Genomic DNA, 56,828 nt, shown 5'->3' on the forward strand with positions numbered 1-56,828 from the left:
TGCTCACCCAACTCGGCTCGGCCACCTACACCGTGTCCAAGCACGCGGCCGTCGGATTCGCCGAATGGCTGGCGGTGACCTACGGGGATCTGGGTGTGCGGGTCAGCTGCCTGTGCCCGATGGGTGTCGATACCGCCCTGCTCACCGGACTCGGCACGGACGGCGGATCCGTCGGCGATCTGGCCACCCGGGCCGTCACCGGAGCCGGGGCCGTGCTGGCGCCACTCGATGTGGCCGATCGGGTGATCGAGGCGATCGAGGCCGAACGGTTCCTCGTGCTGCCACATGAGGAAGTCCGAGAATTCCTGCAACGCAAGGTGTCCGATCACGACCGGTGGATCGCGGGCATGCAGCGCTACCGCAGGTCGCTGTCATGAGCGCGCGCACCGCCGTGCTGTTCGACTTCGGCGGAGTCCTCACCACCGCCGTGCTCGCCGCCTTCGCCGAGTTCGGCGCGGAGATCGGCGACCCGCGGCTGCCGCTGCGTTTGCTCGCGCGCGATCCGGAAAGCAGTGCGCTGCTGGTGGATCACGAGGAGGGGCGCATCGGCCAGCGTGAATTCGAGATCGGGTTCGCGCGGCGACTGCGCGCGCATGGGGTCGATATCGCCGATGAGGGCCTTATCGATCGCATCCAGTCCCGGCTGCTTCCCGACCCGGCAATGATCGAGTTGGTCGCCGGTGTCCGCGCGGCGGGTTATCGCGTTGGTCTGCTGTCGAATTCGCTCGGCGACGACTGCTATGCGGGCTTCGACCTACCAGCCATGTTCGACGCGGTGACCATCTCCGCGGAGATCGGCACCCGCAAACCGTCCCGCCGGGCCTATCTCATCGGCTGCGAACGGCTCGGCGTCACGCCCGAGCAGACCGTCATGGTCGACGATCTCGAGCAGAACATCACCGCGGCCGAACTGCTCGGACTCGGCGGCATCGTGCACCGCGACGCCGAATCGACGGCCGCCCAGTTATGGCCGGCACTACAAATCCCCAGCTGACCCACTTTGCGGCGCGGTCGCTTTCGACCGCACGCACCGACGATCGGAGCCTCATGGACCTGTTCAGCACGTCCGAGCGCACCCAGCAGTACCAACGAGATCTGCGCGCCTTCATGGACGAATGCGTGTACCCGGCCGAGTCGGAATACGAAAAGCAGATGGCGGCATCCGGCGATCCACACCACCATCCGCAGATCGTCGAGGACCTCAAGACGGAGGCCCGCGCCCGCGGCCTGTGGAATCTGTTCCACCCGCATCCAGAATGGGGTCCGGGCCTGACCAATCTGGAATACGCCCCACTGGCCGAAATCATGGGCCGCAGTGCGCATCTCGCGCCTGAGGCGTGCAACTGTTCGGCACCCGACACCGGCAACATGGAGGTGCTCACCCTCTTCGGCACCCAGGAGCACAAGGAGCGCTACCTGGAGCCGCTGCTGAACGGCACCATCCGCTCCGCCTTCGCCATGACCGAGCCCGCCGTCGCCAGCTCCGACGCAACCAATATCCAGCTGCGCATGACGCGCGACGGCGACCACTATGTACTCAATGGCCGGAAGTGGTTCGCCTCCAACGCATTACACAAGAACTGCAAGGTGCTCATCGTCATGGGCAAGACCGATCCGGACGCACCCAAGCACCGCCAGCAGTCGATGATGGTCGTGCCCATCGACGCGCCCGGTGTCACGGTTATGCGTAATCTCCCGGTCTTCGGCTACGCCGACCGCGAGGGCCATGCCGAGATCGATTTCACCGATGTACGGGTCCCGGTCACCGATGTGTTGAAGGGCGAGGGTGAGGGTTTCGCGATCAGTCAGGCCCGGCTCGGTCCGGGTCGCATCCACCACTGCATGCGCGCCATCGGGATGGCCGAACGCGCGCTGGAGCTGATGTGCGCCCGCGCCGAATCGCGAATCACATTCGGGCAGAAGCTGAGTGAGCGCGCCAATATCCAGGACTGGATCGCCGAGGCCCGCATCGATATCGAGCAGGCCCGGCTGCTGACGCTCAAGGCCGCCTGGATGATGGATACCGTCGGCAATAAGGCGGCCCAGGTCGAAATCGCCGCGATCAAGATCGCCGCACCGGAGATGGCGCTGCGGATCGTGGACCGGGCCATCCAGGTGCACGGCGGCGCCGGTGTCACCGACGACTTCCCGCTCGCCAGCATGTACGCGCACCTGCGCACATTGCGTCTTGCCGACGGACCGGACGAAGTGCACAAACGCGCAATCGCGCGCGCCGAACTCGGTAAGTTCAGGACCGGGGCGTAGAACGGACAGGAATTAAATGCAGACAAGTAGCGAGCTCATTCAGCCCACCGCGGACGCGACCGGCTTCGATATCGATGCGGCCGCATTCGCGGACTGGGTGTCCTCGCTCGGTTCGACGTGTACCGCGCCGGTGCGCACCGAACGGGTGGGGATCGGCCAGTCCAATCTGACCTTCCTGATCACCGACGCGGACGAGCGGCGGTGGGTATTGCGGCGTCCGCCGCTCGGCCACCTGCTGGCGTCCGCGCACGACGTGGCGCGGGAGGCCCGCGTCATGTCGGCCCTCGCGCCCACCGATGTCCCGGTGCCGCGCGTCCACGATGTCCGGCGAGAGGGCGATATCGCGCTCGTGCTCATGGAATTCGTTGACGGGCTGGTCATCGACGGAGTCGAGACCGCCGAAGGACTCAGCGTCGATCTGCGTCGCAGCGCGGGGTTGTCACTGGTGCGGACGCTGGCCCGCATCCACGCCGTCGACCTGGAAGCCACCGCGCTGAGCGACCTGGCCAGTCACAAACCATATGCGCAGCGGCAGCTCAAACGCTGGTCGGCACAGTGGGAGAAGTCGAAGACGCGGGAGTTGCCGCTGGTGGACCGTCTCACCGAACGGCTCCGGGCCGCCGTTCCCGAACAGCGCGAACTCGCGCTGGTGCATGGCGATTACAACCTGCGCAATGTGATCACCACGCCAGAGACGGGCGCGATCGCCGCCGTACTCGACTGGGAGCTGTGTACCCTCGGCGATCCATTGGCCGATATCGGCAGTCTGCTCGCCTACTGGCCGATGCCCGGCGAAGCGGCCATTCCGGGTACCGAAATGGTCACGCTCCCGGGTTTTCCGTCCCGCGCCGAACTGGTCGAGGAGTATCTCGCGATCACCGGACGCGATCGGCGGGCGCTCGGGTTCTGGCATGCGCTCGGTCTGTGGAAGCTCGCCGTCATCGCCGAGGGTGTGTACCGTCGCACCCTCGACGATCCCCGCAACCGTGCGGCCGCGGGCATTCCGACGACCGATATGGTCGACGGACTCGCCGAAACGGCCGATCGAATCGCCACCGAAGCCGGGTTCTGAGACGAAGCCGGGTTCTGAGACGACAACGGCCTGTCTCCCGATATCGCCAGGGAGACAGGCCATTTCGCATATTGGCTGGAGAGAGGTGACCGCCGGGAACAGGATGTCCGGCGGTCACACCGCTATCAGGGCACGAGTACCGACAGCGCTTCGGCAATACAGGCGGGCTTGTCGCCGCCCTCGCGTTCGATGGTCACCCGAGCCGTCACCTGGACCCCCGCTTTGGTCGGCTCGAGCTTCACCAGTTCTACTCCCGCCCGCACGCGACTACCCGATGGCACCGGCGACGGGAAGCGAACCTTATTGCTGCCGTAGTTGATTCCCATCTTCACCCCGTCGACGCGGTACACCTGCCAGACCAACTGCGGCAATAGGGATAGGGTCAGATAGCCGTGGGCGATCGTCGTGCCGAACGGTCCCTGCGCGGCACGCTCCGGATCGACGTGAATCCACTGACGGTCACCGGTCGCCTCGGCGAACAGATCGATCTGCTCCTGGGTCACGGTGTGCCATTCGCTGTAGCCGAGATGGGTTCCCACGGCCTGCTCGAGCTCGCCGATTCCATTGAATACCTTCATATTCACTCCTCAGACTGTCGGCGCACCGGCGACGTAGAGTACCTGTCCGGTGACGTACGACGCGCCCTCGCTGACAAAGAACGACACCGTGTGCGCGATATCCTCGGGCTTGCCGACGCGCCCCACCGGAATCCGCGCCACCAGGGTCTTGCTGAACTCCTCGAACGAAACACCCATGCGCTCGGCGGTGGCGGCGGTCATCTCGGTTTCGATGAAGCCCGGCGCGACGGCGTTCACGGTGACGCCGAATTTACCGAGTTCGATCGCGAGCGTTTTGGTGAATCCCTGCAGTCCGGCCTTGGCCGCGGCGTAGTTGGCCTGGCCACGGTTGCCGAGCGCCGAAGTGCTGGAGAGATTGATGATGCGGCCCCAACCCGCGTCGGTCATGTACTTCTGCGCCGCGCGGCTCATCAGGAAGGATCCGCGCAGGTGCACGCCCATGACCGCGTCCCAGTCGTCGACGCTCATCTTGTACAGCATGTTGTCACGAATGATGCCCGCATTGTTCACCAGGACGGTCGGAGCGCCCAGTTCGGCGGCGACCCGCTCGACCGCCGCAGCGACGGCCTGTTCATCGGCGACGTTCGCGCCGACCGCGAGCGCCCGGCCACCGGCCGATTCGATCTCGGCGACAACGGTTTTGCAGGCCTGCTCGTCGAGGTCGAGCACGGCGATCGCGAATCCGTCTGCCGCCAGCCGCTTGGCGACGGTCGCGCCGATGCCGCGTGCGGCACCGGTCACGATGGCGGTTCGGGTTGTCTCACTGCTCATTACGGTTCTCTCTTTCGAATTCGGTTGGCACCGTTTACGGTTCGAAGATCACACGGCCGACGGTCTCACCGTCGGCGAGGCGCTGCAGTCCCGCAGCCACGTTATCCAGTGGTAGCCGCTCGCCGATCAGGGGTTTCACCGAACCCCGCTCGGCCAGCCCGGTCAACTCCAGATGGCAGTCGCGTACCGCCTGCGGATCCTTGTCGCGATACAGGCCCCAGTGCAGGCCGAGGATCGAATAGTTCTTCACCAGTGCGTGATTCAGCGCGGTGGACTGGATCTGGCCGCCCGCGAAACCGACGACCAGGATGCGTCCCTCGAAGGCGATGCATTTGGTGGACCGCTGATACACCTCACCGCCGACCGGGTCGTACACCACATCCGCACCGCGACCGCCGGTCGCGTCCCGCACAACCGAGACGAAATCCTGTGCGCTGCGATCCACCACGATGTCTGCGCCGAGCGCCCGCGCGACCTCGGCCTTGGCCGCGCTGCCGACCACCCCGATCACCGTGGCACCGGCCGCCTTACCCAATTGCACTGCCGCACTGCCGACGCCACCGGCCGCCGCATGTACCAGCAGCGTCTCCCCCGCCCGCAGACCAGCGCGTCGATGCAGGCCGAACCAGCCCGTCTGGTAGCCGATGAAGAGGGCGGCGGCCTCGGCATCATCGAGCGCCGCCGGGGCGGGAAAGACAGCCGCGGCGTCCATGACCGCCAGTTCCGCGAAACCTCCCCAGGGCAGTGCCGTAGTGCCGAGCACCCGGTCACCGACCGCGATGCCGCCGACGTCGGCACCTACCGCAACCACCTCACCGCACAGTTCCACCCCGGGGGTGAACGGGAGTTCGGGCTTGATCTGGTACTCGCCCCGGCACATCAGCACATCCGGGAAGTTCGCGGCCGCGGCGCGGGTCCGCACCACCACCTGACCCGGTGCAGGCTTGGGCTCCTCCAATTCGACCAGTCGCAATACCTGCGCCGGTTCGCCCAATTCCGTTACCCGCCACGCCTTCACGCGACACCTCCGGTGAGGGTGACGCCGCCGTCGACGACGATCAGCTGGCCGGTCAACCACGCCGCGTCATCGGAGAGCAGGAAGGCGGCGACGCTGCCGATGTCCTCGGGGACGCCGAGGCGCTTGAGCGGATAGGCCGAAGCGACCTGCTCCTCGCGGCCGTCATAGAGCGCGGTGGCGAATTGGGTCTTCACCACGGCGGGCGCGATCGCGTTCACCCGGATCGACGGACCGAGTTCGACCGCTAACTCCTGGGTGATGTGTACCAGCATCGCCTTGGTCGCCCCGTAGAACCCGATGCCGGGTGCGGGCTTGATTCCGGCCACCGACGCGACATTGACCACCGAGCCACCGTGCTCGCCCAGCCATGCCTTGTGCGCCTGTTGCACCCAGGAGATCGCCGCCAGGCAGTTCACCTCGAAGACTTTACGGGCCGCGGCCAGGTCGAGTTCGACCATCGGCCCGTACACCGGGTTGATGCCGGCATTGTTGACCAGGAAGTCGACCGAACCGAAGGTCTCCAGCGTGCGCTCGATGGCCTCGGTCTGATGTTCGACGTCGTCGGCTCGTCCCGCGACCGCGATGGCGCGCTCGGGTCCGCCGAGTTCGGCGACCACCGCGTCCAGCGCGTCTTTTTTGCGGGCGGTCACACAGACCCGCGCACCGTCGGCCACCAGCCGCTGCGCGATGGCCAGCCCGATACCGCGGCTGGCTCCGGTGACAACCGCCGTCTTCCCGTCGAAACGACCCATTACGTAAGCCTCTCCTGATGCCTGACCTGCGTGACCAAGACTCACCGAACTTGATTCCGACGTCAAGTTCAGAAGTTGCTGCGCGTCACGTGATACAGGTCACATGACTATTGCTCAGTGAGCTTCTTTCAACTGAAGAGCGTTGAACCACAACTGATTCAGCGTTTTCACCAACTTCTCGAAGGAGACCTTCCGCCCCTCGACGAATACGAAATACGCCATGCGGCTCACCATGCTCGACAGCGCCAGCGAGGTGACCTCGGCATCCAACTCGGCATCCACCAGGCCACGATCCTGCAGATTTCGAATCATCACGGCATTGCGATCAACGAATGCCAGGGCGCGTTCGAAGCGCAGCACCCGGAACTTCTCATCAATCTTCGACACCTGCTCGAGCACGGCCATCAGCCGCGCATTTCGCCGGTATGAGAGCAGATACTCGCGATTGGCGGCGGCGATCAGCTCGCGCGGATCGTCGATGCCGACCCGCTCCCGAACGTGCGGGTGCAGCATTTCCTCACGCACCTGCTCGACGACCGCGGCGAAGATCTCTTCCTTGCTGTCGAAGTAGGTATAGAACGATCCAGAGGCGACCCCGGCCGCCTTGGAGATATCGCTGATTCTGGCATCGAGGAAGCCGTCGCGTTCGAACACCTCGCGCGCCGCGGTCACCAGCGCGGACCTGGTGCGCATGCCACGCTTACTCCGTGGGGGCACCCGACCGGGCCGGTCCTCGGTGGCTTCCTGGGCGTTCACTGCCTCACTCGCTGTCGTACGGCTCTGACGTGGTGGATCGTAACAGCGCACACCGCTCCCGCGACCCCGCGATGCCGTGGGGCAACCAGGTTCGGCCCAACATCTATTGAACATGACGCCAAATTCAAGTAGCGTCCGACCCACTGGCGTGGCCTGGGTCACATCAGTTCTCGCCCACTCATCAATCTGGAGCAAGCCATGCCTGCGAATCCGGCTTCCCCGACCGCATCGGATCAGCCGACCAATGTCGCCGACCGGTGCTGGCAGCACGCCATCGAACGCCCCGACGCCATCGCGCTGCTCACCGCGGACGCACAGCTGTCCTACGGCGAATTGGCCAGGCGCAGCGCGGCTTACGGCGGCCTGCTGCGCGAATCCGGTATCGCCGCTGGCGACCGGGTGCTGCTTGTCGCGCCCACCGTCGGTGAATTCGTCATCGCATATCTGGGCGCGCAGCTCATCGGCGCCATCGTCATCACCATGAACACCATGGCAACCGCGCCCGAAATCGGTTATGTGCTGGATGATTCCGGTGCACGGATCGTCATCGTCTGGCACAGCGCGCAGCAGGCCGCGCAGGAGGCGGCCGCCGATCGGAATCTGCCGTTGCTCGTACTCACGCCGGGCGCGCATGCCGAGCCGTCGCAGCCCGTGGCCGAACCGGTGCGCCGCCGCACAGACGACACCGCGGTGCTGCTCTACACCTCCGGAACCACCGGCAAACCGAAGGGCGTCGAGCTCACCGTCGCCAACCTGACCGAGACCGCGCGGATCTTCACAGACCAGCTGCAGCTGGGCCCGGACGATCGCTTCGGGACCGGACTGCCACTGTTCCATGTCTACGGGCAGGCAGTGTGTCTGCTCACCGCGCTTCATGCGGGCGCATCCTTCGCCATGGTGACGCCCTTCGAACCGCGGGCCATGATCGCGATGATCCGCGATCAGCAGCTCACCCACGTCGCCGGTGTACCGACGATGTGGAATGCGATGCTGCACGCGGCCGGTGACTACGGTGCGGCGGATTTCGCGAGCCTGCGGCTTGCGGCATCCGGCGGGGCGTCACTACCCGGTGAGGTGATTCGGGCCTTCTCGGAACGCTTCGGCTGCACCATTCTCGAGGGCTACGGACTTACCGAATCCACAGGTGCGGCGACCTACAACCCGCTCAACCGCGAACAGCGGGTGGGATCGGTCGGCGCCGTGCTGCCCGGAACGTCGATCGAGGTCCGCGATCCAGACGGCAAGGTGGTGCCCGCCGATGCCGTCGGCGAGATCTTCCTACGCGGTCCGAGCATCATGAAGGGGTACTGGAACCGGCCCGACGCCACCGCCGCCGATTTGTCCGAAGGCTGGTTGAAGAGCGGCGATCTGGGCCGGGTCGACGCCGAGGGCTATGTCTATATCGTCGACCGCGCCAAGGACCTCATTATTCGCGGCGGATACAACGTCTACCCCCGCGAGGTCGAGGAAGTGCTCTACCAGCATCCCGACATCGTCGAGGTAGCGGTCGTCGGAATTCCGGACGACCACTACGGCGAGGACGTCGGCGCGGTCGTCGCCGCCACACCCGGGGTCGAACTCGACCCGGCGGATCTGCGGTCGTGGGCCAAAGAGCGGCTGTCCGCATACAAAGTGCCGCATCGCTTCGCCTTCACCGACCAGCTCCCAAAGGGCGCCACCGGCAAGATCCTCAAGCGCGCTCTCGACCCGAACCTCTTCACAGATAAGACGAGCCGATGACCGCGATCCCCACCGCGACCGGAGCCGTCGACTCCGCCGAACTCGGCCGCGTCCTGGTGCACGAGCACGTCTTCGTACTGGGCGAGGAATTCCGGCAGAACTACGCCGACTGGGACGAGGACGCCCGCGTCGACGATGCCGTCCAGCAGCTCGACGAGTTGAAATCCCTCGGCATCGACACCATTCTCGACCCGACCGTGCTCGGGCTGGGCCGCTATCTGCCGCGCATCCAGAAGATCGCGGCCAGAACGAATTTGCGGATCATCGTCGCCACCGGCATCTACACCTACAACGATGTCCCGTTCCAATTCCATTACACCGGCCCTGGTTTGCTGTTCGACCGGCCGGAACCGATGGTGGAAATGTTCGTCAAGGACCTCACCGAGGGCGTCGCCGATACCGGTGTGCGCGCCGGATTCCTCAAGTGCGCCATCGAGGAGCCCGGACTGACGCCCGGCGTCGAGCGGGTCATGCGCGCGGTCGGGCAGGCGTCGACGCAAACGGGCGCGCCGATCACCGTGCACACCAACCCGCACACTCGATCCGGCCTGGTGGCGCAACGGGTGCTGGCCGAGGAAGGCGCGGACCTGAGCCGCGTGGTGATCGGTCACTCCGGCGACACCACCGACATCGATTACCTCACCGAACTCGCCGACGCCGGATCGCTGCTCGGCATGGATCGATTCGGGCTCGATGTCCTGCTGCCGTTCGAGGATCGGATCGACACCATTGTCGAACTGGTGCGGCGCGGCTACCTGGACAAGATCGTTATCGCGCACGACGCGGCATGCCACATCGACTGGTTCGATCCGGAGGCCAAAGCGCAGGTGGCGCCGCGGTGGAACTATCGCCACATCAGTGCAGATGTGCTTCCGGCGCTGATCGCGCGGGGACTCACCGAGGACGATATCGACGCGATTCTGGTGCGCAATCCGCGCCGGTACTTCGAGAAGTAATGCACATAACGGAGAAATCCTTTGACTACCGTGTCCCCACACAGTGCCCATCTGACGTTCCGCGCGCTCGAGCCGATACACGGCATGATCTACTTCACCCCACACGGCCCAGAGGCGTACCGCGAGCTGGGTATTACGGACCCGCGCATGATGTACTTCGCCTCGCGGTCCGCGGCATTCGGGCCGGTGCCCGCCTCGGTCACCATCGCCACATTCTTCAATTTCAATCCGGTCGCGGTGCGGGCCGTCATCCCGGCCGCATGGGAAATCGCTGCTCCCACAGAGATTTTCCGAGCTCGTATGCATGCGGTCGATCGGTCGCTTCGGCAGGCATGGGGCGATGACATCACCAGTCCTGAGGTGAGTGCAGCCGCCGAGCTTGCCCGGCGCGCCGCTGAACGTGCTTGCGAACGGCCGCAGGGGCGTGCGCTGTTCGCGGCGCATGCGGCGCTGCCGTGGCCTGAGGAACCGCATCTGGTGCTGTGGCATGCGCAGACACTGTTGCGGGAGTATCGCGGTGACGGACACGTCGCCCTGTTGCTCACGGCGGGGCTGGACGGGATCGAGGCATTGATCACACACAGCGCGACCGGTGAGATATCGCCGGAAGTGTTGCGCGCCAGCCGATCCTGGAGCGAGCAGGACTGGGCCGACGGTGTGCGACGGCTTCGGGCGCGGGGGTGGTTGGCCGATGATGGTGTCGTGCTCAGCGAACACGGCTCGCAGCGGCGTGGTGCGATCGAGAGCCAGACGGATGAACTCTCGGTCTACCCGTACGAGGCGATCGGCGAAGCCGGATGTGCGCGCCTGCGTGCGCTGGCTTCGCCGTTGGCGATCCGGGTTCTCGAAGGCGGCCTCGGATTCCCGCCGATGCTGTCCGCACGCTACCGGCAGGTGGTCGGGTAGTCCTGTCAGCTGACGCTGCGGGCGAAATCGATCAGTGCGGCGCTGACTTCGGCTGCGCGTTCCTGTTGAATCCAATGTCCCGCCCCGTCGAGGACAATGGAGGCCCGCAGGTCGGACAGTATGGCGGCCATCTTGGCTGTCGGGGTGAACCGGATGACGGCATCCTCCGATCCGGCGATGAACAGCGCGGGCTGGTGGATCTTCGCATCAGCCAGGTGCGCGCTCTGTTCCCAGTTGCGGTCGAGGTTGCGGTAGTAATTGAGCCCGCCGGTGAACCCGGTGGCCGTGAAAGTCGCTATGTAGTAACCGAGTTCGTCTGCACTCAGCCATGCCGGAGCTGCCATCTCGGAACCGTTGCCGCTCAACAGATCCCGCGCACTGACGACATCGTCCTGCAGCAGAGTACGACGCACATCCGACGCGAGCTCCGCGTCCGCACGGCCCGGCTCCTGGAACCAGCACATATAGAAGTCGTCACCCAGCCGCGATCGCAGAATCGGCAACGGCGGCGCGACCGACCGCGGCGTAGCCGGAACACTCAACCCCGCAACGGCCCGCACCCGATCCGGATGCCGAAGGGCCAGCTGCCACACCACCGACGCACCCCAGTCATGACCGACGAAGATCGCATCCTCGACACCGACCTCATCGAGCAACCCGACAAGATCACCACATAGCGCGACCATGTCGTAATCCTCGATCCGCCCCGGCCGAGAACTACCACCGTATCCACGCATATCCGGCGTCAACGTCCGAAAACCCGCTTTGGCAAGCGCGAAAACCTGGTGCCGCCAAGAGAATCCGAGCTCGGGAAAGCCATGACAGAACACCACCGGGGGACCGTCACCATGCTCGACAACCCGCAACTCGATCCCATTGGTCGCGACCTGCCGACTACCCAGCCCCAGCCACTCATCGAGCAGATTACGTGAATCCATGGGTCACCTCGTCTACCACGGCAATATAGATCGCCACCGTATTCGATTCTGACGTCGAGTTCAACTTCCGACGGCCGATGCCTGGTATCCGAGAACCGGCTCGAACTCGAGGTCGCGCCGCTGGCCTGCGTAGAGCTGGGACTGGATCCACCGCAGCGCTGTCGCGGCTGATCTCAGCCTTCCGCCAACTCCTGGGCGGCTTCTTGGCCCGCCACGCCGGTTCGCCGCAGGAAGTCGGCGATCACCTCGAGTTCGGCTTCGGAGTAGCGAACACACAGTTCATCCCATGCGGTTGTTCATGCCGGAGAACAGCTCGAATAGTTCCGAATTTCGTTCGCGCACAGCGTGTAAGGTGACCGCGCGACGGTCCGTGGAGTCCGGGTCACGTTCGCGGACGATCCATCCGCCCTTCTGCAACCGATCGAGGATTCCGGTCATGGTCGCGGGGTGCAGTCCGGCGTGGCGCGCCAAGGCCGTCGGGGACATGGGGCCGTGTCGGTTGATCAGGTCGAGGCAAGTCCAATCGACGTCCTCGAGTTCGACCCCACCGAAACGGCGATTGAGCAGCGAAAGCTGAATATTCAAGTCACGCAATGCTTCCCGCACGTCGGCCGTCAGTCTCCGACGGCTGCGGGTCGAAGCAGGACCCGTTACTGAATTCATTGTCCGCCACCTCGCCTACGTTCATACGGTTTTCATATCATACGTAGGCGAGGGGCAGATACGGCTCGCGGACGTGCGTGATCGGCTCCGATCAGACCGGAACGACGCGGAAGACCGCGATTCGATGCGCCGATGCGGCCACGCCATCGGGAGTGGCGGCTTCGGCCAGTCCGGTGGTGACGAAACGCTTGCCGACGCTCTTCGGACTCGTCGACACCAATTCGTGCAGCAGCGGCGGGCGCTCGTCTACCGGCACCTCGACCAGGCGCGCCGTGGACGACCTGCGACCGCGGGTCAGCGTGACGGTTTCGGCCGCACGCGCATTCACGACCCACGCGGCCTTCGGGAACGCCTGGAAGATGAAGCGACCACTGTCGAGCTTGTTCACCGCGATCGGGAAGGTGCGCAACTGCCCGCTGCGCCGCCCCGCGACCGTGAGCAGTTGCATAGGACCGAAGGCGATGCCTATCCGCTGCAGCCCGACGATGACCTTGTTGATGGTGTTGGTTGTCCGACGGTAACTATCTGCACTCATGCTTACAATCGTAGCCGAGATTATATGTGTTTCATATCTTCTACTTCACATATCGGCACCACTGAACGCGTCATCTGCTGCCCACCGACGATTCATCGCCGACGTAGGCCGACCACAGCCTGCGGTACGGGCCGTCGACTTCGAGAAGTTTGGTGTGGCGGCCGGTTTGGAGCAGTCGGCCCTCGCCGACGACCAGGATGAGGTCGGCAGCCGCGGCGGTGGCCAGGCGGTGGGCCACGACGATGGTGGTACGACCCGCGATGAGCACATCGACGGCCGCGCGGACGCGGGCATCGGTGGCCAAGTCGAGAGAGGCGGTGGCCTCGTCGAGTATGAGGATGTCTGGTTCCACCAATTGGGCGCGCGCCAGGGCCAGTAGTTGGCGCTGACCGGCGGACAGACCCGCACCGTGCGCACCGATCGGCTGGCGGTAGCCGTTTTCGAGGGCGGCGATCATCTCGTGCGCGCCGACAGCGCGTGCCGCCCATTCTATTTCGGCCGGGGTGGCATCGGGCTTGCCGTAGGCGATGGCGGCGTGCACAGTGTCGCCGAACAGGAATGGTTCCTGCGGCACCACACCCAGCCGTTTGCGATAGTCGCGCAACCGATATCGACGGATATCGACGCCGTCGACGAGTACCGCGCCCTCGGTGGTGTCGTACAGGCGCGCGAGCAGTTTCACCAGAGTGGATTTGCCCGCACCGGTTTCGCCGACCACGGCCACCTTCTCGCCGGGCGCGATCGTCACATCGATATTCGACAGCACCCGCGTACCGGCACTGTCGTAGGCGAAACCGACACCGCGGAACTCGATTTCGCCCGCCAGCCGGTCGACGGTGCGGGCATCGGGTGCGTCCGGCGTGGTGACGGGTTCGCGCATCAGGACGCCGATGCGCTCGACACCGACGACCGCCTGCTGATAGCTGTCGAAAACCTGCGACAGCTGCTGAATCGGCGCGAACAGCAGATCAATGTAGAGCAGGAATGCGATCAAAGTGCCTGCGGTGAGCGCGTTCTCGCGCACCTGGTGCACACCGACGGCGAGTACGGCGGCGGTGGCGATCACCGACACGATCTCGATGAACGGGAAGAACAGCGCCATCAGCGTCTGGCTGTGCAGCCGCGCATTGCGGTAACCCCAGGAACGGCGCTCGAATTCGCGCTGGTTGATCGCCTCCCTGCGGTAGGCCTGGGTCACCGCGATGGTGTCGACATTTTCCTGCAGATAGGCGTTGGCGGCACTGACCTGTTCGCGCGCGAGGTTGTACGCGGGCACCGAGGCTCGGCGGAACGCGACCGTGGCGGCCATCAGCACCGGCAGCAGCGCGAGCACCACCAGCGCCAACTCGGCATCGATCACAACCAGCGCGACCACCACGCCGCCGATGGTGAGCGTGCTGGTCAGGGCCACTGTCAGCCCGGTCTGCAGAAAGGTGGACAGCCCGTCCACGTCGGTGATCATCCGGGTCATGATGCGGCCGGCCAGTTCTCGCTCATAGAACTGCAGACCCAGCCGTTGCAGTTGCGCGAAGACCTTCACGCGCAGCCCGTACAGCAACCTTTCCCCGGCCCGCCCGGTAACCCGCACCTGCGCGACGGTGATCACCCAGTCCACGACCACCAGCACCAGCGCCGAGGCCGCCGCCAGCAGCAGGACCTGGCGGGCACCGACCAGCACACCCCGGTCGATGCCGTAGCGCACCAGGAACGGAATGAGCGTCTGCGCCAGCGCGTCCAGGGCCACCAGTCCCAGTCCGGCCAGCAGCGGCACCGCGAAGGGCCGCAGCAATCCTGGCAGATCGAAGTTCGGCTCCGGGGTGTGCGAAAACTGTTCGGGCACATCGGGTTCACCGGTCACTGCGGGCAACCGGTCGATCAGTGCGCGCACATCGCCGCTGGGTGGCGCACTCGACATCATCCCGCCACCCAGATGACCGCCCATGCCTCCGGGCCCGCCCGCGGCCCGCTGGGAGAATGCCTTCGCCATCTGCTCCAGCGTGCGCGACTCGTCACCGTCGGTGTCGGTGTGCACCCACAATCCCGCGGTGGGCACGGGGTCGGTTACCGCGGTCAGATCGGCCGCGATACTCGCCGGATCGGGCGGGGTGAACAGGGTGTGGAACAGCTCGCCGGAAGCCTGCAGCTCGTGCAGGGTGCCGAGTTCGGCCACCCGTCCGCCGTCGAGCACCGCGACCCGGTCGGCCAGCGCCAGCGTCGAAATGCGGTGTGCCACCACGATTGTGGTGCGCCGACGCACCTCGGCGGCGATGCGGGCGAAGATCTCCTCCTCCACCTGTGCGTCGATGGCGGAGGTGGCATCGTCGAGGACCAGCACCGGGGCGTCGGTGATCAGGGCGCGTGCCAAAGCCAGTCGTTGCCGCTGCCCGCCGGAAAGCCGTTGTCCGCGTTCCCCGATGACGGTATCGAGCCCTTCGGGCAGCGCGGCGACGAAATCGGCGGCGGCGGCCAGATACAGTGCGTGCCATACCTGTTCGTCGGTAGCGTCCGGGCGTCCGTAGGAGACGTTGGCTCGCACGGTGTCCGCCATCAGCGAGGTGTCTTCGAAGACCATAGCCACTCGACTCCGCAGGTTCGAGAGCTCGCGGATATCGGTGCCATCCAACAGGATCCGGCCCGCATCGGGATCGAACAATCGCGGTAGCAGCTGCACCAGAATCGATTTGCCGGAACCGGCCGCACCCGCGATGGCGACCGTCTCCCCCGGCTCGACCGTGAGATCGAGATCGCGCAGTACCGCAGGCTGACCCTCGAAAGCGAAACGCACACCGTGGAATTCGATCCGTGGCGCACCGTCCGAGACGTCGACGGCCTGCCCAGCGGCCGACTCGCCCGGCGGTGGGGTCTCGATCACTTCGCGCACCCGTTCCAGCGATGCCTTCCCCTGCTGGCTGACCGTCAGCAGCATGGAGAACATGCGGACCGGCGTGGCGAACGACCCCAGATAGGTCATGAACGCGAGAAATGTGCCGAGCGTGATGGACTGCCGCAACGCCAGCAGCCCACCGACCACGAGAACCAACGCCTGCCCTGCCGCGGGCACCGCCTGCATAACCGGCGTGAACCGGCTGGTAATGCGGGTGACGCGCAGCCGCGACCGGTACAGGTCACGAGCGGACGCGGCCAACTGCTCGAGTTCGTGCGATTCCTGCCCGAACCCCTTCACCACCCGCACCCCGGCCACCGCGGCCTCCACCCGCATGGCGACCTCGGCTGCCCGGGCCTGCGCATCCCAGTTGGCCGGGAAAAGCACACGCTGACTGCGCGCGGTGATCAACCACAGCGCGGGCACCACCAGCAGCGCGATCACGCTCAGCATCGGCGACATCGACGCCATCAGCAACAGCGACGCGGCGATCAGCACAACATTGCCCGCGACCAGCGGAACCAGTTGCAGGAACATCTGGATCAACGTCACATCGGTAATGGCGCGACTGACCACCTGCCCGGTGTACAGCCCCGCCCGCTGGCGTCCGTTCAGGCGCAGCAGCGCCGCGAACAGGTCGCGGCGCAGGTCGTGCTGCACATCCAGTGACAGCCGCGAGGATCCGGTCCGCCGCAGGTATCCCGCGACGAACCGGACGGATCCGATCGCCAACAGCACGAGCACCCACGGCAGCACCGATGCGGCTGTGCTGGTCAAGGTGTCGACCACATGCCGCACCAGCAGCGGCAGGATGGCCGTGAGTACCGCGGCCACCACCGAACCCACACACGCGACGCTTACCGTCCACCGATGTTCGGCACAGCGCCGCAGCAGATAACGAATCCAGCCGTCGGCAGTCGCGTCGCCGGAACAGTCCGAGCCCGAACTCATCCGGCGACCACGAGTGCGTCCGCGTCGGCGAACTGGTTGGTGGGCCGCTCCAGGCCGTAGTGCCCGCGCAGCGTGGTCTCGGTGTACTCGGTGCGGAACAGTCCGCGCCGCTGCAGAATCGGCACCACCTCGTCGACGAATCGTGCCAGGCCCGAGGGCAGGACGGCGGGCATGATGTTGAATCCGTCCGCGGCGCCGCGGGTGAACCATTCCTCGATGGTGTCGGCCACCTGTTCGGCGGTACCCGCGAAGGTGTGGTGGCCGCGTCCGCCGCCGAGTCGTCCGATCAGCTGGCGCAGCGTAAGCCGTTCGCGCCGAGCCAGATTCACGATGAGGGTGAAGCGGCTCTTGGCGCCCTGGATCTCGTCCTCGGTGGGCAGATCCTCGGGCAGTTCGCTGTCCAGGTCGAGGTCCTCCACCGGAATGCCCCAGGTGCGGGCCAGCTGGCGCTTGGCGTATTCGGGCGAGATCAGCCGTTCCAGCTCGGCATCCAGTTCGCGGGCGTGCTCCTCGGTATCACCGATGACCGGCACGATGCCCGGCAGGATCTTGATGCTCTCCGGATCGCGGCCGAATGCGACGGCGCGGCGCTTCAGGTCGGTGTAGAACTCGAGGCCGTCCTCGATCGTCTGCTGTGCGGTGAACACCGCTTCGGCATAGCGGGCGGCGAATTCCTTACCGTCCTCGGAGGATCCGGCTTGCACGAGCACCGGGTACGCCTGCGGCGAGCGCGGCACATTCAGCGGGCCCGCGACCTTGAAGAAGTGTCCCTCGTGTTCGATCTTGCGGACCTTGTCCGGGTCGGTGTGAATCCCGGATTCCTTATCGGCGAGTACTGCGTCGTCCTGCCAGCTGTCCCACAATTTCGTTGCCACATCGACGAATTCGGCGGCCTTGTCGTAGCGCAGCTTGTGGTCGGGGACATCGTCGAGCCCGAAATTTCGCGCGGCATCCGCACCGGCGGTCGTGACGATATTCCAGCCGACGCGCCCGTTCGACACCCAGTCCACCGACGCGAATCGGCGCGCCAGGTTGAACGGCGAGTTGTAGCTGGTGGACGCGGTGGCGATGAGCCCGATCCGCGAGGTCTGCACGGCGATCGCGGTGAGCAGGACGGTCGGCTCCAGCTTGCCGCTGGGGCGGCGGCCGGTATCGCCGAAGAGCACCGGGCTGTCGGCGAAGAAGATGGAGTCCAGCTTTCCGCGCTCGGCGATGCGCGCGAGGTTCACGTAGTGCTCGATCTTGGTGTTCGAGTGCGGATCGGACTCGGGCAGCCGCCACGAAGCTTCGTGATGTCCGGTCGACATCAGAAATGCGTTGAGGTGCAATTGTTTCGACATGATGTTCCTTTCAGACGCCGGCGGGGACGACGCCGAGCGTGGTCAGTAGGGTGCGGCGGATGCGCGGCTGCCCGTACCGCATCGCGCACCGGCAGTGACGCCCGCTGCGCGCGGCGCACGTTCGGCGCAATCCGCCAGCGACGACTCCGCGCCTCACCGACGGCCAGCCGCGTGATCGCGCCCGCGGCCGAACGCGGGCCTGTCAACCCGACCGGGATATCATCGACCCCGCCCGATCCGCGCGACACCCTTGCGCTCGAGCCGATTCTGAGAGTGCGCCTGCACGAAGGCCAGAGGCTGAAGATGTACTGCAATGGGATCGGAGCGATCACCCCTTCGGAACACCGAGGGCACCAACCGATTCAGGCCGACACCGCGGACCGGATAGTCGGCAGACCGAGGTTGTCGCGCAGCGTGGTTCCGCTGTATTCGGTGCGCAGAACACCGCGGTCCTGCAGTAGCGGCACCACCTTGTCGACGAATTCATCGATGCCCCATGGCACCAGATGCGAGCCGAGGATGAAGCCGTCGGAGCCGTCGTTCTGCACGAAGGTATCGATCTGCTCGGCGACCTGGGCGGGCGTGCCGACCAGGGGCCCGCGTTCGAACTGATCGATCACCACCTCCCGCAGGGTGAGCTTCTTCGCCTCGGCCACCTGGCGCAGGCGCTCGACCGTGGCGAACCGATCCTGATGTACGAAGGCACGCCCCTGGATGATCGGCGCAGCGTCGGGATCCGGATCGATATCGGGCACCGGGCCCTCCGGGTCGTAGCCGGACAGGTCGCGGTTCCAGATCTGTTCCAGCAGGATCAGCGCGGTCTGTCCGGTGACCTGCTCATTGCGCACGGTGTGGAACTTCTCGATCGCCTCGGCCTCGGTATCGCCGAGCACGAAACTCGCCGACGGCAGGATCTTGATGTCATCGGCCGCACGTCCGGCCGCGACCGCACGCGCCTTGATATCGCGGTAGAAGTCCGCGGCCTCCGGCAGCTTGCCGTACGGGGAGAAGATGGCGTCGGCATTGGCGGCGGCGAAGGCGCGGCCCTGTGGGGAGACACCGGCCTGCAGGATCACCGGCCGCCCCTGCGGGCTGCGCGGCACGGTGAACCGCCCGGAGATATCGAATTGTTCGCCGTGGAAGGCGAATGCACCAGCATCCGGGCGGGCCAGGTACCGGCCGGATTCCTTGTCGGCGACAATATCGGTGACATCCCACGAATCCCACAGGGCACGAACGGCATTCAGCGTCTCCTCGGCCCGCACATAGCGGTCTGCCGGATCGAGGAAGCCGCCGCGGCGGAAGTTCTGGCCGGTGAAGGCGTCGAAGGAGGTCACCACATTCCAGGCGGCGCGACCACCGGACAGATGATCCAAACTCGCGAGCTGGCGGGCCAACTCATACGGCTCGTTGAAGGTGGCGTTGATCGTGCCCGCCAATCCGAGATGTTCGGTCACCGCGGCGATCGAGGCCAGCACGGTGAAGGTATCGGGGCGGCCGATAACGTCCTGATCGAAGATCTTGCCCGCACGTTCGCGCAGGATGAGACCTTCGGCGAGGAAGAAGAAGTCGAATTTGCCGCGTTCGGCGGTGCGCGCGGTGTGTTCGAAACTGCTGAAATCGATCTGGCTGCCGGCCTCGGGATGCCACCAGGCGGTGTGGTGGTTGACGCCGCCGAGGTAGGCGCCCAAGATGACCTGCTTACGTGGAGTACTCATACTGACCTCGCTCAGGCAGTCGCGTAACGGTTGGGAACGTCGGTGGACAAGCCGAGCAGTGCGCGCAGCGGACCATCCGGATAGCCGGTGCGGAACACACTCCGGCGTTGCAGGGCGGGAACGAGCCGGTCGGTGATGGCGGCCAGGTCATCGACCGCGACACCCGGTCGCAACCGGAAGCCGTCGATCCCCTGCGCGCTCCATTCGGTGAGCAGTTCGGCGAGTTCCTCCGCGCTACCCGCGAAAATACCTGCATCCGAAGCGAATTCGGCACCGGAGAGCTCGTTCAACCGCGCCAGTCGTTGCGGACCGGTCGCCTCGTCGGTGTCGAGGAATACGACGATATCGGCATGGACCCGCAGCGGTTCGCCCACGCGATCGACGCGGGCCGCGGCGACCGCGACCTGCTCCAGAATCACTCCGGGTCCCGCCTGGCGGCTCGGCGTGACGAAAACCAGATCCACTGAGCGGGCAGCGAATTCATAGATCAGCGGACCGTGCGCCAGTGCCGCGACCACCGGCTGCCCCTGCGGCGGGCGCGGTGTGATCGACGGCCCACGGACACTGAAGAAGCGGCCCTCGAAATTGATGTAGTGCAGTTTGTCGCGATCGATGAAACGGCGGGTGGCCACCTCGCGAATTTCCGCGTCGTCCTCCCAACTGTCCCACAGCCGCCGCGCCACCTCGACCGCATCGGCGGCTTCTTCGAACAGCTCGTGCGTCTCGCGCGGAAATATCCCCGACGCAACAGCTTCCGCGATATCGGCGACCGTTGGTTCATGCACTTCGCGACGGCCGAACTGCGCGGCCTCCTCGGCGCTGCCGGAGACCCGCACCTGCCAGCCCGCCCGGCCGCGCGAGGTGTAGTCGAGGGTGGCGATCGACTTGGAGACATGGAACGGTTCGGTATGGGTGACCGTCACGGTCGGGATGAGCCCGATGTGCCGGGTGCTCGGCGCGACCCGCGCGGCAATCAGATTGGCATCGATCCGGGCTCGGACCCGGTCGACGGCGTCATCGGAGGGCTCATGCGGCGTCCCCGGAACCCGCAGGGTGTCCTCGATGCTCACGAAATCGAGCAGTCCGCGCTCCGCGGTGGCGACCAGATCCGTCCAGTAACCGGGGCTGAACAGCTCGGTGGGTCGGGAGTTCGGCTCCCGCCACGCGGCCGGATGCCAGCCCGCTCCATCGAGCGCGACGCCGAGATGTAGTTGTTTCGGTGCCATCGTCTCCCATTCCTGTGCATGCGCGAATGTTGTGTGCTGCAACGCGCGAACCGCTGCGCGTCCCACTCGAACGTTGCGCAGCGCTGACTGCGACCGACGGCGGTGCTGACGGGAAGGACTCCGCGCAGACCTCATATCACGTGGCCACGTGATATTCGTGGTGGTCCCGACCTGGCCTTCCGCCGCTGGTGTCAACGATTGAGATCAGCTCGAGCGCTGGGAAATACGCTGCGAGCGAGGGAATCGACGACAGCCACCGGATAGAAATTCCGCTGAGCACAACCGGTGCCGATACTCGTGCGCCCCGCTAACGTTCTCCGGTCGGACCCTGTTGCGGAGGAGTGCGCGATGACCACCGAGTCGACCATCGACATCAATACCCCACTGCATCCACTCGACGATCCGGTGCGGGCATCGCTGCGCGGCGAGCACCTCCGCTTCGCCAGCTGGGTGGGCCGCATCGGCCGCTACGACCCGGACGTCGCCAGATTCATCGGCCATCCGCCCGCACTGGACGAACAGGATTGGGCCGATCTGGCCACCCTGCTCGGCCCGGGCGGCAGCACCGCACTGCGCGGCTACGGCCATGTGCCGCCGGATGGGTGGACCGTGCTGAACGAATTCGGTTCGGTACAAATGGACGGCACCGCGCTACGCGTTGCCCACGATCCGGAACTCGAGGTACTCACCGCCGCTGATGTGCCGGAGATCCTGGAGCTGATCGCCCGCACCGAACCCGGCCCGTATGCGCCGCGGACCATCGAAATGGGTACCTATCTCGGGATTCGGGTGGACGGCAGGCTGGTGGCAATGGCAGGTGAGCGCCTGCACCCGCCGGGTTGGACCGAGATCAGCGCCGTGTGCACCGATGCGGAATTCCGCGGCCGCGGTTTCGCCTCCCGGCTGACCCGGGCGGTCGGCGCGCAGATCCGGGCGCGCGGAGAGACAGCGTTCCTGCACGCCGTCGCCCACAATGCGACGGCGATCAGTTTGTACGAGACGTTGGGATTCACCCTGCGCAAGCGTTCGTTGTTGACGATCGTGCAGGCACCATCGTCCACCAACCGCGCGTCGACGCCGAACTGACTCCACGCCGGACCTGGGATGTCCGGCGCAAACCGCGCGCTCAGCGCTCAGGTAGCGGGGGCAGTTCCAGGTTCTCGCGGAAAGTGCCACCGACATAGTCGTTTCCGACGATTCCCCGGCGGCGCAATTCGGGCAGAAGTCCATTGGTAACGAAGTCTCGAGTTCGGGCATCGGCCAGACCACCCAGCGAGATGACATCGAGAACCCCTGCGCGATAACGCTCTTCGACAGCATCGGCCAATTGTTCCGGCGTCCCGGCAGCCGCCCAGTGCCCGGTATCCTTCGCCGCGACGATCAGCTCACGCAGCGTGCGACCGGATGCCGCCAGCTTGGTGAAGATTTCCACCCGCCCGCGCCGGCGGTTCACCGAATTCAGCTCGGGCAGTATCGTTTCCGGGATCGGCCGATCCAGCGGCAGCTCCGTGAGATCGATACCGCCACCGAACATATCCGCCAATTGGATGCGGCCCGCATCGAAGTCGGTCGCCTCGGCCGCCTCGCGGACCAACCGGCGCGCCTGCTCATCCGTTGCTCCATAAGTCGCATGGAACGAACTCATGATCAGCGGTAATTCTTGGGCTCGACCGAGTTCCGTCGCGCGCGCCCGAATCGTCTTGGTATAGGTCACCGCATCCTCGAGCGTCGGAAGCGAGGTGAACACCACCTCGGCGAACCGCGCGCCGAGCTCGATACCGCCCGCCGATTGACCGGCCTGGAATTGGACCGGGCGACGCTGCGGCAACGGCGGGATATTGAGCGGACCCCGCACCGTGAAGTATTGCCCCGCATACTCGATCGGACGCACCTTGGCCGCATCGAGGACCGCACCGCCGTTACCGTCGGGGGTCAGCGCCCCCGGCTCCCAGCTGTCGAACAGCGCGTTGATGACCTCGAGGGATTCGGTCGCGCGCGCGTACCGCTCCTCCGGGCTCGGCAGATCCTGATCGCCGTAATTCTCCTCGCCCACCGAGGACGTGACGATATTCCAGGCGGCTCGGCCATTGCTCACATGGTCGAGCGTTCCGAACAGCCGCGCGAGATTGAACGGGTGGTGAAAGGTGCTGGTAACGGTGGCGATCAAGCCGACGTGCGAAGTCACCGCGCTCAATGCGGACAGGAAGATCAGCGGCTCCTGCGCGCCGATCGCGCCCTGCGCCCCGAAGCTCAACAGGTCGGCGGCGAACAGGGCGTCGAACTTATTGGCCTCGGCGATCTTCGCGATCTCGATCGAGGATGCCACCGTCGATTCGTGCGGATCGATCGCGGCCGCATAGACGCTCACCGCGCCGCTGACTCCGGTAACTGTTTTCAATGCCCGACGTCGTGCAGAGCTCATCTGCTCGAGACAACCGTATTCCGCTCCCGCAGAACAGGTTTGCGATCAGCTCGAATGGAATCGGTCAGAGTTCGGGAAGATCAGGCAGCGGCGCGCCGACTATCTGCCGTGCCTCCTCGCGCGAAACCCCCAACGCGCACAGCACCAGTTCGGCCGCACCGGCTCCGGCATCACGCCAGGCCTGATGCCCTTCGAGCACCATCCACATCGCGCTGACCACCGCGCCCGTAACCATCGCGGCCACGCTCAGCGCCATAACCGGCGAGACGGTGTAGCGGCCGCTCTCGATGCCCTTCTCGATATCGCGCATCGGCGGACCGCCGAGCACCTCGCGCAGGGATTCGTCGGTCAGGCCGAACCGGACCAGGAACCGCCCCATCGCGGGATTCTCATGGGCCCGGCGCACCAGCAAGCGGATCCCGGTGGCCATCCGCAGCGGCGGATCGATGTCACCGTGCGCGTCCATGGCCCGGACATTCGCATCGTGGATATCGAAGGCGAGTTGCGCCCGCACCCGGTCGTAGAGCTGCTCGATGGATTCGACGTTGCGATACAGCGTGCCGCGGGCGACGCCCGCCTCTGTGGCCAGCTCGCTGATCGTCAGATCCGTGGTGCCCCGCGCAGCGAACAGCCGCATCGCAGCCGCATTGATCCGCTTCTCGGTCACATTCACCGGCATTCCCTTCCTGAGTTCCACACCAAAGCTACGACATTGTTTTGAATGAGTCGGAAGCGATCTAAATAGATCATTATTGACATTAATTGAACAAGACTGTTCAATGTGGTGTGTGGCACATAGAAGTGAATGGAGATCCGGAAAGGAAGGCGCGATGACCCCCGCCGAAACAACCTCAGTACTGGTGGTCGGGGCCGGTCCGGTAGGTCTGACGCTCGCGCTCGAACTGGACCGCCACGGTGTGGACACCGTCGTCGTGGAACGCAATGCCACCAGCACCCGGCATCCGAAAATGGACATCACCAATGGCCGCAGCATGGAGCTGTACCGGCGACTGGGGGTCGCCGATGAACTGCGCAAGGTCGCGATTCCAGACGACTCCAGGGCCAGAGTCAGCTGGGTCACCAATGCGGTCGGCTGGGAGCTGGCGCGCTTCGAATATCCCAGCGTCGCCGAACAATTCCGGCTCATCCGCGAACGCAATGACGGCGCCCTCCCGCTGGAACCCGCCATGCGCGTATCCCAGGTGATCCTCGAACCGGCGCTGCGCGAACAGCTCGAAACCCGAACCAACGCACGCGTCCACTATGGCTGGGCGCTGGACAGTTTCACCGAGGACACCGACGGTGTCACCGCGCGTCTGACATCCGGGGAGACCGGGCAATCGCGCACCGTCCGCGCGCAATATCTCGTGGGCTGCGACGGCGCGGGCAGCCGCACCCGCAGGCAACTCGGTATCGGACACGACGAGATCGATCTCCGCAAACTCCTCGTCAAAGAGCTCGGCCCGGGACGAACTGCCAAGAGCTCGATCCGCGCATTCCGCGCCACCGGGCAGCGCCCCATGGACGGCCGGTTCTACCTCGTGCACTTCACGACCACAGATACTGAGATCCGCACCCGCTTCGGCACCGTCTGGCACCTCCAGTCCCCCGAAGGCTGGACAGTCATCTCGCAGAACGACCGCGACACCTTCACCCTGCAGGCGCCCCTCGGCATCGGCACCGACGCCGACAAGATCGACCCGCACGAGTTCGTCTACGAACGACTCGGCCGACGCTTCGATATCGAGATCCTGGTCGCCAATTTCTGGACCCCGCGCCTGACCGTCGCCGATTCCTTCGGACGCGGACGCGTCTGGCTCGCCGGCGATGCCGTCCACCAAGTCGTGCCCACCGGGGGCTACGGCATGAATACCGGCGTCGGCGACGCGGTAGGACTCGGCTGGGTCCTCGCCGCACAGTTGCACAACTGGGGTGGCCCCGGCCTGCTCACGGCCTACGAGCAGGAGCGACGCGCCGTAGCGCTGCGCAACCGCGCGGCCTCGGCCAGGCACAGCGCGGTCCGTGGCGCCATCATGACCAGCGACTGGACCGCCATGCACAGCGAACGCTGGTTCGGCGAACGCACCCGGTGCGAACTCGGCCGCGAGATCAGCGACCTGGGCAACCTGGAAAACGAAGCCCTCGGCATCGAACTCGACTACCGCTACGACGACTCCCCCATCGTCTGCCGAGATCTCGATGGGCACGCGCCGCCGCAGCGGATGGCCGAATACGTACCCAGCACCTGGCCCGGCGCCAGGCCGCCGAGCGTGTACCTCGCGGACTGCCGCGCGATCTTCGACCTGTTCGGCCGCGGCTTCACTCTGCTGCGCTTCGCCGAACACGATGTCACCGGATTGGTAGACGCCGCAGCTCAGCGTGCCGTTCCACTCGACGTGGTCGATATCCGCGACGAACATGCCCGGGCGCTCTACGAACGCGACCTCGTGCTGATCCGCCCCGACCAACACGTTGCGTGGCGCGGCAACGCCGCCCCGACCGACCCGCTTTTCATCGTCGACCGCATCCGTGGCGTGCACGTCTGATTTTCAGAACCGGCTGTCGATCAATTTCGTTTCCGCGATGGCGAATACGGTGTCGCTGAGCTTGCCGAGCAAGGCCAGCAGCACAATGGCCAACAGCATGATGTCGGTGCGGCCGCTGTTCTGGCTGTCGATCAGCAGGAATCCGAGTCCTTTCGACGAGGCGATCAGCTCGGCCGCAACCAGGAACAGCCAACCATTGGCCAGGCCGAGTCGCAGACCGTTGACGACCGCCGGTGCCACCGCGGGCAATTGAATCGAGAACAACAGCGCGGCACGGTGCAATCCATAGGCCCGGCCGAGTTCGGTCAGGTGCGGATCGACCTGTGCCAGAGCCGATGCCGTCGTCGTATAGATCGGGAAGAACGCACCGATGGCCACCAGCACGATCTTGGGTTCCTCGCCGATGCCGAGCCACAACAGCAGCAGCGGCACCCACGCCAGCGACGGCACCGTGCGGAACAATCCGACCGTCGGCGCCAGCAGCACACGGGCGATATCGAACAGCCCGACCACCGTGCCGAGCACCAGTGCGATGAGCGCCCCACTGGCGAATCCGAGCAGCACCCGCTGGATGCTGATCGCCAGATGGCTCCACAATTCGTCGCGCTGCAACAACTCCCGCAGTGCGGCAAGCACTTCCGCGGGCGGCGCGAGCTGGCTCGACGAATACAGTCCCGCCGAGGTCACCCCTTGCCACAGCAATAGCAGCAGCACGGGTACGACCAGTCCGAGCGCCACCTGATCCCAACGGATCCGGCGCGCGGCACGCGGCGGTGCGGTCTGGGTGACCGTCACCGAAGGGCCTGCTGTGCGAATTTCGGCTCGAAGAGTGCACCGAGTGCGGTCTCGGCGGCTTCCTTCGATCGCACGTCACCGTCGGCCACGATGATGGGCACGATCGGGGTGAGTACCGCCCGCTGGGTCTCGCCCGGTACCGGATCGACCTTCAATACGGTGCGCTCGAGCGTTTCCTTGGCGACGTCGAGGGAGGTCTTCGATTCCGTCGCCAGCAGCTGCGCGAGTTCGTTCGGATGTTCCAACGCCCAAACCCGCGCCTGCTCATAGGCATTGACCACGGCCTGGACCCGGTCCGGATGCTGTGCGATGAAATCCGCGCGGGCGTTGAGTACGCCGTAGGTCTGGAAGTTGGCGTTGCGGTAGAGCAATCGCGAACCCTGCTCTTGACGGGTCTGCGCCATGTAGGGATCCAGACCCGCCCACGCATCGACATCACCGCGTTCGAGTGCGGTCTTGCCGTCGGCGTGCTGCAGGTTGGTCACTTCCACATCCTTGGCGGTGAGACCAGCTGTCTGAAGTGCCTGCAGCAGTGTGAAATAGGCGTCGGTACCCTTCGTCGCCGCGATCTTCTTACCCCTCAACTCGGCCACCGAGGTGATGGGAGAATTCTTCGCGACGACCAGCGCGGTCCATTCCGGTTTGCTGTAGATCGAAATGCTTTGCAGCGGTGTGCCATTGGCCTTCGCCAGCAATGCCGCCGAACCCGCGGTCGAATTCACATCGATCGCGTTGGCGCGCAGACTTTCATTGGCCTTGTTGCTGCCCGCGGAGAATACCCAGGTCACCTTGGCGCCGGACTTCTCCAGCAGGTGCTGGTCCCGGATGACCAGACTCAGCGGGTTGTAGTAGGCGTAGTCCAGCCGCACCTCATCCGCACCCGCCCCGGCCGCGCCGGACTTTTCGCCCTCCGCGCAGCCCGAAAGCAGCGTCATCACCGCCGCCGCGACGGCTGCCAGGACGATGGTCGCTCGTCTCATCAGAGTGTCTCCTTGACAGTGGCGCGGCGCGCAACGCCGAGTCGTTCGAGTAGGTCGAGCCGCAGCGCGGCCAACCGTGGGTCGGTGTCGTCGCGCGGCCGATCGGCGGATACCTCGAGCGCCGTGCCGATCGTGAAACCTGTTTCGCCACTGACAGTTTCGAGTACAATTACGCGGTCGGCCAGGCGCAGTGCCTCGTCCACATCGTGGGTGACGAGTACGACCGTGATACCCGCGGCGCGCTGCACCTCGTCGAGCAGGTCCTGCATCCGCAGCCTGGTCAGCGCATCCAACGCTGCGAACGGCTCGTCGAGCAGCAGCACGCCAGGATGGCGAACCAGCGCGCGGGCCAATGCCGTTCGCTGCGCCATGCCCCCTGACACTTGTCGCGGACGATGTCCCTCGAATCCGGCCAGTCCGACGATCTCGAGCCCGCGCCGCACCTCGGCCTCGCCTTCGGCCCGCGAGATGGTCGGTGGCAGACCCAATGCGACATTGCCCGCGAGATCGCGCCACGGCAGCAGCCGCGGCTCCTGGAAAACCACCGCGCAGCGCGGGTCTATGCCGCGCATGGGACGACCGTCGAGCACGACCTCGCCCGCGGTCGGCTCGTCCAACCCAGCAATGACCCGCAACAGTGTCGATTTCCCACTGCCGGACGGACCGACCAGCGCGATCACCTCACCCGGTGCGATCTCCAATTCGATATCGCGCAGGACGGTATGGGCGCCGAAACTGCGGCCGAGGCCGCGCAATGCGACCCCGGCGGCACGACTGGCAGTGGGTGACACCTCGACTACTGAGCGGCCGCGAATCCGGCGCGCAGATCGGCGAGGATATCGTCGATACCCTCGATGCCGACCGCGAGACGGACCAGGCCCGGGGTGACACCGGCCGCCAACTGCTCTTCCGGAGTCAGCTGGGAATGGGTGGTCGAGGCCGGATGGATCACCAGCGAACGCACATCGCCGATATTGGCCACATGGCTGTGCAGCTTCAGCGCCTCGACGAAACGCTTACCCGCATCGACCCCACCGGCCAATTCGAAGCCGATCACCGCGCCGACGCCCTTGGGAGCGAGCGTGCGGCCGCGCTCGTACCACGGGGAGGACGGCAGCCCGGCGTAGGACACCGAGGTCACCTCCGAACGCGCCGCGAGGAAGTCCGCGACTGCCTCGGCGTTCTGCACATGCCGCTCGATCCGCAGACTCAGCGTCTCCAGACCCTGGCTGATCAGGAAGGCGTTGAACGGCGAGACTGCCGAACCGAGATCACGCAGTAGTTGCACCCTGGCCTTGAGGGCGTAGGCGGGAGCGCCGAGGTCGGCGTACACCACGCCGTGGTAGCTCGGGTCCGGTGTGGTGAAACCGGGGAAGCGGCCACCGGTCCAATCGAAGGTACCGCCGTCGACGATCACGCCCGCGATGGCCGCACCGTGGCCGCCCAAATACTTTGTCGCCGAATGCACCACGATATCGGCGCCATGGGCCAGCGGCTGAATCAGGTACGGCGTCGCGACGGTGTTGTCGAGAATCAGCGGAACGCCCGCGGCATGGGCGACTTCGGCGATACCGGGAATGTCGAAGATGTGGTTCTGCGGGTTGGAGATCGTTTCGCCGTACAGCGCCTTGGTATTCGGCCGGATCGCCGCGCGCCACTGGTCCAGATCATCCGGATCATCGACAAAGCTGACCTCGATGCCCAGTTTCGGCAGCGAGTAGCGGAACAGGTTGTAGGTGCCGCCGTATAGCCGTGGGCTGGACACAATGTGATCGCCCGCACCGGCGATATTCAGGATCGCGAACGTCTCCGCGGCCTGCCCGGAGGCCAGCAGCAGCGCCGCGACACCGCCCTCCAACGCCGCGATGCGCTGTTCCACGGCATCCTGGGTCGGGTTCATGATGCGGGTGTAGATATTGCCCGGTTCGGCGAGACCGAACAGCGCCGCAGCATGCGCGGTATCCCGGAAGGTGTAGGAAGTGGTCTGGTAGATCGGCAGCGCGCGGGCATTGGTCGTACCGTCCGGCACCTGTCCGACGTGGATCTGCTTGGTCTCGAAGCTCCAGTCGGCGCTCGGGTCCTGGGTCTGGTCGCTGGTCGTCACATCAACGGACACTAAGAAGCGCCCGGCATGGTGTCGAGAATTACATTCAGCCGGAACCGAATCCAGGCTCCGGTCAGCGCCGGAAACACGGCCGCAATCGACTCTGATTCTTTTATCAGATATGATTCTAATAACGGAATCGAGGGGAAGGAGGGCATAGTGACAGGTGTGGTGGGCAACCGCATCGACAGGCGGCGCGAGCGGACGCGCAATGCGCTGCTCGGGGCGGCGCGGAAGTTCCTGTCGGAGGGGCGATCCGCGGTGAGCATCCAGGAAATCACCGATGCGGCCGATGTCGGATTCGGCTCGTTCTACAACCACTTCCAATCCAAAGAGCAGTTGTTCGACGAGGCCGTGCGGTCGGTGCTGCAGATCTACAGCGAGATGCGCGACGAGATCGTCGCCATGTACGACGACCCCGCCGAGGTATTCGCGGTGAGCTTCCGGATGACCGGACGGCTGCAGCGCCAGATCCCGGAGGGTGTGCGGGTGATCCTGAATTCCGGTACGTCGGTGCTGCTGCGCGACGAGGGCCTGGGCCCACGCGCCCGACGCGACATCATAGCCGCACAGGAGGCGGGCCGGTTCGAGCCGATGGATCCGGATATGGCGCTGATGGCCGCGGGCGGGGCACTGCTGGGACTGCTGCAACTATTGGATGCCCGACCCGAGGCCGATGCCGGGGCACTCACCGACGAAATGACCCTGCGTGTGCTGCGGATGTTCGGCATGAACAAGCGCAGCGCGCAGAAGCTGGTATCCAGTGAATTGCCGCCGCAACCCCAGCTGTGATCAGCCGTTGACCGCGGCGGCCAGTCGCGGCAGCTGCCGCAGTGGATTATGGTGTTCGACCTCCATGCGCTGATCGGCGTCGAAGATATCGCTGAGCCCGGGTGCGGGATCATGTGAACCGCTCTGCCGGGGCGTGAGCGCTGAAGGGCCGCGGAGCCGAAGACGATGTGATCGCGGTTGGTCACTGCGAGCACCCCGGCCATGGCGGCGGCCGAACCACTGAGTGCTCGCCCGTTACCTCGGCGACGACTTCGACGAACTCGAAAGCCGCTACGCCACCGTGGTCAGCGACCTGCGCGAACCCCAACTGAGACCGGATCGCGGAGTCCGGGTAGCCACGGTTTAGCAGACAGTCGAGTGGCAACCCGCACAGTGACGCTGCTCGGCGAGTACGAGGATCAGCGCGGACCTCGGCTCTCCGGGCGCTTCGAACCAGCAAGCCCGTCGAGCGGAGGAAAACGATGCCGAATCCCACCAGCCACCAGAACGACGTGCGACGGACGCCGGTGCGCGCGGAGCTGCACAGTGCCGCATTCACCGACCACTCGACAATTCCGGACCGCTACTCCTACGACGGCGGCAATGTCGCTCCGCCGCTCGAGTGGAGCGGTATCCCCGGTGACGCCGCGGAGATCGTCCTGCTGTGCGAGGACGAGGACGCGCCGGGCGGGCCGTTCACCCATTGGCTGCTGACCGGCATCGCGCCGACCGCAACCAGTATCCGGGCGGAGGCGCCACCGCCCAGGGCCGTCGCGGGTCCCAATGACTTCGGTGAAGTCGGCTGGAGCGGTCCGCGACCACCGGTCGGCGACCAGGCGCACCGGTACTTCTTCCGGCTATACGCCTTGGACCGATCGGCCGGATTCACCAAGGACACCACGGCCGACGTGGTCCGGCAGGCCATCACGAACCACGTCATCGCGAGCGGCACCCTGGTCGGCCTCTTCGCCGCCTGATCGGCCCGCGCAGCCCTACGCCGCGATCGCCTCGGCGCGCAGGCGCGAATAGTCCTCGCGCGACAGCGGGGCCGCATCCGGTCTTCGAGCGAGATGCGGAATGTCTCGCGCGCGGAAGATGCGGCGGTCATGGCGCTGCCGAATGTGAAGGCACCGATGAGCGCAACGTTCTACTCGGGCAGCGCGACGACCCGAAGATGGTGGTGGGCATTCATCAGCGCCATGCAGATCACGCTCTCCAGCACGACCTGCACGATCGGTGAGGCGCGGCCTCCTGCTGCGCCTGCTCGGCCTCGAATGCCGGTGTTTCGTCCGCCCGGCGCGGCTCAGATAACCGGCGAACCGCACAACGACGCTGAGCAGGAACGGAATTCGCCAACCCCACGATTGCAACGCGCCATGGGGCAACAGCGCCTCCATCGGCAAAAAGCTGCGGCGGCGAGGGTTTGACCGGCCGGCACACCTTGCGGCCGTGCCGGTCACCGAGCACGAATGCGCCGAGCGGCCGAGCGACGCCAGGATCGCCACGGCATCGGCGCCGCAGTTCTTTCTCGGATCGAGGGACGTCAGTTGTGCGCCAACAGGCGCGCCCGATGCGCGCTCGTACGAACCCGGTGCGTTGACCGCGCCGCAGTCGGGGTCTCCGCGTTCACTGAACCACCTCGATTCGCTGGAGAAATGCCAGTTCGAAGCCGCTCCACCAATGCCATCGATCGATATATAGGACTTGAGTCACCTTGGGATTCGCCCTACGATGTTCGCATGACAACCAGTTGTACGGAATGCGCACAAAGAGAGGCGTGATGAAGGCGGCTACCGTGGCCGCGCCCGAGCGGATCGCGCGGCAGCCCGACTCGGGCTACCGCCGGGTGATGCCGTGGTGCGCATGCTCGGCGTCGGCCTACGCGGTTCGGATCTGGCCGTCCACCACGACCATCGAGAGGTCCCGAGCTGCCGTGGATCGTCGGCCGCGAAGTGCGATCGTGCCGAGCCGGGTGCCGCAGGCCAGTTCGCGCTCGGACGCCGATCGCGCCTGGATGCGGTCCACCCCGGGCAAATGCTGGATTCGGCTCGGGTGATCAGCGGCATTTCCACAATTTCGAATAAGGAGTGAGATGGCCAGGATTACCTCCTTGGCGGATGCGGTCGGCGAACTCGTTCGCGACGGCGATACGGTCGCGCTCGAAGGTTTCACGCATCTGATCCCGGTTGCCGCCGGGCAGGAGATCATTCGCCAGCGCAAGCGGGATCTGACGCTGGTGCGGATGACGCCGGATATCGTCTACGACCAGCTGATCGGGGCCGGTTGCGCCCGCAAGCTGATCTTTTCTTGGGGCGGTAACCCCGGCGTCGGCTCGCTGCACCGGTTCCGCGACGCGGTACAGCAGGCCTGGCCCGCGGCGGTGGAGATCGAGGAGCACAGCCACGCGGGGATGGCGAACCGCTATGTCGCGGGAGCGTCCGGATTGCCGTTCGCCGTGCTGCGCGGATACGTCGGCACCGATCTGCCGACGGTCACCGACACCATCAAACCGATCACCTGTCCGTTCACCGGTGAACAGCTGACGGCGGTTCCGGCGATAAATCCCGATGTCACGGTCATCCACGCCCAGCGTGCCGATCGTGCCGGAAATGTGCAGCTGTGGGGGCTACTTGGGGTGCAGAAGGAGGCACTGCTCGCCGCGCGCCGCAGCCTGGTCACGGTCGAGGAGATCGTCGACGAACTGACTCCGGTGCCCGGTGCGATCGTACTGCCCGCGTGGGCGGTGACCGCGGTCGCGCAGGTGCCCGGCGGCGCGCATCCGTCCTATGCGCAGGGCTATTCCGAACGGGACAACGACTATTACGCGGCCTGGGACGCGATCAGCCGAGACCGTGACAGCTTCACCCACTGGCTCGACGAGCACGTGCACACCGCCACCACGGAGACAGTATGACCATCGCCGAAACCCGCACCGCCACAATGGAAAAGGCATATACCGCAGACGAGATGATGACGATCGCCGCCGCCAGGGCACTCGAAGCGGGCAAGCGGTGCTTCGTCGGGATCGGGCTACCGTCGACGGCCGCCAATCTCGCACGCAATACCCATGCGCCCGATCTGGTCCTCATCTACGAATCCGGCACACTGGGTTCGAAACCGGATCGGCTGCCCGCTTCCATCGGTGACGGCGTGCTGGCCGAGACCGCCGACGCCGTGATCAGCGTGCCGGAGATCTTCAACTACTGGCTGCAGCCGGGTCGCATCGATGTCGGATTCCTCGGGGCAGCACAGCTGGATAAATACGGCAATATCAACACCACCGTCATCGGCGGTGACTACACCAATCCCAAGGTCCGACTGCCGGGAGCGGGTGGCGCGCCCGAGATCGCCGCCTCGTGTGGTGAAGTGTTCGTCGTCATGCGCCAGTCGCGCCGCTCCTTCGTCGACAAGGTCGACTTCATCACCTCCTTCGGGCACGGTCGCGGTAACGGCGAGCGCGCGCGACTCGGCCTGCGCGGCGCGGGTCCGACCCTGGTGATCACCGACCTCGCAGTGATGCGACCCGACGACACCGGCGAGTTGATCCTCGTCGCCGTTCATCCGGGAGTGAGCGTCGAGCAGGTCCGCGATGCCACCGGCTGGCAGCTGCGGGTCGCGGCGGATCTCGAGATCAGCGAACCCCCGACAGCCATGGAACTCACCACCCTGCGGGCATTGAAAGCTGCATCATGACCAGCGCATTTCTGTACGACGGTATTCGCACCCCGTTCGGCAAGTACGGCGGGGCGCTGAGCGGTATCCGGCCCGATGACCTCGCCGCCTCCGTGCTGAGATCGCTCGCCGACCGCAGCGATCTGGATCCCGCGACGGTGGACGAGATCGTCTTCGGGGCGGCCAACCAGGCGGGCGAGGATAATCGCAATGTGGCACGCATGGCAGCGCTGCTGGCGGATTGGCCCACCTCGGTACCCGGCACGACGGTGAACCGGCTGTGCGGGTCGAGTATGGACGCCGCGATGCAGGCCGCTCGGATGATCGAAACCGGCGATGCGGCAACGGTTGTCGTCGGCGGCGTCGAATCGATGAGCCGCGCGCCGATGGTTATGTCCAAGCCCGCCAAGGCATTTCCCGCTGGCAACGAAACACTGCACTCCACCACATTGGGTTGGCGGCTGGTGAATCCGGCGATGCCCGCGCGGTGGACGGTGTCCTTGGGCGAGAGCACCGAAATCCTCGCGGGCCGCTACGGAATCGAGCGCGCGGCGCAGGACGAATTCGCCGCGCGCAGCCATCAGCTCGCCGCGAAGGCCTGGGACAACGGCTTCTTCGACGATCATGTCGTTGCCGTCCCCGGCACCGATCTGGCCCGCGACGAGTCGCTGCGGCCGGAAACGACCGTCGAACGGTTGGCGGTGTTGAAACCGTCGTTCCGGCCGGATGGCACCGTCACCGCCGGAAATGCCTCACCGCTGAACGACGGCGCATCCGCCCTAATGCTCGGCGACGAACAACTGGCCGATCGACTCGGCCACGCACCCCTGGCGCGGATCGCGGGACGCGGTGCGGCCGGAGTCGATCCGGATGTCTTCGGCATCGGCCCGGTCGAAGCGGCGCGAATCGCCCTGCGGCGCGCGGGAATCGGCTGGGACGATCTCGGCGCAGTCGAATTGAACGAGGCCTTCGCCGCGCAATCGCTTGCCTGCCTTGCCGATTGGCCGGAACTGGATCCCGCCATCGTCAATGTCAACGGTGGCGCGATAGCGATCGGTCACCCGCTCGGCGCATCCGGGGGACGCGTCATCAACCAACTCGCCCGCGAAATGCGGCGTAGCGGCAGCCGGTGGGGACTTGCCGCATTATGTATCGGCGTCGGCCAGGGTCTGGCCGTTGTCCTGGAGGCGACATCATGAAAATCCGTGCGCTGCAAGGCTATCGAAGGGATCCGGCGGACACCCACCCGCCGCTGGACTCCCCGGACTACAAGTCGACCGCCCTGCGCCATCCGAAAGAGCCGCTGGTGCTGCTGCCACAGCGGCTGACCGAACTCACCGGTCCGGTACTCGGCGCGGACCGGATCGCCGAAACGGATAACGACCTGACCGCGCAACACCGGGCACAACCGCTCGGACAGCGCATTATCGTGCACGGCCGACTGCTCGACGGTGACGGCAAGCCGGTCCCGAACTCCCTGATCGAGATATGGCAGGCCAATGCCGGTGGCAGATACCGGCACGACCGGGGCGCGTGGGACTGCCCGCTGGATCCCAACTTCGACGGCGTCGGGCGCACTATTACCGATGCCGCGGGCCGCTACGAGTTCACCACAATCAAGCCCGGCGCTTATCCGTGGCGCAACCACCACAATGCCTGGCGGCCCGCACACATCCACTTTTCACTGTTCGGGCGCGCCTTCGCCCAACGGTTGGTCACCCAGATGTATTTTCCGGATGATCCGCTGTTCGCTCAGGACCCCATTTTCAACTCGGTGCCCGAGGCCGCTCGCCCACTGCTGATCAGCCGCTTCGATCTCGACCGCAGCGAACCCGAGCGGGCGCTGGCCTTCGAGTTCGACATCGTATTGCGCGGCCGCGATGGCACGCCTTTCGAGGACGACGAGGACGATGACTGATCTGCCCACCACGCCTTCGCAGACCGTCGGCCCCTACCTGCACATCGGACTCACATGGGACGACGGCCCCTACGCCGTACCGCTGGGAACACCGGGAGCCGGGTGGGTTCGGGGCCGAGTGCTCGACGGCGTCGGCGAGCCGCTCGATGACGCCATGGTCGAGATCTGGCAAGCCGACCCGGACGGGCATATCGCGCATCCGGATGACGGCCGCGGTGTCCGCGAAAACTTCCGCGGATTCGCACGCAGCGACACTCGAGCGGGCGAATTCGCGGTCTACACCGTTGTTCCCGGCGCGCTCGGCGATGGGCAGGCCCCGCATATCGACGTCTCGGTATTCGCCCGTGGTCTGCTGCATCGAGTGATCACCCGCATCTACTTCCCCGAGCACGCCGATCAGCACGCGAGCGATCCGGTGCTGACCGCGGTGCCACCGGAGCGGCGCGGCACCTTGATCGCCGCGAACGGTCCCGACGGCTATGTTTTCGATGTGTACCTCCAGGGTGAGCGCGAGACGGTGTTCTTCGATGTCTGACGGGTTGTTCGACGGTGTGCTCGCGGCCGGTCCGGTCGCGGCGCAGGTCGGCGACCGGGCGTGGGTGCAGGCCATGCTCCACTTCGAAGGCGCGCTGGCGGCCGCCTCAGCCGCCGCAGGAGCCATTCCACCCGAGGCCGCTGCCGCTATCGAAAGCTGTTGCGATGCAGATGATTACGATATCGCGGAGCTCGGCGCGCAGGCTGTCGGCATCGGTAATCCGGCCGGGCCGCTGGTGCGGGCACTCACCGCTCGTGTCGCGGGCGATGCGGCCGGATATGTACACCTCGGCGCGACCAGCCAGGACGTGGTCGATACCGCTGCCATGCTGGTGACGCGGCGGGCACTGACCGTGCTCGATGACGACCTGCGCACGTGCGCCGCCCGCCTGGCACACCTCGCCGAAATCCACGCCGACACCGTGCTGGCCGGGCGCAGCCTGCTCCAGCAGGGACCGCCGGTCACCTTTGGGCTGACCACGGCGGGCTGGCTCGGCGGTATCGGCGCGGCGCGCGATCGGCTCGACGACATCCGGCGGCATCGCTTGGCGGTGCAGTTCGGCGGGGCGGTCGGCACGCTCGCTTCCTTGGGCGACAACGGGATTGCCGTTCTGAGCGGACTCGCGCGCCACCTCGGACTGGCCGAACCGGCCTTACCATGGCATACCGAGCGCGGCCGCATCGCCGAGATCGCGGGGGCGCTCGGCCAGACCTGCGCGGCGGCGGCCAAGATCGCCCGCGATATCACTCTGCTAGCGCAGACCGAGGTCGCGGAGGTCTACGAGGAGGGCCCGGCGGGTACCGGCGGCTCCTCGACCATGCCGCATAAACGCAACCCGGTCGCCGCCGTCCTGGCCGCCGGATCCGCAGGGCAAGCACCAGGATTGGTTGCCGCACTGCTCGGCGCGGTCCCCCACGAACATCAGCGTGCGGCGGGCTCGTGGCATGCGGAATGGCGGCCGTACATCGAATTGCTGCGCACCACCGGTTCCGCGGTGCATTGGCTGCGAATCAGCCTCGAGCGACTTCGAGTCGAGCCACAGCGCATGCGCGCCAACCTCGACCTCACCGGCGGCCTGGCGCTCGCGGAAAACGTTGTGACCGAATTGGTTTCGACCTCGCACGGTGCGGTCGGCAGGCACACGGCAGGCGATGCCGTCGCGCAGTGCTGCCAGGCGGCCCTTACCGGCGAAGGCTCTCTCACTGATCTGCTCGCCGCCGATCCGGTGGTCGGGAAGTATCTGGACCGAGCTCGAATCGAGAGACTGCTCGACCCCACGCAGTACCTGGGGTCCACCCGCGAGTTCATCGAACGGGCACTCGCCGATTGGCGATCGCGGTCATGAGCAATCCAATCAACGGATGTGCCATACAGAACCCGAGCGCCAGGGAGGCGAAGGTATGACCGTGGTCGAGATGCACTGCCTAACGAACGGTCCCGATGACTGCGGACCGCTCGCACTCTGTGGCAGCCAGCTGATTCGGCAGGCGCAGTCGTGAGCGAGCGCAGCGAGCGAACAAACAACACAGCCGCCAAGGCGGTCACGACGGAGCCGAGCGCCAGCGAGGCGCAGTCGTGACCGCCGTCGAGGTGAACTGCGTCGTCGACGGTCCCGACGACGGCGAACCCGTCGTGCTGAGCGGATCACTCGGCAGCGACGTGCGGATGTGGAATCCACAGGTCACCACGCTCACCGCCGCCGGGTACCGGGTACTGCGCTACGACCACCGCGGACACGGCGCATCCCCGGTACCCCCCGGCCCGTACACGCTGACAGATCTGGGCTCCGATGTGATCGGGCTGCTCGACCGATTCGGCATCGGACGAGCGCATTTCGTCGGACTCTCACTCGGCGGCATGGTCGGCATGTGGCTCGGCGAGCACGCACCTGACCGCGTGCGCACGCTCACCCTGTGCTGCACCTCCGCCGAACTGGGCCCGCCCAGCGGTTGGGCCGAGCGTGCAACTTTGGTCAGGAGCCAAGGGACACAGGCGGTTTCACACACGGTCGTACAGCGCTGGTTCACCCCGCGATGGCGCGCGGACCATCCGGACCGCATCCACTATTACGAGGACATGGTCGCCGCCACCAACCCTGACGGTTACGCATCCTGTTGCGCGGCAATCGAAACGATGAATATCGCCGACCGGCTGTCATCGATCACCGCACCCAGCCTCGTAATCGCCGGTACCCAGGACGCGGCCACCCCACCGGAGCACGGACAGCGCATCGCGCGCGCGATCGCGCACGCCCGCCTCGAAATCGTCAGCCCAGGCGCACATCTGGCCAGCGCCGAGGCACCGGAGGCGATCAACGATCTGATTCTCGCTCACCTGAAGGAGAACGCATGACAGAACGAGCCGATAGCGGCATGGCGGTCCGGCGTGAAGTGCTCGGCGATGATCACGTCGATCGCGCCGTCGCCAGGACCACCGAATTCACCAGGCCGTTCCAGGAATACATCACCGAGTCGGTATGGGGTTCGATCTGGACCCGCGAGGGCCTGGACCGACGCACCCGCAGCTGCGTTACCCTTGCGGTGCTCACCGCCCTCGGGCGGCACGAGGAGATCGCGATGCATGTGCGCGCCGCGATCACCAACGGTCTCACCGCCGCCGAGATCGCCGAAGTACTGCTGCACACCGGCGCCTACGCCGGCGTGCCCGCCGCCAATGCGGCCTTCGCGATCGGGCAGCAGGTGCTGGCCGAACTCGGGGACGATACCGCCCTGTAGCGCCCTGTCGAGGAGGACGACGATGACGACCGGCGGTAACGACGACGACGGCCGGCGCGGCACCCATTATGTGCAGTCGCTCGAACGCGGCCTCGCGGTCATCAAGGCATTCGACGCCGAGAACCCGCAGCTGACGCTCTCCGATGTCGCGCGCCTCACCGGGCTCACTCGCGCCGCCGCACGCCGATTCTTGTTGACCCTCGCCGATCTCGGCTATGTCCGCACCGACGGCAAACGCTTCTCGCTCACCGCCAAGGTGCTCGAGCTGGGCTATTCGTATCTGTCGAGCATGAGCCTGTCCGAGGTGGCCCAACCGCACCTCGAACAGCTCTCCGCCGACGTGCACGAATCCAGCTCGGTATCGGTGCTCGACGGTCCTGATGTCGTCTACGTAGCCCGCGTCGCGGCATCCCGGATCATGACCGTCAGCATCAATATCGGCACCCGTTTCCCCGCCTATGCCACCTCCATGGGCCATGTCCTGCTGGCCGGACTCCCGGCGGCTGAACTCGACACCTACCTGGCGCGCACCGCACTGACCCGACTGACCGCCAACACCATCACCGATCAGGACACCTTGCGTTCCGACTTGGAAACGGTTCGCGCACAGGGCTTTTCCATCGTCGACCAGGAATTGGAGGAAGGTCTGCGGTCGGTCGCCGCCCCCATCCGGGACCGCTCGGGTGTGATCGCCGCGATCAATATTTCCACGCACGCCTCCCGCCGCAGCATCGAATCCATTCGGGCCGAACTGATTCCGCGCCTGCAAACGGCCGCCCGCCGAATCGAAGCGGATCTGACCGCCGCGAAACCGATTACGCGACTGGGCTGACCGACGGCAGATTCGCCAGCGCCGCCCGAACCACCTCGAGGAACCAGCCCTGAGCCGCCGTGCGACCAGGTGCGCGCCGGGTATAGGCCGCCACCTCCACTGGCTCGATCGGCCACGGCAGGGTGAATACCCGCACGGGATGGGTTCGCGCCAACGCATGCGCCACCCGTTCGGGGACGATGGCGACCAGCTCACTGTCCTGCACCACATAGGGCAGGGTGGCGAATCGAGTGACGCGCACGGCGACGCGATCTCCGAGATGGTGCTCGCGCAGCGCCTTGCGCGGACCGGAGTGGCCCGTCACGCCTTCGACGACGATATGCCGCTCACCATCCAGTTCGGCTTCGGTGGGTGCATCACCACGCAACCGAGGGTGATGCACCGCGACCAGCCCCGCATAGCCCTCGGTGAACAGTGGCGTCCGTGTCAGCCGAGTCGAGTCGAGTATCGGACTGGCCACCATCGCGTCGACCTCGCCGCGGGCGAGCCGGTCGGTTGCGGTATCCACATCGAACGCCTCTACCTGCAATGTGACCTGCGGTGCCCGCGCCGCGAGTTCCGCGAGCACCAACGGCAGCACCGTCACCTCGCCGAGATCGGACAGTCCGAGCCTGAAGCGGACCGGTCCGATCGGATCGAATTCGGTTGCGGCACCGAGTGTTTCATCGATGCCCGTGATGGCCGCGCGTAGCGGCGGATACAGCCGCTCGGCCTCCGCACTCGGCACGAGACCACCCGGACCGCGCACGAATAGTTCATCGCGCAGCCGCCGCCGCATCTTGCCGAGCCCGTAGCTGACCGTCGGCTGGGTGACCCCGAGCAGATCGGCGGCGGCGGTGACACTCCTGGTCTCGTAAAGCAGCACAAAGGTGCGCACCAGGTTCAGATCGAACTCGGATGCCATAGATCTCCTCTATGTGGATCGAGAAAAATATCAATTGGATTTCTGATTGCCGGTCATTCTAGCGTGAGAGCCATCACAATCAGGGCCCGCTATGACCGGCCCGAATCTGCAGAAACGAATCATCATGAACAAGCTGTCGCCGTGGCCGGCCGCGCTGTGCTGGCTCATCGTCCTGCTCGAGGGCTACGACCTGGTCGTGCTCGGCGCCGTCATCCCCACCCTGATCGAGCACCACCACATCGGATTCACCGCGGCCGGTGCGACTTTCGTCGCGACGATCTCGCTGGTCGGGGTCGCCATCGGCGCGGCGGGCGGGCCGCTGGCCGACCGGTACGGACGCCGCAAGGTCCTGCTCGCCTCGATCGCCTTGTTCTCGGCGTTCACCGCGGCCGTCCCGGCGGCCGGATCCGTCACCGTTTTCGGCATCTTCCGCTTGTTGGCCGGGATCGGGCTCGGTGCATGTCTGCCGACAGCGCTGACCTTCATTGCCGAGCAGGTGCCCGCCGCCCGCCGCGCCTTCGCCAGCACCATCACCATGACCGGTTATCACACCGGCGCGGTGATCAGCTCGCTCATCGCGCTGCAACTCGTTCCGCACTGGCAGCCGCTGTTCTACCTCGGCGGCATCGCCGGATTCCTGCTGCTGCCGCTGATCTGGGCCGAACTGCCCGAATCCGAGGCATATCTGGCCGCCCAGGCCACGCCCGAACGGGTCCGGCCGACCATCCTGCTGACACCACGCTATCTGCGGACGACGCTCGGGGTGTGGGTCGCTTCGTTCATGGGTCTGCTGCTGGTCTACGGACTCAACACCTGGCTGCCGAAGCTGATGCGCGACGCCGGATACAACATGTCGACCTCATTGACTCTATTGCTGGTGCTGAATATCGGTGCGGTCATCGGGTTGCTCGTCGCCGGGACCCTCGCGGACCGCCGCGGCACGAAACCGATTGTCCTCGTTTGGTTCGCGGCCGCCGCGGTACTGCTGGCGCTGCTGAGCATCAAGGTTTCCAGCACCGTGCTGCTCGATGCATTGGTCCTGGTCACCGGCATCTTCGTATTCTCGGCTCAGGTACTCGTCTACGCCTATGTCACGCAGGCATATCCGGCCGAGGTGCGGGCCACCGCACTCGGCCTCACCTCGGGTGTGGGTCGGCTCGGCGCGATCTTCGGTCCGACCATTACCGGCTGGCTCATCGTCGCCGGATCGGCATACCCGTGGGGTTTCTACTTTTTCGCCGCGGTAGCAGGTGTCGGCATGCTCGCGATGGCCACGGTAACCCGGCTGCGCATTCGATCGGTGGAACCCGCCACCCTCGACACTTCGAAGAGGTTCGCGCTATGACAAATACGCGCACCCAGGTCGCGATTGTCGGCGCGGGTCCGGCGGGTCTGCTGCTGTCACATCTGTTGCACCGCTGCGGAATCGACTCTGTCGTGATCGATATCCGCACGCACGAGGAGATCGCGACCACCATTCGCGCGGGCATCCTCGAGGCGGGTTCGGTGCGCATGCTGGTGGATTCCAACGTCTGCGATCGCGTGCTCACCGAAGGCGACCGACACGACGGTGTGGTGCTGCGCTTCGACGGTGACAACCACCGGATCGATTTCCGGGAACTGGTCGGCGAATCCGTGTGGCTGTATCCGCAGACCGAGGTATTCATCGACCTCGCCGACCGCCGCAAGACCGATGGTGGCGATGTCCGCTATGGCGTCCGGGATACCGCGGTCTCCACCGATCCTGCGGTAGTGACGTTCGCCGAGGCGGACGGCCGCCCGGCCCGACTGGAGGCCGATCTGATCGTCGGGGCCGATGGTTCACGTTCGATCTGCCGCCACGCCTTTCCGGATGGCCTGCGCACCGAATGGTTTCGGGAATATCCCTTCGCCTGGTTCGGCTTCCTCACCGAGGCGCCACAATCACATCCGGAGCTGATCTACGCGCGCTCCGAACAAGGTTTCGCCCTGGTCAGCCAGCGCACGTCGACGATGCAGCGGATGTATTTCCAATGCGCGCCCACCGAGCGCGCCGAAGACTGGGATGACGAGCGGATCTGGGCCGAAATGCGCAGCCGCGTCAATGGCAATGGTTTCGCACTGCAAGAGGGCCCGATCAGCGGAAAGACGGTGCTACCGTTCCGCTCGTTCGTCACCGCTCCGATGCGCCACGGCAGACTCCTACTGGCGGGCGATGCCGCCCACACCGTCCCGCCGACTGGCGCGAAAGGTTTGAATCTCGCACTCGCGGACGTACGCGTGCTGCACGAAGTCCTCGTCGACTACTTCGCCGGGGGTGGCGAGAAATCCTTGCGGCATTACACCGATCGCGCACTCGCGCGAGTGTGGAAGGCACAGCACTTCTCCTACTGGGTGACGACCCTCCTGCACTCGATCGACGGCGCGTCACCCTTCGACATCGAGCGCCAACACGGGGAACTCGCGATGCTCACCGGATCCCACCGCGGCGCGGCATACTTCGCTGAGGGGTACACCGGAAGCTGGGGCCCGTCGTAGACACACCTGGAGGCATCGCGTGACCCGTCAACCCACCACCGACGACAAATTCTCCTTCGGGCTGTGGACGGTCGGTTGGACGGGGACCGACCCGTTCGGCCTGCCGACCCGACCGACACTCGCACCGTGGGAGTACGCCGAACGCCTGGCCGAACTCGGCGTCTGGGGAATCACCTTCCACGACAACGACGTATTCCCGTTCGATGCCGACGACGCCACCAAGGAGCGCAACCTCACGCGCCTCAAAGACGCGACCGATCGCTGCGGTCTCACCATCGAGATGGTTACGACCAACACCTTCACACATCCGATCTTCAAGGACGGCGGGCTGACCGCCAACGACCGCTCGATCCGCCGCTTCGGTCTGCGCAAAGTCCTGCGCGCAGTAGATCTGGCCGCACAGGTCGGCGCCACCACCTTCGTAATGTGGGGCGGGCGCGAGGGCAGCGAGTACGACGGATCCAAGGACATCTTCGCCGCGTTCGAACGCTACAAAGAGGGTTTGGATACCGTCGCCGGATATATCAAGTCACAGGGTTACGATCTGCGAATCGCGTTGGAGCCCAAGCCCAATGAGCCGCGCGGTGATATCTTCCTGCCCACCGTCGGGCACGCACTTGCCCTCATCGCCGAATTGGAGCACGGCGATATCGTCGGCCTCAACCCGGAGACCGGGCACGAACAGATGGCCAACCTCAACTACACGCACGCCCTCGGCCAGGCATTGTGGAGCGGCAAGCTGTTCCACATCGACCTCAATGGCCAACGCGGTCTCAAATACGACCAGGACCTGGTCTTCGGACACGGCGATCTGATCTCCGCATTCTTCACCGTCGATCTGCTGGAAAACGGTTTCCCGGGCTATCCGGACGGCCCGCGCTACACCGGACCACGGCACTTCGACTACAAGCCCTCGCGCACCGAACATCTCACCGGCGTATGGGAATCGGCCAAGGCTTGTATGGCGACCTATCTGATGCTGGCGGACAAGGCATGTGCCTTCCGCGCCGATTCCCGGGTGCAGGAGGCAATGGCCTACTCCGGCGTCCTCGACCTTGCGCAACCCACCCTCGACAACGGCGAATCGATCGAGGCATTCCTGCGTGACGACGACGGTTTCGACCCGGATAAGACCGCCGAACGAGACTTCGGTTTCGTCCGACTACAACAACTCGCACTCGAGCACCTGATCGGGTGACAGGCACACAACGGAGTCGTATATCGGATTTCCCGGGTCCGCTGACCGGCGACATCCGTCAGACCGCCGCGCGATCCTCGCCGCGACCGAGGGGTTACGGCCATTTCGATTTCGGACCGAGCTCGGGGTTATCCCCATGTCGGCCAACGGCGGCTCCTAATTGCACCGAAAGTGGTTGGTAGAGAGGGCGGTTGCACACTCGACCGCAAGTGTGCGATCAGCCCACGTCGCGGCGCAGCCAGGTCACCTCGGCGCCGGATTCGGTGCCGTAGCGGTAGATCTCGAGATCTTCGTCCCACGGGGTGCCCAGTGCACGGTCGAGCTCGGTAGCCAGGTCGTAGCCGGTGTAGTTGCCGAGTTCGCGGTTGGCCTGCAGCATGGCGCGCAGACGCATTTCGCCGACGGTGACATCGCCGTTGGCGGAGGTGGAGCCGTGCCAGAGGCCGAGGGTCGGGACGAAGCTGTAGCGCTCACCGTCCACGCCGTCGCTGGGGTCCTCGGTGACTTCGAAGCGCAGCACCGGCCAGGACCGCAAGGATTGGGCAATTCGCGATGCGGTGCCGACCGGACCGATCCAGTCGGTGGTCGCGCGCAGCTGACCGTCGGCGGGTTGTGCGGTCCAGCGCAATTTCGCGGGTGAGCCGAGGGCCGAGGTGAGTGCCCATTCGATATGTGGGCACAGCGCAGCCGGCGATGAGTGGATATAGACCACACCCGCCGTCGCGTCGGCGAACTGACTCGATGCGCGCACCACTGACACCTCCAGCAATCGACGAGAAACGTCTTCCCCAACGATCCGTCGTACTGGCGTTGCCCGAGTGTACTGGAGTGCCCCGAGTTACACATGTTACTTCGGAGGCGTGTCCGACCTGTTACTTCGCGACCGAGTTCCGAGCCAGGTTCACCTCGGCGATCACCGCATCGGAAAAGACGGGCCATGCCTCCCGTGCCCAGTCGCCGAAATTCTCGTCGCTCAAAGCGATACTCGCCACCCCTAATTCGGGATCGACCCACAGAAATGTGCCGGACTGCCCGAAGTGGCCATAGGTACCTGCGGAATTCGATCCGCCGGTCCAGTGTGGTGATTTCCCGTCGCGAATCTCGAATCCGAGTCCCCAGTCGTTGGGACGCTGCGATCCGTAACCCGGCAGCACACCGTTGAGTCCCGGAAACGCGACCGTGGTCGCCTCGGCGTGGGTCCGCGCCGAAATCAGCTGGGGATCCAGCAGTTCCGCACCGAAGCGCACCAGATCCGCCGCGGTGGACCGGCCCGCATGTCCAGCCGGACCCGCCAACACCGAGGCCGTCATGCCGAGTGGTTCGAATACGGCCTCGCGCAAGTACTCCGGGAACGCGATCCCTGTCTGCTCCGCGACGAAGGCCGCGAGAATTTCGAATCCGGCGCTGGAGTAGATGCGTCGCGTACCCGCAGCGGCGATCACCTCGGTGGTATCGAAGGCGATGCCGGAAGTGTGCGCGAGCAGATGCCGGACGGTAGCTCCCGGCGGCCCGGCGGGCTGATCGAGTTCGACCGCACCCTCCTCCACCGCGACGAGCACCGCGTAGGCGACCAGCGGCTTGGTCACCGAGGCGAGCGGGAATACGCGCTCGGTTTCACCCGCCGTCCGCGCCCCGTCCCGGGTGACGACACCCGCCGCCGCATGCCGAACCGGCCAGTCCTTGATCTGCTCGAATGCACGCACGAATTGAGCGTACGAGACGCCCGTTCCCGGCATGTCCGCACCGTCCGCACAGGAAAGTCGGTACCGCCGGTACCATCAACCGATCATGAGCGCACCCACCATCCACGGCGATGTGGCGGCCGGTTTCGGCCCCGTTGCCGATGCCTTCCGCCGCAATTTCGCCCAGCACGGCGAAATCGGCGCTGCCGTGGCCGTTTACGCGGGCGACCGCCCGGTCGTCGACCTGTGGGCTGGCCATCGGGACCGCCGCCGGACCCTGCCGTGGGAACGCGACACGATCGTCCCGGTCTTCTCCTCGACCAAGGGCATGGCCGCGTTCGTGGTCGCCACGATGGCGTCGAAGGGACTGCTGGACTACGAAGAGCCGGTCGCGAAGTACTGGCCGGAGTTCGCCGCCCAGGGCAAGGGCGCGGTCACGGTGCGTCAGCTGATCGACCATCAGGCCGGACTTTCCGGACTCGATGCCGTGGTGCGCCTGCCGCAGATCGCCGATCTCGACGGTCTCGCAACGATCCTCGCGGCGCAGCGGCCCGCATGGCGGCCGGGCACCCGGCACGGCTACCACGCCATCACCCTCGGCCTATATCAAGGCGAACTCGTGCGCCGCGCCGATCCGGAACACCGCACCCTCGGCCGGATCTTCGCCGAGGAAATCGCGAAACCACTCGACCTGGACTTCTTCATCGGTCTGCCCGCCGAGCAGAGCATGGACCGGATCGCCACCCTGGCCGCCACCGAGGGCACGGACATCCTGCGCTATGAGCGCGATATTCCGGTGCGCATCGGCGCGGAGATCTTCGCCAAGCGCGGACTTTCCCATGCGGCACTGACCAATCCGCGCATCGGCGCACCGGCGCGGGCCAGCAGGCGCGAGCTGCTCGAGTTGGAGATGCCGGGTTCCAATGGCGTCGGCAATGCCAGGTCGCTTGCCAAGACGTACGGCGCGGCAGCGGGTCGCACCGGTGCGCTGCCGATCGACGAGACGGTGCTCGATCGGCTCGCCGCCACCGCCGCCGACGACGTGCCCGCCGACGATCTGGTGCTGCACACCAAGTCTCGCTATCACCTGGGCTTCCGCAAATCCCGCGGCTCGTTCCGTTTCGGCTCGGATAAACGCGCCTACGGCACCACGGGCCTCGGCGGCTCGTTCGGATTCGCCGATCCGGCAACCGGTCTCGGCTTCGGCTACTCGATGAACCGCCTCGGCCTCGCCGTCCTCGACGACGTTCGCAGCCGCAACCTCCGCAATGCCCTGCTCCGCTGCACCCGCTGATGCTGCGCACGTTTTTGTTCGCCACGCATCGATTCGCCGGGCAAATTCATGCGCGGCGTGCTAATTCGTGCGCGGCACCCAAGTCGTCAGCGCAGCATCGGCGGGGACGGTGAGAATCCGCTCGGCAAGTTGGTTCGGTGCGAGTTGGTGACGCAGGTCGCGGACGAGCTAGGCGAGCGGGATCCAGGGGATTACCAGTCGGCCTCGGTGTACTTGATGATGCCGCGAATGTTCTTGCCGTCCAGCATGTCCTGGTAGCCCTCGTTGATCTGCTCCAGGGAGTACTGACGGGTCACCATATCGTCGAGGTTCAGCTGGCCCGACTTGTACAGCGACAGCAGGTGCGGCGCGTCCTGGCGGGCATTGCCACCGCCGAAGATGCAGCCCTTGACGGTCTTCTGCAGCATGGACAGCAGGAAGCTGTTCAGCTTGACGTCGTTCTCGTCCATGCGCCCCATCGAGGTGACGACCAGGGTGCCCGCCTTGGCGGTGAGAATGAGTCCCTCTTCGATGTATTCGCCGTGCATCTCACCCATGGTCAGGATGACCTTCTGCGCCATCCGCCCCTCGGTGGCCTCCATCAGCGGCATGATGGCGGCGGCCATGCTCTCGTAGGTATGGGTCGCACCGAACTTCTGCGCCTGCTCGCGCTTCCACGGATTCGGGTCGATGGCAACGACTTTGGACGCGCCGGAGAGCACCGCACCCTGCAGCGCGCTCATGCCGACACCGCCGATACCCGCGATCACCACGGTCTCACCGGGCGCGACCTGGGCGACGTGGGTGGAAGAACCGAAGCCGGTGGGAACGCCGCAGCCGACGAGGCAGGCGACCTCGAACGGAATACTCGGGTCGATCTTGACGACTGAGGTGTGGTGCACCGTCATATACGGCGAGAAGGTGCCCAGCAGGCACATCGGGATGACATTCTCACCGCGCGCCTGGATGCGGTAGGTGCCGTCGCTGATGGCCTGACCCATCAGCAGGCCCGCGCCCAGATCGCACAGCGCCATATTGCCGCTCACGCACGCCGGACAGCGACCGCAGGCCGGGATGAACGACAGGATCACGTGGTCGCCGACCTGCAGATCGGCGGGGCAGTTCGGCCCGAGCTTGGTGATCACGCCGGCGCCCTCATGGCCGCCCATCACCGGGAATGCGGGCATCGGCGTCGCGCCGGTCACGATGTGGTGGTCCGAGTGGCACATACCGGCGGTTTCCATCCGGATCTGAACCTCACCGGATACCGGATCGCCGACCTCGATCTCCTCCACCGACCACGGCTGGTCGGTCCCCCACAGGATCGCGCCTTTCGTCTTCATTCGTGTCGACCTCTCGCATGCACGGGCTTCTATGTGACTGCACCCACACTACGAGAAAACTGGAACGCGTTCTAGTACTGGATCGAAAATTCGTCGACACGGATTGACAGAACACCCGAACGCGTTCCAATTCCCCACGACCGCGAACCCGTCCCGGTCCGATATTGCCCGACTTCAGCCGCGCACGTCGTGCACATGGTGGATTACGTCGTGCAGGAAGTAGACGGCCAGCGATTCGACCGTGAAGACCGAACCGTCGCTGCGTCGCGCCTGGTTGCCGAGGGCGGCTTCGGGGACCGACGCGAAGGCCCGCGCGACGGCCTCGGCCGCGTCGCTCAGCTCCCCGGCGACCTTTCGCGGATCCTGCTTGTCGTATTGGTCGGCGCCAGCGGTGACGTCCTGATCCCAGTTCGAGAACACCGGGACACCGTCGGCGGAGTCGAGGCCTTTCGCGTCGAACCCGGGCACCTTCGGATCCACCGCATCCGTGCGGGCCGCGATGGCCGCGCGATAGGTGAAGATTCGGCAGACGTCGCGAACGTGGGCAGCGTATTCGAGCGCCGACCAGGTGGAGTCGTTCGGACGGACGGCCGCGTCGGGACGCCCGAGCGTCGCGGCCAGACGGCCCGCGTACTCACGGGCCAGATCGGGCACTGCCGCGTAGGTGACCGACTCCGGATCGAATCCGCATTCGAGACAGGAGCGTTCGAGGACCCAGGTCCAGTTCTTGACGTCGGGAACGAAAGGCATGCGCCCACCTTAGATTGGCTGAATATCCTCAGCGATAGATATTCAGCCAGCTATCGGCAAGATCCCGACACGGAGTTTCAATCCATCAGACGATGCGCCCGCCCGAAGAGCTCGAGCGTGATGGCATGCAGGAAGTCACCGACCTGCTTGGGCGCCTTGCCGGCGAATGCGCGAGCATGCGTGCCCTCCAGCACAATTCCCAACTTGAAGCAGGCGAGCACCGTGTACCAGGTGACATTGCTCAGGTCACGATCGGAGAACTTGCCGTAGTGCTCGATCATCTCCTCCGGTGTCGGCAGACCGCCGACAGCGCCGAGTTTGCCGATCAGCGCCGCACCCGTGGTGCCCGGCTCCGGACGGGTCGCGATCTGCCAGCCGAGGTCCAGCAGCGGGTCGCCGATGGTCGACATCTCCCAGTCCACCATCGCGGCCACTTCCGGACCGTCGTAGGAGAACATCATGTTGGCCAGGTGACAGTCGCCGTGCAGGATGCCGGGCGTCCACTGCGCGGGCCGATTCCGATCCAGCCACTCCCCGACCTGCCGCACGCCCGGAATCTCCGGGCCCGGATACCCCGCATTGGCCGAATAGGACTCGAGTTCGCCGAGCCAGCGCGGCACCTGACGCTCCAGGAAGCCGTCCGGTTTGCCGTAGTCCTGCAGGCCGAGCGACTGATAGTCGAGCGAGCCCAGACGGGCGATGGCCTCGACCGCGGACAGGCCCATCTGCCGCCTGATCTCCGGATCGCCCGCGTGCGGTTGCGGCAGTTCGTTCTGCGGATTGAATCCGGTAATGGGCTCCATCAGGTAGAACACCGCGCCGAGGACGGATTCGTCCGGGCAGGCGGCGATCACCTTCGGCGCGCGCACGCCGGTTCCGTCGAGCGCGCCGAGCAGTCGGGCCTCGCGCCGGATGACGTCATTGCTCTTGGCGCGCAGATGTTTCGGACCGCGACGCAGCACATAGTCCCTACCTCCGCGGGCGAAGCGCAGCATGATGTTCTGCGTGCCGCCGCCGAGCGCGGTCACATCCTCGAACTCACCGGCAGGCAGGCCCTGCTCGTCCATCCATTTACCGACGACGGCGAAGTCGACGGCTCCCCCGCCTTCCGGAACCTCTGGCCGGTCGGCGGGCACCCCACCAGTCACGTCGCGGACCAAGGGTTCAGCGGGTTGCTCGGTTCTGGGCGTACCCGATGAGTTACCCATGTTCTCTCCAAATCAGTTGTCGCCTGAGAGCATGAACATCAATAACTATCACGATCTCACCTGTACGCCTTGCTTCGGCCATAGTAGGGCGCAGGCACGAGCCGAACCTAACTGACGGCACACGACAACAGTTTGCTTCGACCGGTGCGGCGTAGGGTTCGGAGCACGATGCGCACGCTCTTGATCGACAATTACGACTCGTTCACCTACAACCTCTATCAGCTGATCAGCGAGGTGAACGGGGAAGAACCCACGGTCGTGCGCAATGACGGGGTCGACGATATCGCCCGGCTGCGGCTGGAACGCTTCGACAATGTCGTCATCTCCCCCGGACCGGGTCGTCCTGATGTCGGTCGGGATATCGGCATCTCGGCCGCGGTGATCCGCGAGACCGAACTGCCGCTGCTCGGTGTCTGTCTCGGACATCAGGCCCTCGTCGTCGCGGCGGGCGGCATCGTGCGGACCGCACCCATCGCGCGGCACGGCTATCTCGATCACATCGAGCACGACGGTGACGAACTGTTCGCCGGGCTGCCCGAGGGTTTCACCGCGGTGCGATACCACTCACTGTGCGCGCAGCGGCCGCTACCGGACAGCCTCGAGATCACCGCCGTCGCGGCCGATGGGGTGATCATGGGCGTGCGACACCGGAGCAGACCGCATTGGGGGGTGCAGTTCCATCCCGAATCGATCGCCAGCGAGTACGGTGCGGCATTGCTCGGCAACTTCGCGAAACTTACTGCGGGCCATCGCATTAGATCGAGCATCATCGCACCGTTCGAGAATGCCGAACCACTGACGGGTAGACCCGAGTTCCGCGAATCCCGGCGCTCCTGGCAGCTGCGGCATGCGGTGATCGAGCGGGCGATCGATACCGAGGCCGCGTTCCTGCGGCTATACGGCAACTCCCCCACCGCATTCTGGCTCGACAGCGAACATGTCGAACCGGGACTGGATCGGTTCTCCTTCCTCGGCGATGCCAGCGGACCGCTGGCCGAGGTGATCCGCTACCGGGTCGGCGAGAACAAGGTGACGGTGGAATCCTCGGACGGGAATCGGCGGACCGTACCCGGCGGAATTCTCGACTATCTCGCCGGACAGCTACACCTGAGACATACCGAACTACCTGATCTGCCTTTCGATTTCGCGTGTGGTTACGTCGGATACCTGGGCTATGAGGTGAAGGCCGATTGCGGCGCGAATGCGGCGCATCGCGCCTCGACACCGGACGCGCAGTGGATCTTCGCCGATCGGATCGTGGTCGTCGACCATGTCGGCGGGCGCACCCATCTGCTCGCGCTCACCGATCCCACGCCGGAAGCCCTTCGGGCGGGCGCGGATTGGTTGCGCGATACCCGTGAGGTCCTGGAATCCCTACCGACATGGGCGAATCCGCCGACACTCGAGGTGTGCTCCGATACCGCCGCCGTCGCGCCGCTGTTCACCCGCGGGCGGGAGCGGTATCTCGCCGATATCGCCGTCTGCCAGGAGCGGCTGCTTGCGGGCGAGTCCTACGAAATTTGCATTACCGATAGCGCGTCCATGGCCGCCGCCGAATCGGACGGGCTCGATTTCTACCGCACGCTGCGCCGCTGCAATCCCGCGCCGTACGCGGCGTATCTGCGCTTCGACGATCTCGAAATCGCCTGCTCCTCACCGGAACGCTTCCTGAAGGTGGACCGCGCCCGCACCGTGGAGAGCAAGCCGATCAAGGGCACCGCGCCGCGCGGGACCACCGCCGCCGAGGACGAGCAGCTGCGGCGCGAACTGGCCGACAGTCCCAAGACCAGGGCCGAGAATCTGATGATCGTCGACCTGTTGCGCAATGACCTGGGCCGGGTCTGCCAGGTCGGCAGTGTGCACGTGCCGAAATTGATGGCCTCCGAGACGTATTCGACCATGCACCAATTGGTCTCCACCGTGCGTGGCACACTGCGGCCGAATGTCGATGTGATCGATTGTCTGCGTGCGTGTTTCCCGGGCGGCTCGATGACCGGCGCGCCCAAGTTGCGGACCATGGAGATCATCGACGAACTGGAAACCGAAGCGCGCGGCATCTATTCGGGCACCATCGGCTTCCTCGGCCTAGCGGGCACCGCCGATCTCAATATCGTCATCCGCACCGCCGTCCGCCACGACGGACACTGGCGCATCGGCGCGGGCGGTGCCATCGTGCTCGACTCCGACCCCGAGGACGAATACCACGAAACCCTGCTCAAAGCCGCCGCCACCTACCGCGCCGCACCCCATTGAGCCCTGTTACTTGCGGCGGCGGGTGCGCTTCGGGGGTTCGGGTGGTGGCGCGGGAGGATCGGCTGATTTGCCGGTAAATCGGCCGAGGAGGGAGACACCGGGGAGTTTGGCGAGGGCCATGAAGAGGTCTTCGCCGAGGCCGATCATCGCCTCCAGCCGGGGCAGCAGTCGGTCGTATGCGGCGAAGGCAGGGTCCGCCAGCGCCAGGGTGCGGTCCAGGCGGTCGATGGTGGAGTTGAGCCGGTCGATGGCGATCGAGAGGCTCTCGATCAGATCCGGGAGCGCAGCCGCCAGCTGAGCCGAGGCCGGTGGCAGGCGCACCGCCGCATCGAAGGCCTGACCAGCCGTGAGTTGTGCGGCATCCAATACTTGACTCGCCGCCGACTGTGCCGCTTCCACCGCCGATTGCGCGGCCGCCAGAACATCGCCGGGACTCGGCACTCGCCCACCCGGCGCCTTCGGAGTCGAGGCCTTGCGGCCCCCTCCCTTCGGGGTAGTCATCCCTTCACTCTGCCGCACCCATCGCTCTCCAGGCCGGATATCCCCGACCGACCGGTTTGTGTCGTGTCGGCGCGGACTCGCTCGCACCGCCGAAGATATGGACCGCCGGAGTCGGCGTGTCGGTGGTTCGTGGCATAGTTCGAGCACGATGAAACTCAGTAAAGGGGCCAACGCGGCGGTGCCGACTTCCCTTCTTGCCGTGGTTGTTTCATGGCGGTCGGGGCATGCCGTGGATGCGCATGCGCTGTTGCTCGCGGAGGCCGGGACGGTGCGCACGGATCGAGATCTGGTGTTCTTCAATGCACCCCGACATATGTCGCAGGCGGTGACGCTCGATCAAGAACCGGCCCCCGGGACGGCGCGGCTGAGCGTGTCGCTACCGCGCACCGAATCCGATGTGGCGCGGATCGTGGTCGCCGGATCGATCGACGACGGCACCTTCGGCGACATCACGGATCTCACCCTCACCATCGAGGCCGCGCACGGGCCGATCGCCCGGTTCGAGATCACCGATCCCGATGCGGTCTCGGCGATCATGTTCGGCGAGTTCTACCGCCGCGACGGCCAGTGGCGCTTCCGCGCGATCGGCCAGGGGTGGGACAGCGGGCTCCCCGGACTCGTCACCGAATTCGGCGTGACCATCGACGACCCCGCCGAACCGACACCCGATCGCTCGCGCGCGGACCGGATACCCACTTCTCCAGTGCAGCAACGTGTCTCGATGGGCACGGCGTTGGCCGGTTTGCCCGATTCCCAGCAGTTCGACACTGCACCCTGGGACCAGGACGCCGCCAACGCGGACCCGACTGGACAGCATGCTCGGCCCGATGCGGCACCGACCCGACCACGGACGCTAGGCGCAAACCGGGCAGATCAGGCTTGGCGCCACACCGCCGCCACCGGGCCCGGTGACCGAGCCGCCCATCGCCCGGACTCGGCCGACGCGCGCCCCGCCCGACCGCAACCAGGCATGCGGGTAAACCTCGAGCGCCAGCGGCACGAGGTCGAGCCGCCGATACCAGCACCGCCGAATCCCGAACGCGCGGACTGGCATTCGGATCCCGAGAACCCCGCACGGATGCGGTGGTGGGATGGGGTCGAATGGACCAGTGCCACATACGAACGGCGGCGGCCTGGTCCGCGCGGTTGTGAGCGGTGCGGAAATCCCCGGCGCCGCAAGCTGTTCGGTGGGCTCGCGCCGTGTCAGAGCTGCGAGCATGAGATCGAGGAATTCCTCACCCATTGGCATACCCAGGCCTGGCGGGCCCTGACCGCAGCCGGGCCGCGCGGTGCGGAGTGGGATGCGTTGTGGGCGTCGCTGCGGTATCAGCGAATTGATGAGGGTCTGGGCCGGGCGGCGCTGCGGGATGTGGCGCTGACCTATGTCGAGCGGCTGGTCGCGTTCGCATTCGCGGACGGCGAGATCGAGCAGACCGAGTTCGAGGCGTTCGAATACGCGATCGAGGAGTTGGCGCTCAGCGGACCGCTGGTCGAGGATCTGCGCAGGCGGATGTATCGCGGGCGCACGCTGTCGCGGTTGCGCGGAGGTGATCTGCCGGTGGTGCGAACGCCCGGCCTGCATCTGGATCCGGAGGAGAAGGTCCATGTCGATCTGCCCGCCGTGCACGTCCGCCAGCTCGCCAGGGGACCGAAACTAACCGACGGCAGGCTGATCGCCAGCAATAAGAAGCTGCGGTTCGTCGGCACCGATACCGGCACCGAATTGCCGTGGAACCGCGTGGTTTCGGTGCATGTCGAGCAGCGTTCGGTGGTCGTCGCGGCGACCTCGTCCCGCGGTGGGGCCATCTTCGATGTCGACGATCCGGATTACGTCGCGGCCGCGCTGGAAGGGGCTTTACGGGTCGCCAAACGCCTGGTCCTCACCCCCGGCCAGCGCGACACGCGCAGCATCCCGCAGGAGGTCAAGGCCGAGGTATGGCAACGTGACGGCGGTAAGTGCGTCGAATGCGGCGATGGCCACTACCTCGAATTCGATCACATCATCCCGCTGAGCCGCGGTGGTGCGACGAGTGCGACCAATCTGCAGATCCTCTGTCGCTCCTGCAACCGCGCGAAGGGTGCGCGGATCTGATCCAGATACCGCATGCGGTCGTGCACCGGAACACCGATGTGACGAACCAGGCATATGTGATGAAGCATGTTGAGCCGCGCGGCGCGCCGCCGTAGCGTGCGACATACCGAACAGGGCCGTTTGGAGGGAGTGGGATCATGCGGATTGCGGTAATCGGCGGGACCGGGGTACTGGGGGCCTCGGTGGTTCGAGAACTGAATGCGCGCGGACATCAGGTCCGCGTGGTGAGCCGGAGCGCCCCGGCGGATCGAACACTGGAGCACCGGTCCGCGGATCTTGCCACCGGCTCCGGGCTGGAGTCCGCACTGGACGGCTGCGACACCGTCGTCGACGCGGTAAGCGCCCGCAGCCGGACCCGATCGGTCATGGTGGATGGCGTGCGTCGTCTACTGGCGGCCGAGCAGCAGGCGGCTATCGGCCATCACGTCGAAATCTCCATCGTCGGTTGCGATCTCGTCCCCTTCGGCTATTATCACGCGAAGGTGGAGCAGGAGCAGGTAGTCACCACCGGCGAAATCCCATGGACACTGTTGCGCGCGAGCCAATTCCACGAACTCGTCACCCAAATCCTCGCCCTATCGGCACGCTGGCGGCTCGCACCGCGCTCGACGGCGAAGATACAGCCGATCGACGTCGACGCCGTCGCGACAAGACTCGCCGATGCGGTGGACAACGGCCCTGCCGGACGCATCCCGGATATCGCCGGACCGACCGTGCATACCCTCACC

At 65.7% G+C, this 56,828-nt stretch carries 54 protein-coding genes and 1 pseudogene (2 of these 55 cut by a window edge); 29 read left to right on the forward strand and 26 right to left on the reverse strand.

The features are described 5' to 3' along the window. The 4 genes in view from ACIBJI_RS25650 to ACIBJI_RS25665 are tightly spaced (at most 53 nt apart) and all read left to right on the forward strand, a layout consistent with a single transcriptional unit that may run on beyond the window. On the forward strand, positions 1 to 377 hold the 3' end of the coding sequence (locus tag ACIBJI_RS25650; RefSeq protein WP_364345541.1) for an SDR family oxidoreductase. Its footprint begins 433 nt before the window's first position; only the last 377 of its 810 coding nucleotides appear in the window; the start codon falls outside the window, past its left edge; the stop codon is at positions 375 to 377. Next, positions 374 to 994 carry an HAD family phosphatase gene (locus tag ACIBJI_RS25655; RefSeq protein WP_364345543.1) on the forward strand — a complete coding sequence of 207 codons (621 nt, stop codon included), beginning with the start codon at positions 374 to 376 and terminating at the stop codon, positions 992 to 994. The genes ACIBJI_RS25650 and ACIBJI_RS25655 overlap by 4 nt, the downstream gene beginning before the upstream one ends. Positions 995 to 1,047: 53 nt before the next feature. After that, complete coding sequence (locus ACIBJI_RS25660; protein ID WP_364345545.1) at positions 1,048 to 2,265, forward strand: acyl-CoA dehydrogenase family protein; 1,218 nt, start codon at positions 1,048 to 1,050, stop codon at positions 2,263 to 2,265. A 16-nt stretch (positions 2,266 to 2,281) separates the two neighbouring features. Continuing rightward, complete coding sequence (locus tag ACIBJI_RS25665) at positions 2,282 to 3,337, forward strand: phosphotransferase family protein (protein WP_397086235.1); 1,056 nt, start codon at positions 2,282 to 2,284, stop codon at positions 3,335 to 3,337. A gap of 125 nt (positions 3,338 to 3,462) precedes the next feature. Here ACIBJI_RS25665 and ACIBJI_RS25670 read toward each other — a convergent pair whose 3' ends face one another. From ACIBJI_RS25670 to ACIBJI_RS25690, 5 genes are all read right to left on the reverse strand, one after another. After that, positions 3,463 to 3,915 (reverse strand): MaoC family dehydratase, encoded by a 453-nt coding sequence (locus ACIBJI_RS25670; protein WP_396958574.1) that lies wholly within the window; start codon positions 3,913 to 3,915, stop codon positions 3,463 to 3,465. 9 nt (positions 3,916 to 3,924) lie between these two features. Beyond that, positions 3,925 to 4,686 (reverse strand): 3-oxoacyl-ACP reductase FabG, encoded by a 762-nt coding sequence (gene fabG / locus ACIBJI_RS25675; protein WP_364345551.1) that lies wholly within the window; start codon positions 4,684 to 4,686, stop codon positions 3,925 to 3,927. 34 nt (positions 4,687 to 4,720) lie between these two features. Beyond that, entirely contained in the window at positions 4,721 to 5,704 is a 984-nt protein-coding gene (locus ACIBJI_RS25680; protein ID WP_396958573.1) for an NADPH:quinone oxidoreductase family protein, read from the reverse strand. Continuing rightward, positions 5,701 to 6,456: an SDR family oxidoreductase gene (locus ACIBJI_RS25685; protein WP_364345555.1), complete on the reverse strand. Its 756-nt coding sequence runs from the start codon at positions 6,454 to 6,456 to the stop codon at positions 5,701 to 5,703. The genes ACIBJI_RS25680 and ACIBJI_RS25685 overlap by 4 nt, the downstream gene beginning before the upstream one ends. A 114-nt stretch (positions 6,457 to 6,570) precedes the next feature. Next, a complete protein-coding gene (locus ACIBJI_RS25690) occupies positions 6,571 to 7,149 on the reverse strand; it encodes a TetR/AcrR family transcriptional regulator (protein ID WP_397086237.1) in 579 nt (192 codons plus the stop codon). A 261-nt stretch (positions 7,150 to 7,410) separates the two neighbouring features. On the opposite strand from ACIBJI_RS25690, the gene ACIBJI_RS25695 reads away from it, so the two are divergent. From ACIBJI_RS25695 to ACIBJI_RS25705, 3 genes are read left to right on the forward strand one after another with little or no spacing between them, the layout of a single operon-like run. Further along, on the forward strand, positions 7,411 to 8,952 hold the full coding sequence (locus ACIBJI_RS25695) for a long-chain fatty acid--CoA ligase (protein ID WP_397086239.1): 1,542 nt from the start codon (positions 7,411 to 7,413) through the stop codon (positions 8,950 to 8,952). Continuing rightward, positions 8,949 to 9,908, forward strand: coding sequence for a phosphotriesterase (locus ACIBJI_RS25700; RefSeq protein ID WP_397086241.1), 960 nt, complete (start codon positions 8,949 to 8,951; stop codon positions 9,906 to 9,908). The genes ACIBJI_RS25695 and ACIBJI_RS25700 overlap by 4 nt, the downstream gene beginning before the upstream one ends. Before the next feature lie 30 nt (positions 9,909 to 9,938). Next, a complete protein-coding gene (locus ACIBJI_RS25705; RefSeq protein WP_396958646.1) occupies positions 9,939 to 10,814 on the forward strand; it encodes a hypothetical protein in 876 nt (291 codons plus the stop codon). A gap of 5 nt (positions 10,815 to 10,819) precedes the next feature. Here ACIBJI_RS25705 and ACIBJI_RS25710 read toward each other — a convergent pair whose 3' ends face one another. From ACIBJI_RS25710 to ACIBJI_RS25745, 8 genes and pseudogenes are all read right to left on the reverse strand, one after another. Then, complete coding sequence (locus tag ACIBJI_RS25710) at positions 10,820 to 11,752, reverse strand: alpha/beta fold hydrolase (protein ID WP_397086243.1); 933 nt, start codon at positions 11,750 to 11,752, stop codon at positions 10,820 to 10,822. 279 nt (positions 11,753 to 12,031) lie between these two features. Then, positions 12,032 to 12,415: a MarR family transcriptional regulator gene (locus ACIBJI_RS25715; protein ID WP_364345562.1), complete on the reverse strand. Its 384-nt coding sequence runs from the start codon at positions 12,413 to 12,415 to the stop codon at positions 12,032 to 12,034. A gap of 91 nt (positions 12,416 to 12,506) precedes the next feature. Then, a complete protein-coding gene (locus tag ACIBJI_RS25720) occupies positions 12,507 to 12,950 on the reverse strand; it encodes a nitroreductase/quinone reductase family protein (protein WP_364345564.1) in 444 nt (147 codons plus the stop codon). Positions 12,951 to 13,020: 70 nt separating this feature from the next. Beyond that, positions 13,021 to 15,885: an ABC transporter ATP-binding protein gene (locus ACIBJI_RS25725; protein WP_397086278.1), complete on the reverse strand. Its 2,865-nt coding sequence runs from the start codon at positions 15,883 to 15,885 to the stop codon at positions 13,021 to 13,023. Positions 15,886 to 15,951: 66 nt separating this feature from the next. Then, positions 15,952 to 16,785 (reverse strand): annotated as a pseudogene (locus ACIBJI_RS25730) (ABC transporter ATP-binding protein); the annotation flags it as partial. After that, positions 16,782 to 18,125 carry an LLM class flavin-dependent oxidoreductase gene (locus ACIBJI_RS25735; protein WP_364345568.1) on the reverse strand — a complete coding sequence of 448 codons (1,344 nt, stop codon included), beginning with the start codon at positions 18,123 to 18,125 and terminating at the stop codon, positions 16,782 to 16,784. The gene ACIBJI_RS25735 and the pseudogene ACIBJI_RS25730, both read right to left, overlap by 4 nt. Positions 18,126 to 18,487: 362 nt before the next feature. Beyond that, entirely contained in the window at positions 18,488 to 19,843 is a 1,356-nt protein-coding gene (locus tag ACIBJI_RS25740) for an NtaA/DmoA family FMN-dependent monooxygenase (RefSeq protein ID WP_364345570.1), read from the reverse strand. An 11-nt stretch (positions 19,844 to 19,854) separates the two neighbouring features. Continuing rightward, positions 19,855 to 21,069 (reverse strand): LLM class flavin-dependent oxidoreductase, encoded by a 1,215-nt coding sequence (locus tag ACIBJI_RS25745; protein ID WP_364345572.1) that lies wholly within the window; start codon positions 21,067 to 21,069, stop codon positions 19,855 to 19,857. A gap of 348 nt (positions 21,070 to 21,417) precedes the next feature. Between ACIBJI_RS25745 and ACIBJI_RS25750 the strand changes: the two genes are divergently transcribed. Next, positions 21,418 to 22,155: a GNAT family N-acetyltransferase gene (locus ACIBJI_RS25750; protein WP_364345574.1), complete on the forward strand. Its 738-nt coding sequence runs from the start codon at positions 21,418 to 21,420 to the stop codon at positions 22,153 to 22,155. 40 nt (positions 22,156 to 22,195) lie between these two features. Here ACIBJI_RS25750 and ACIBJI_RS25755 read toward each other — a convergent pair whose 3' ends face one another. Both ACIBJI_RS25755 and ACIBJI_RS25760 read right to left on the reverse strand, forming a co-directional pair. Continuing rightward, positions 22,196 to 23,491 (reverse strand): NtaA/DmoA family FMN-dependent monooxygenase, encoded by a 1,296-nt coding sequence (locus tag ACIBJI_RS25755; RefSeq protein ID WP_364345576.1) that lies wholly within the window; start codon positions 23,489 to 23,491, stop codon positions 22,196 to 22,198. 64 nt (positions 23,492 to 23,555) lie between these two features. Beyond that, positions 23,556 to 24,164: a helix-turn-helix domain-containing protein gene (locus ACIBJI_RS25760; protein ID WP_364345579.1), complete on the reverse strand. Its 609-nt coding sequence runs from the start codon at positions 24,162 to 24,164 to the stop codon at positions 23,556 to 23,558. Positions 24,165 to 24,321: 157 nt separating this feature from the next. Between ACIBJI_RS25760 and ACIBJI_RS25765 the strand changes: the two genes are divergently transcribed. Continuing rightward, complete coding sequence (locus ACIBJI_RS25765) at positions 24,322 to 26,037, forward strand: FAD-dependent monooxygenase (RefSeq protein WP_364345581.1); 1,716 nt, start codon at positions 24,322 to 24,324, stop codon at positions 26,035 to 26,037. A gap of 3 nt (positions 26,038 to 26,040) precedes the next feature. On the opposite strand, the gene ACIBJI_RS25770 is transcribed toward ACIBJI_RS25765, so the two are convergent. From ACIBJI_RS25770 to ACIBJI_RS25785, 4 genes are all read right to left on the reverse strand, one after another. After that, positions 26,041 to 26,739 (reverse strand): ABC transporter permease, encoded by a 699-nt coding sequence (locus ACIBJI_RS25770; RefSeq protein ID WP_364345725.1) that lies wholly within the window; start codon positions 26,737 to 26,739, stop codon positions 26,041 to 26,043. Between the two features lie 89 nt (positions 26,740 to 26,828). Beyond that, positions 26,829 to 27,812: an aliphatic sulfonate ABC transporter substrate-binding protein gene (locus ACIBJI_RS25775; protein WP_364345583.1), complete on the reverse strand. Its 984-nt coding sequence runs from the start codon at positions 27,810 to 27,812 to the stop codon at positions 26,829 to 26,831. Then, complete coding sequence (locus tag ACIBJI_RS25780) at positions 27,812 to 28,603, reverse strand: ABC transporter ATP-binding protein (protein ID WP_364345585.1); 792 nt, start codon at positions 28,601 to 28,603, stop codon at positions 27,812 to 27,814. The genes ACIBJI_RS25775 and ACIBJI_RS25780 overlap by 1 nt, the downstream gene beginning before the upstream one ends. A 5-nt stretch (positions 28,604 to 28,608) precedes the next feature. Beyond that, positions 28,609 to 29,916 carry a bifunctional o-acetylhomoserine/o-acetylserine sulfhydrylase gene (locus ACIBJI_RS25785; protein ID WP_364345587.1) on the reverse strand — a complete coding sequence of 436 codons (1,308 nt, stop codon included), beginning with the start codon at positions 29,914 to 29,916 and terminating at the stop codon, positions 28,609 to 28,611. A gap of 159 nt (positions 29,917 to 30,075) precedes the next feature. Here ACIBJI_RS25785 and ACIBJI_RS25790 point away from each other — a divergent pair, with 159 nt between their 5' ends. The 13 genes from ACIBJI_RS25790 (at position 30,076) to ACIBJI_RS25850 (ending at position 40,379) form a co-directional block, all read left to right on the forward strand. After that, a complete protein-coding gene (locus ACIBJI_RS25790; RefSeq protein WP_364345589.1) occupies positions 30,076 to 30,708 on the forward strand; it encodes a helix-turn-helix domain-containing protein in 633 nt (210 codons plus the stop codon). Positions 30,709 to 31,169: 461 nt separating this feature from the next. Beyond that, on the forward strand, positions 31,170 to 31,664 hold the full coding sequence (locus ACIBJI_RS25795) for a YbhB/YbcL family Raf kinase inhibitor-like protein (protein WP_364345591.1): 495 nt from the start codon (positions 31,170 to 31,172) through the stop codon (positions 31,662 to 31,664). A gap of 129 nt (positions 31,665 to 31,793) precedes the next feature. After that, positions 31,794 to 32,114 (forward strand): hypothetical protein, encoded by a 321-nt coding sequence (locus ACIBJI_RS25800; RefSeq protein ID WP_364345593.1) that lies wholly within the window; start codon positions 31,794 to 31,796, stop codon positions 32,112 to 32,114. Between the two features lie 353 nt (positions 32,115 to 32,467). After that, complete coding sequence (locus ACIBJI_RS25805; protein ID WP_364345595.1) at positions 32,468 to 32,743, forward strand: hypothetical protein; 276 nt, start codon at positions 32,468 to 32,470, stop codon at positions 32,741 to 32,743. Between the two features lie 36 nt (positions 32,744 to 32,779). Then, a complete protein-coding gene (locus ACIBJI_RS25810) occupies positions 32,780 to 33,601 on the forward strand; it encodes a CoA-transferase (protein ID WP_364345597.1) in 822 nt (273 codons plus the stop codon). Beyond that, a complete protein-coding gene (locus ACIBJI_RS25815) occupies positions 33,598 to 34,380 on the forward strand; it encodes a CoA-transferase subunit beta (RefSeq protein WP_364345599.1) in 783 nt (260 codons plus the stop codon). The genes ACIBJI_RS25810 and ACIBJI_RS25815 overlap by 4 nt, the downstream gene beginning before the upstream one ends. Next, positions 34,377 to 35,558, forward strand: a complete 1,182-nt coding sequence (locus ACIBJI_RS25820) for a thiolase family protein (protein WP_364345601.1) — start codon at positions 34,377 to 34,379, stop codon at positions 35,556 to 35,558. Before ACIBJI_RS25815 ends, ACIBJI_RS25820 begins: the two co-directional genes overlap by 4 nt. Further along, the gene (pcaH, locus tag ACIBJI_RS25825; protein WP_364345603.1) at positions 35,555 to 36,277 is read left to right on the forward strand and encodes a protocatechuate 3,4-dioxygenase subunit beta; all 723 of its coding nucleotides are present in this window, start codon (positions 35,555 to 35,557) and stop codon (positions 36,275 to 36,277) included. The genes ACIBJI_RS25820 and pcaH overlap by 4 nt, the downstream gene beginning before the upstream one ends. Next, positions 36,270 to 36,812 carry a protocatechuate 3,4-dioxygenase subunit alpha gene (gene pcaG, locus ACIBJI_RS25830; protein WP_364345605.1) on the forward strand — a complete coding sequence of 181 codons (543 nt, stop codon included), beginning with the start codon at positions 36,270 to 36,272 and terminating at the stop codon, positions 36,810 to 36,812. The genes pcaH and pcaG overlap by 8 nt, the downstream gene beginning before the upstream one ends. Then, a complete protein-coding gene (gene pcaB / locus ACIBJI_RS25835; RefSeq protein WP_364345607.1) occupies positions 36,805 to 38,157 on the forward strand; it encodes a 3-carboxy-cis,cis-muconate cycloisomerase in 1,353 nt (450 codons plus the stop codon). Before pcaG ends, pcaB begins: the two co-directional genes overlap by 8 nt. A 230-nt stretch (positions 38,158 to 38,387) precedes the next feature. Continuing rightward, a complete protein-coding gene (gene pcaD, locus ACIBJI_RS25840) occupies positions 38,388 to 39,164 on the forward strand; it encodes a 3-oxoadipate enol-lactonase (protein WP_364345609.1) in 777 nt (258 codons plus the stop codon). Beyond that, positions 39,161 to 39,547: a 4-carboxymuconolactone decarboxylase gene (pcaC, locus tag ACIBJI_RS25845; protein ID WP_364345611.1), complete on the forward strand. Its 387-nt coding sequence runs from the start codon at positions 39,161 to 39,163 to the stop codon at positions 39,545 to 39,547. The genes pcaD and pcaC overlap by 4 nt, the downstream gene beginning before the upstream one ends. A 22-nt stretch (positions 39,548 to 39,569) precedes the next feature. Continuing rightward, positions 39,570 to 40,379 (forward strand): IclR family transcriptional regulator C-terminal domain-containing protein, encoded by an 810-nt coding sequence (locus tag ACIBJI_RS25850; RefSeq protein WP_364345613.1) that lies wholly within the window; start codon positions 39,570 to 39,572, stop codon positions 40,377 to 40,379. Here ACIBJI_RS25850 and ACIBJI_RS25855 read toward each other — a convergent pair. Next, positions 40,363 to 41,283, reverse strand: a complete 921-nt coding sequence (locus ACIBJI_RS25855; RefSeq protein ID WP_364345615.1) for a LysR family transcriptional regulator — start codon at positions 41,281 to 41,283, stop codon at positions 40,363 to 40,365. The two genes, ACIBJI_RS25850 and ACIBJI_RS25855, sit on opposite strands and share 17 nt — an antisense overlap. A 124-nt stretch (positions 41,284 to 41,407) precedes the next feature. Here ACIBJI_RS25855 and ACIBJI_RS25860 point away from each other — a divergent pair, with 124 nt between their 5' ends. The 3 genes from ACIBJI_RS25860 to xylA are packed head-to-tail and all read left to right on the forward strand — an operon-like array spanning position 41,408 to position 44,998. Next, positions 41,408 to 42,628, forward strand: a complete 1,221-nt coding sequence (locus ACIBJI_RS25860; RefSeq protein ID WP_364345617.1) for an aromatic acid/H+ symport family MFS transporter — start codon at positions 41,408 to 41,410, stop codon at positions 42,626 to 42,628. Next, positions 42,625 to 43,800: a 4-hydroxybenzoate 3-monooxygenase gene (locus ACIBJI_RS25865; RefSeq protein WP_364345619.1), complete on the forward strand. Its 1,176-nt coding sequence runs from the start codon at positions 42,625 to 42,627 to the stop codon at positions 43,798 to 43,800. Before ACIBJI_RS25860 ends, ACIBJI_RS25865 begins: the two co-directional genes overlap by 4 nt. A gap of 19 nt (positions 43,801 to 43,819) precedes the next feature. Continuing rightward, positions 43,820 to 44,998 carry a xylose isomerase gene (gene xylA, locus ACIBJI_RS25870; RefSeq protein ID WP_364345622.1) on the forward strand — a complete coding sequence of 393 codons (1,179 nt, stop codon included), beginning with the start codon at positions 43,820 to 43,822 and terminating at the stop codon, positions 44,996 to 44,998. 217 nt (positions 44,999 to 45,215) lie between these two features. Here the strand turns inward: xylA and ACIBJI_RS25875 are convergent, their stop codons facing one another. Next, positions 45,216 to 45,749 carry a DUF3145 domain-containing protein gene (locus ACIBJI_RS25875; RefSeq protein WP_364345624.1) on the reverse strand — a complete coding sequence of 178 codons (534 nt, stop codon included), beginning with the start codon at positions 45,747 to 45,749 and terminating at the stop codon, positions 45,216 to 45,218. Between the two features lie 121 nt (positions 45,750 to 45,870). Continuing rightward, positions 45,871 to 46,701, reverse strand: coding sequence for a serine hydrolase domain-containing protein (locus tag ACIBJI_RS25880; protein WP_364345626.1), 831 nt, complete (start codon positions 46,699 to 46,701; stop codon positions 45,871 to 45,873). An 85-nt stretch (positions 46,702 to 46,786) separates the two neighbouring features. Between ACIBJI_RS25880 and ACIBJI_RS25885 the strand changes: the two genes are divergently transcribed. Beyond that, a complete protein-coding gene (locus ACIBJI_RS25885; protein ID WP_364345628.1) occupies positions 46,787 to 47,974 on the forward strand; it encodes a serine hydrolase domain-containing protein in 1,188 nt (395 codons plus the stop codon). A gap of 191 nt (positions 47,975 to 48,165) precedes the next feature. On the opposite strand, the gene ACIBJI_RS25890 is transcribed toward ACIBJI_RS25885, so the two are convergent. From ACIBJI_RS25890 to ACIBJI_RS25900, 3 genes are all read right to left on the reverse strand, one after another. Then, complete coding sequence (locus ACIBJI_RS25890; protein WP_364345630.1) at positions 48,166 to 49,296, reverse strand: NDMA-dependent alcohol dehydrogenase; 1,131 nt, start codon at positions 49,294 to 49,296, stop codon at positions 48,166 to 48,168. A gap of 174 nt (positions 49,297 to 49,470) precedes the next feature. Then, a complete protein-coding gene (locus ACIBJI_RS25895; RefSeq protein WP_397086253.1) occupies positions 49,471 to 50,046 on the reverse strand; it encodes a DinB family protein in 576 nt (191 codons plus the stop codon). Between the two features lie 77 nt (positions 50,047 to 50,123). Next, positions 50,124 to 51,113: a phosphotransferase family protein gene (locus ACIBJI_RS25900; protein ID WP_364345727.1), complete on the reverse strand. Its 990-nt coding sequence runs from the start codon at positions 51,111 to 51,113 to the stop codon at positions 50,124 to 50,126. Positions 51,114 to 51,422: 309 nt separating this feature from the next. Here ACIBJI_RS25900 and pabB point away from each other — a divergent pair, with 309 nt between their 5' ends. Next, positions 51,423 to 53,507 carry an aminodeoxychorismate synthase component I gene (gene pabB / locus ACIBJI_RS25905; protein ID WP_397086255.1) on the forward strand — a complete coding sequence of 695 codons (2,085 nt, stop codon included), beginning with the start codon at positions 51,423 to 51,425 and terminating at the stop codon, positions 53,505 to 53,507. A 6-nt stretch (positions 53,508 to 53,513) separates the two neighbouring features. On the opposite strand, the gene ACIBJI_RS25910 is transcribed toward pabB, so the two are convergent. Next, a complete protein-coding gene (locus ACIBJI_RS25910) occupies positions 53,514 to 54,008 on the reverse strand; it encodes a hypothetical protein (RefSeq protein WP_364345636.1) in 495 nt (164 codons plus the stop codon). Positions 54,009 to 54,156: 148 nt separating this feature from the next. Between ACIBJI_RS25910 and ACIBJI_RS25915 the strand changes: the two genes are divergently transcribed. Next, positions 54,157 to 56,100 carry a TerD family protein gene (locus ACIBJI_RS25915; protein WP_397086257.1) on the forward strand — a complete coding sequence of 648 codons (1,944 nt, stop codon included), beginning with the start codon at positions 54,157 to 54,159 and terminating at the stop codon, positions 56,098 to 56,100. A gap of 137 nt (positions 56,101 to 56,237) precedes the next feature. Continuing rightward, positions 56,238 to 56,828, forward strand: partial view of an SDR family oxidoreductase gene (locus ACIBJI_RS25920; protein WP_397086259.1) — the 5' portion only. The gene runs 174 nt beyond the window's last position; the window shows 591 of its 765 coding nt (coding positions 1-591); its start codon is at positions 56,238 to 56,240; its stop codon lies beyond the right edge, outside the window.

The organism is Nocardia sp. NPDC050408 (assembly GCF_044458905.1).
Classification (GTDB): domain Bacteria; phylum Actinomycetota; class Actinomycetes; order Mycobacteriales; family Mycobacteriaceae; genus Nocardia.

Bases quoted from the DNA above. Each gene is read 5' to 3' on its own strand.
- ACIBJI_RS25655 (WP_364345543.1), top strand. From the start codon at position 374: ATGAGCGCGCGCACCGCCGTGCTGTTCGACTTCGGCGGAGTCCTCACC.
- ACIBJI_RS25660 (WP_364345545.1), top strand. From the start codon at position 1,048: ATGGACCTGTTCAGCACGTCCGAGCGCACCCAGCAGTACCAACGAGAT.
- ACIBJI_RS25665 (WP_397086235.1), top strand. From the start codon at position 2,282: ATGCAGACAAGTAGCGAGCTCATTCAGCCCACCGCGGACGCGACCGGC.
- ACIBJI_RS25670 (WP_396958574.1), bottom strand. From the start codon at position 3,915: ATGAAGGTATTCAATGGAATCGGCGAGCTCGAGCAGGCCGTGGGAACC.
- fabG (WP_364345551.1), bottom strand. From the start codon at position 4,686: ATGAGCAGTGAGACAACCCGAACCGCCATCGTGACCGGTGCCGCACGC.
- ACIBJI_RS25685 (WP_364345555.1), bottom strand. From the start codon at position 6,456: ATGGGTCGTTTCGACGGGAAGACGGCGGTTGTCACCGGAGCCAGCCGC.
- ACIBJI_RS25690 (WP_397086237.1), bottom strand. From the start codon at position 7,149: ATGCGCACCAGGTCCGCGCTGGTGACCGCGGCGCGCGAGGTGTTCGAA.
- ACIBJI_RS25695 (WP_397086239.1), top strand. From the start codon at position 7,411: ATGCCTGCGAATCCGGCTTCCCCGACCGCATCGGATCAGCCGACCAAT.
- ACIBJI_RS25700 (WP_397086241.1), top strand. From the start codon at position 8,949: ATGACCGCGATCCCCACCGCGACCGGAGCCGTCGACTCCGCCGAACTC.
- ACIBJI_RS25710 (WP_397086243.1), bottom strand. From the start codon at position 11,752: ATGGATTCACGTAATCTGCTCGATGAGTGGCTGGGGCTGGGTAGTCGG.
- ACIBJI_RS25715 (WP_364345562.1), bottom strand. From the start codon at position 12,415: ATGAATTCAGTAACGGGTCCTGCTTCGACCCGCAGCCGTCGGAGACTG.
- ACIBJI_RS25720 (WP_364345564.1), bottom strand. From the start codon at position 12,950: ATGAGTGCAGATAGTTACCGTCGGACAACCAACACCATCAACAAGGTC.
- ACIBJI_RS25725 (WP_397086278.1), bottom strand. From the start codon at position 15,885: ATGTTCTCCATGCTGCTGACGGTCAGCCAGCAGGGGAAGGCATCGCTG.
- ACIBJI_RS25735 (WP_364345568.1), bottom strand. From the start codon at position 18,125: ATGTCGAAACAATTGCACCTCAACGCATTTCTGATGTCGACCGGACAT.
- ACIBJI_RS25740 (WP_364345570.1), bottom strand. From the start codon at position 19,843: ATGAGTACTCCACGTAAGCAGGTCATCTTGGGCGCCTACCTCGGCGGC.
- ACIBJI_RS25745 (WP_364345572.1), bottom strand. From the start codon at position 21,069: ATGGCACCGAAACAACTACATCTCGGCGTCGCGCTCGATGGAGCGGGC.
- ACIBJI_RS25750 (WP_364345574.1), top strand. From the start codon at position 21,418: ATGACCACCGAGTCGACCATCGACATCAATACCCCACTGCATCCACTC.
- ACIBJI_RS25755 (WP_364345576.1), bottom strand. From the start codon at position 23,491: ATGAGCTCTGCACGACGTCGGGCATTGAAAACAGTTACCGGAGTCAGC.
- ACIBJI_RS25765 (WP_364345581.1), top strand. From the start codon at position 24,322: ATGACCCCCGCCGAAACAACCTCAGTACTGGTGGTCGGGGCCGGTCCG.
- ACIBJI_RS25775 (WP_364345583.1), bottom strand. From the start codon at position 27,812: ATGAGACGAGCGACCATCGTCCTGGCAGCCGTCGCGGCGGCGGTGATG.
- ACIBJI_RS25795 (WP_364345591.1), top strand. From the start codon at position 31,170: ATGCCGAATCCCACCAGCCACCAGAACGACGTGCGACGGACGCCGGTG.
- ACIBJI_RS25800 (WP_364345593.1), top strand. From the start codon at position 31,794: ATGGCGCTGCCGAATGTGAAGGCACCGATGAGCGCAACGTTCTACTCG.
- ACIBJI_RS25805 (WP_364345595.1), top strand. From the start codon at position 32,468: ATGAAGGCGGCTACCGTGGCCGCGCCCGAGCGGATCGCGCGGCAGCCC.
- ACIBJI_RS25810 (WP_364345597.1), top strand. From the start codon at position 32,780: ATGGCCAGGATTACCTCCTTGGCGGATGCGGTCGGCGAACTCGTTCGC.
- ACIBJI_RS25815 (WP_364345599.1), top strand. From the start codon at position 33,598: ATGACCATCGCCGAAACCCGCACCGCCACAATGGAAAAGGCATATACC.
- ACIBJI_RS25820 (WP_364345601.1), top strand. From the start codon at position 34,377: ATGACCAGCGCATTTCTGTACGACGGTATTCGCACCCCGTTCGGCAAG.
- pcaH (WP_364345603.1), top strand. From the start codon at position 35,555: ATGAAAATCCGTGCGCTGCAAGGCTATCGAAGGGATCCGGCGGACACC.
- pcaG (WP_364345605.1), top strand. From the start codon at position 36,270: ATGACTGATCTGCCCACCACGCCTTCGCAGACCGTCGGCCCCTACCTG.
- pcaB (WP_364345607.1), top strand. From the start codon at position 36,805: ATGTCTGACGGGTTGTTCGACGGTGTGCTCGCGGCCGGTCCGGTCGCG.
- pcaC (WP_364345611.1), top strand. From the start codon at position 39,161: ATGACAGAACGAGCCGATAGCGGCATGGCGGTCCGGCGTGAAGTGCTC.
- ACIBJI_RS25850 (WP_364345613.1), top strand. From the start codon at position 39,570: ATGACGACCGGCGGTAACGACGACGACGGCCGGCGCGGCACCCATTAT.
- ACIBJI_RS25855 (WP_364345615.1), bottom strand. From the start codon at position 41,283: ATGGCATCCGAGTTCGATCTGAACCTGGTGCGCACCTTTGTGCTGCTT.
- ACIBJI_RS25860 (WP_364345617.1), top strand. From the start codon at position 41,408: ATGAACAAGCTGTCGCCGTGGCCGGCCGCGCTGTGCTGGCTCATCGTC.
- ACIBJI_RS25865 (WP_364345619.1), top strand. From the start codon at position 42,625: ATGACAAATACGCGCACCCAGGTCGCGATTGTCGGCGCGGGTCCGGCG.
- ACIBJI_RS25885 (WP_364345628.1), top strand. From the start codon at position 46,787: ATGAGCGCACCCACCATCCACGGCGATGTGGCGGCCGGTTTCGGCCCC.
- ACIBJI_RS25890 (WP_364345630.1), bottom strand. From the start codon at position 49,296: ATGAAGACGAAAGGCGCGATCCTGTGGGGGACCGACCAGCCGTGGTCG.
- ACIBJI_RS25895 (WP_397086253.1), bottom strand. From the start codon at position 50,046: ATGCCTTTCGTTCCCGACGTCAAGAACTGGACCTGGGTCCTCGAACGC.
- ACIBJI_RS25900 (WP_364345727.1), bottom strand. From the start codon at position 51,113: ATGGACGAGCAGGGCCTGCCTGCCGGTGAGTTCGAGGATGTGACCGCG.
- pabB (WP_397086255.1), top strand. From the start codon at position 51,423: ATGCGCACGCTCTTGATCGACAATTACGACTCGTTCACCTACAACCTC.
- ACIBJI_RS25910 (WP_364345636.1), bottom strand. From the start codon at position 54,008: ATGACTACCCCGAAGGGAGGGGGCCGCAAGGCCTCGACTCCGAAGGCG.
- ACIBJI_RS25915 (WP_397086257.1), top strand. From the start codon at position 54,157: ATGAAACTCAGTAAAGGGGCCAACGCGGCGGTGCCGACTTCCCTTCTT.